Annotated in this window: 40 protein-coding genes and 1 pseudogene (1 of these 41 running past the window's edge); 14 read left to right on the top strand and 27 right to left on the bottom strand. The window is 44.1% G+C overall.

Annotated features, from left to right (window positions below):
* From AC27FN_RS08930 to AC27FN_RS08980, 11 genes are all read right to left on the bottom strand, one after another.
* Positions 1-7025: mucin-binding protein (locus AC27FN_RS08930; protein WP_487167638.1), on the bottom strand; the 7025-nt coding region annotated here is incomplete at its 3' end.
* Between the two features lie 509 nt (positions 7026-7534).
* Complete coding sequence (locus AC27FN_RS08935) at positions 7535-8884, bottom strand: DapH/DapD/GlmU-related protein (protein WP_487167639.1); 1350 nt, start codon at positions 8882-8884, stop codon at positions 7535-7537.
* 121 nt (positions 8885-9005) lie between these two features.
* The gene (locus AC27FN_RS08940; RefSeq protein WP_487167640.1) at positions 9006-10268 is read right to left on the bottom strand and encodes a sugar O-acetyltransferase; all 1263 of its coding nucleotides are present in this window, start codon (positions 10266-10268) and stop codon (positions 9006-9008) included.
* A 32-nt stretch (positions 10269-10300) separates the two neighbouring features.
* Positions 10301-11782 (bottom strand): glycosyltransferase, encoded by a 1482-nt coding sequence (locus tag AC27FN_RS08945; RefSeq protein WP_487167641.1) that lies wholly within the window; start codon positions 11780-11782, stop codon positions 10301-10303.
* Positions 11783-13339, bottom strand: coding sequence for a glycosyltransferase (locus AC27FN_RS08950; protein WP_487167642.1), 1557 nt, complete (start codon positions 13337-13339; stop codon positions 11783-11785).
* Positions 13340-13399: 60 nt separating this feature from the next.
* Positions 13400-14926: a glycosyltransferase gene (locus AC27FN_RS08955; protein ID WP_487167643.1), complete on the bottom strand. Its 1527-nt coding sequence runs from the start codon at positions 14924-14926 to the stop codon at positions 13400-13402.
* Positions 14927-14940: 14 nt separating this feature from the next.
* On the bottom strand, positions 14941-16452 hold the full coding sequence (locus AC27FN_RS08960) for a glycosyltransferase (protein WP_487167644.1): 1512 nt from the start codon (positions 16450-16452) through the stop codon (positions 14941-14943).
* A 6-nt stretch (positions 16453-16458) separates the two neighbouring features.
* Positions 16459-17940 carry a glycosyltransferase gene (locus tag AC27FN_RS08965; RefSeq protein ID WP_487167645.1) on the bottom strand — a complete coding sequence of 494 codons (1482 nt, stop codon included), beginning with the start codon at positions 17938-17940 and terminating at the stop codon, positions 16459-16461.
* Between the two features lie 38 nt (positions 17941-17978).
* Positions 17979-18785 (bottom strand): hypothetical protein, encoded by an 807-nt coding sequence (locus tag AC27FN_RS08970; protein ID WP_487167646.1) that lies wholly within the window; start codon positions 18783-18785, stop codon positions 17979-17981.
* Between the two features lie 262 nt (positions 18786-19047).
* Entirely contained in the window at positions 19048-25803 is a 6756-nt protein-coding gene (locus AC27FN_RS08975; RefSeq protein WP_487167647.1) for an immunoglobulin-like domain-containing protein, read from the bottom strand.
* Positions 25804-26711: 908 nt separating this feature from the next.
* Positions 26712-26933 carry a hypothetical protein gene (locus tag AC27FN_RS08980; RefSeq protein WP_487167648.1) on the bottom strand — a complete coding sequence of 74 codons (222 nt, stop codon included), beginning with the start codon at positions 26931-26933 and terminating at the stop codon, positions 26712-26714.
* A gap of 408 nt (positions 26934-27341) precedes the next feature.
* On the opposite strand from AC27FN_RS08980, the gene AC27FN_RS08985 reads away from it, so the two are divergent.
* A complete protein-coding gene (locus AC27FN_RS08985) occupies positions 27342-28778 on the top strand; it encodes a glycosyltransferase (RefSeq protein WP_487167649.1) in 1437 nt (478 codons plus the stop codon).
* Positions 28779-28894: 116 nt separating this feature from the next.
* Here AC27FN_RS08985 and AC27FN_RS08990 read toward each other — a convergent pair whose 3' ends face one another.
* The 5 genes from AC27FN_RS08990 to AC27FN_RS09010 form a co-directional block, all read right to left on the bottom strand.
* Entirely contained in the window at positions 28895-29785 is an 891-nt protein-coding gene (locus AC27FN_RS08990) for an SDR family oxidoreductase (protein WP_487167650.1), read from the bottom strand.
* A gap of 33 nt (positions 29786-29818) precedes the next feature.
* On the bottom strand, positions 29819-30007 hold the full coding sequence (locus AC27FN_RS08995; RefSeq protein WP_265256477.1) for a DUF2188 domain-containing protein: 189 nt from the start codon (positions 30005-30007) through the stop codon (positions 29819-29821).
* 14 nt (positions 30008-30021) lie between these two features.
* The gene (locus AC27FN_RS09000) at positions 30022-30357 is read right to left on the bottom strand and encodes a hypothetical protein (RefSeq protein WP_487167651.1); all 336 of its coding nucleotides are present in this window, start codon (positions 30355-30357) and stop codon (positions 30022-30024) included.
* Between the two features lie 28 nt (positions 30358-30385).
* The gene (locus tag AC27FN_RS09005) at positions 30386-31231 is read right to left on the bottom strand and encodes a glycosyltransferase family 8 protein (RefSeq protein ID WP_487167652.1); all 846 of its coding nucleotides are present in this window, start codon (positions 31229-31231) and stop codon (positions 30386-30388) included.
* A 160-nt stretch (positions 31232-31391) separates the two neighbouring features.
* Positions 31392-31613 (bottom strand): hypothetical protein, encoded by a 222-nt coding sequence (locus AC27FN_RS09010; protein WP_487167653.1) that lies wholly within the window; start codon positions 31611-31613, stop codon positions 31392-31394.
* Between the two features lie 235 nt (positions 31614-31848).
* Here AC27FN_RS09010 and amaP point away from each other — a divergent pair, with 235 nt between their 5' ends.
* From amaP to AC27FN_RS09030, 4 genes are read left to right on the top strand one after another with little or no spacing between them, the layout of a single operon-like run.
* A complete protein-coding gene (gene amaP / locus AC27FN_RS09015) occupies positions 31849-32409 on the top strand; it encodes an alkaline shock response membrane anchor protein AmaP (RefSeq protein ID WP_487167654.1) in 561 nt (186 codons plus the stop codon).
* Positions 32410-32425: 16 nt separating this feature from the next.
* Positions 32426-32611 carry a DUF2273 domain-containing protein gene (locus AC27FN_RS09020; RefSeq protein WP_487167655.1) on the top strand — a complete coding sequence of 62 codons (186 nt, stop codon included), beginning with the start codon at positions 32426-32428 and terminating at the stop codon, positions 32609-32611.
* Positions 32612-32637: 26 nt separating this feature from the next.
* On the top strand, positions 32638-33072 hold the full coding sequence (locus AC27FN_RS09025; protein ID WP_487167656.1) for an Asp23/Gls24 family envelope stress response protein: 435 nt from the start codon (positions 32638-32640) through the stop codon (positions 33070-33072).
* Positions 33073-33117: 45 nt separating this feature from the next.
* Positions 33118-33510 (top strand): Asp23/Gls24 family envelope stress response protein, encoded by a 393-nt coding sequence (locus AC27FN_RS09030; RefSeq protein ID WP_487167657.1) that lies wholly within the window; start codon positions 33118-33120, stop codon positions 33508-33510.
* A 181-nt stretch (positions 33511-33691) separates the two neighbouring features.
* On the opposite strand, the pseudogene AC27FN_RS09035 reads toward AC27FN_RS09030, so the two are convergent.
* From AC27FN_RS09035 to AC27FN_RS09045, 3 genes and pseudogenes are all read right to left on the bottom strand, one after another.
* Positions 33692-33874: pseudogene (locus tag AC27FN_RS09035) on the bottom strand (hypothetical protein); the annotation flags it as partial.
* Positions 33875-34631: 757 nt separating this feature from the next.
* The gene (locus AC27FN_RS09040; RefSeq protein ID WP_487167658.1) at positions 34632-35384 is read right to left on the bottom strand and encodes a CPBP family glutamic-type intramembrane protease; all 753 of its coding nucleotides are present in this window, start codon (positions 35382-35384) and stop codon (positions 34632-34634) included.
* A 176-nt stretch (positions 35385-35560) separates the two neighbouring features.
* Entirely contained in the window at positions 35561-37948 is a 2388-nt protein-coding gene (locus tag AC27FN_RS09045) for a phosphoketolase family protein (protein ID WP_487167659.1), read from the bottom strand.
* 939 nt (positions 37949-38887) lie between these two features.
* On the opposite strand from AC27FN_RS09045, the gene AC27FN_RS09050 reads away from it, so the two are divergent.
* Complete coding sequence (locus AC27FN_RS09050; RefSeq protein WP_487167660.1) at positions 38888-39304, top strand: pyridoxamine 5'-phosphate oxidase family protein; 417 nt, start codon at positions 38888-38890, stop codon at positions 39302-39304.
* 163 nt (positions 39305-39467) lie between these two features.
* On the opposite strand, the gene AC27FN_RS09055 is transcribed toward AC27FN_RS09050, so the two are convergent.
* The 3 genes from AC27FN_RS09055 to AC27FN_RS09065 all read right to left on the bottom strand — a co-directional run bounded on the left by AC27FN_RS09055 (position 39468) and on the right by AC27FN_RS09065 (position 43439).
* On the bottom strand, positions 39468-39923 hold the full coding sequence (locus AC27FN_RS09055; protein WP_487167661.1) for a helix-turn-helix domain-containing protein: 456 nt from the start codon (positions 39921-39923) through the stop codon (positions 39468-39470).
* Positions 39924-40268: 345 nt separating this feature from the next.
* Complete coding sequence (locus AC27FN_RS09060) at positions 40269-40634, bottom strand: MarR family winged helix-turn-helix transcriptional regulator (RefSeq protein WP_487167662.1); 366 nt, start codon at positions 40632-40634, stop codon at positions 40269-40271.
* Positions 40635-40670: 36 nt separating this feature from the next.
* Positions 40671-43439, bottom strand: a complete 2769-nt coding sequence (locus AC27FN_RS09065) for a MucBP domain-containing protein (RefSeq protein ID WP_487167663.1) — start codon at positions 43437-43439, stop codon at positions 40671-40673.
* Positions 43440-43680: 241 nt separating this feature from the next.
* On the opposite strand from AC27FN_RS09065, the gene AC27FN_RS09070 reads away from it, so the two are divergent.
* Positions 43681-45168 (top strand): helix-turn-helix domain-containing protein, encoded by a 1488-nt coding sequence (locus tag AC27FN_RS09070; protein WP_487167664.1) that lies wholly within the window; start codon positions 43681-43683, stop codon positions 45166-45168.
* Between the two features lie 244 nt (positions 45169-45412).
* On the opposite strand, the gene AC27FN_RS09075 is transcribed toward AC27FN_RS09070, so the two are convergent.
* Positions 45413-46141: a GntR family transcriptional regulator gene (locus tag AC27FN_RS09075; protein ID WP_407884515.1), complete on the bottom strand. Its 729-nt coding sequence runs from the start codon at positions 46139-46141 to the stop codon at positions 45413-45415.
* A gap of 113 nt (positions 46142-46254) precedes the next feature.
* Here AC27FN_RS09075 and AC27FN_RS09080 point away from each other — a divergent pair, with 113 nt between their 5' ends.
* Together AC27FN_RS09080 and AC27FN_RS09085 are read left to right on the top strand one after the other, a co-directional pair.
* Positions 46255-46752: an aminoacyl-tRNA deacylase gene (locus AC27FN_RS09080; protein WP_487167665.1), complete on the top strand. Its 498-nt coding sequence runs from the start codon at positions 46255-46257 to the stop codon at positions 46750-46752.
* Between the two features lies 1 nt (position 46753).
* The gene (locus tag AC27FN_RS09085; RefSeq protein WP_487167666.1) at positions 46754-47551 is read left to right on the top strand and encodes a hypothetical protein; all 798 of its coding nucleotides are present in this window, start codon (positions 46754-46756) and stop codon (positions 47549-47551) included.
* A gap of 210 nt (positions 47552-47761) precedes the next feature.
* On the opposite strand, the gene AC27FN_RS09090 is transcribed toward AC27FN_RS09085, so the two are convergent.
* Positions 47762-48796: a YeiH family protein gene (locus tag AC27FN_RS09090; RefSeq protein ID WP_487167667.1), complete on the bottom strand. Its 1035-nt coding sequence runs from the start codon at positions 48794-48796 to the stop codon at positions 47762-47764.
* Positions 48797-48907: 111 nt separating this feature from the next.
* Here AC27FN_RS09090 and AC27FN_RS09095 point away from each other — a divergent pair, with 111 nt between their 5' ends.
* Positions 48908-49744, top strand: coding sequence for a LysR family transcriptional regulator (locus AC27FN_RS09095; RefSeq protein ID WP_487167668.1), 837 nt, complete (start codon positions 48908-48910; stop codon positions 49742-49744).
* Between the two features lie 85 nt (positions 49745-49829).
* On the opposite strand, the gene AC27FN_RS09100 is transcribed toward AC27FN_RS09095, so the two are convergent.
* Together AC27FN_RS09100 and AC27FN_RS09105 are read right to left on the bottom strand one after the other, a co-directional pair.
* On the bottom strand, positions 49830-50501 hold the full coding sequence (locus AC27FN_RS09100) for an HD domain-containing protein (protein ID WP_487167669.1): 672 nt from the start codon (positions 50499-50501) through the stop codon (positions 49830-49832).
* Positions 50502-50580: 79 nt separating this feature from the next.
* Positions 50581-51195 (bottom strand): TetR/AcrR family transcriptional regulator, encoded by a 615-nt coding sequence (locus AC27FN_RS09105; RefSeq protein ID WP_487167670.1) that lies wholly within the window; start codon positions 51193-51195, stop codon positions 50581-50583.
* A 187-nt stretch (positions 51196-51382) separates the two neighbouring features.
* Here AC27FN_RS09105 and AC27FN_RS09110 point away from each other — a divergent pair, with 187 nt between their 5' ends.
* Together AC27FN_RS09110 and AC27FN_RS09115 are read left to right on the top strand one after the other, a co-directional pair.
* Positions 51383-52348, top strand: a complete 966-nt coding sequence (locus AC27FN_RS09110) for an ABC transporter ATP-binding protein (RefSeq protein ID WP_487167671.1) — start codon at positions 51383-51385, stop codon at positions 52346-52348.
* A complete protein-coding gene (locus AC27FN_RS09115; protein WP_487167672.1) occupies positions 52341-53963 on the top strand; it encodes an ABC transporter permease in 1623 nt (540 codons plus the stop codon). Before AC27FN_RS09110 ends, AC27FN_RS09115 begins: the two co-directional genes overlap by 8 nt.
* Positions 53964-54534: 571 nt before the next feature.
* Here the strand turns inward: AC27FN_RS09115 and AC27FN_RS09120 are convergent.
* Positions 54535-55494, bottom strand: a complete 960-nt coding sequence (locus AC27FN_RS09120; protein WP_487167673.1) for an alpha/beta hydrolase — start codon at positions 55492-55494, stop codon at positions 54535-54537.
* A gap of 225 nt (positions 55495-55719) precedes the next feature.
* Between AC27FN_RS09120 and AC27FN_RS09125 the strand changes: the two genes are divergently transcribed.
* On the top strand, positions 55720-57177 hold the full coding sequence (locus AC27FN_RS09125; RefSeq protein WP_487167744.1) for an MDR family MFS transporter: 1458 nt from the start codon (positions 55720-55722) through the stop codon (positions 57175-57177).
* Positions 57177-57671, top strand: partial view of a DUF4811 domain-containing protein gene (locus tag AC27FN_RS09130; protein WP_487167674.1) — the 5' portion only. 201 nt of this gene lie beyond the right edge of the window; the window shows 495 of its 696 coding nt (coding positions 1-495); the start codon lies at positions 57177-57179; its stop codon lies off the right edge, out of view. Before AC27FN_RS09125 ends, AC27FN_RS09130 begins: the two co-directional genes overlap by 1 nt.

Consider the following 57671-nt stretch of genomic DNA (forward strand, 5'->3'; position numbering starts at 1 on the left):
TTGGAATCACCAGTGTTATTTGAACCTGAGTTACTGTTCCCAGTGTTGCTATCACCGGTGTTATTCGAGCCGGAGTTCGAGTTACCTGTATTGCTGTCACCAGTGTTGTTATCACCGGTATTATTGTTACCGGTATTGTTTGCTGTATATGTCACCGCGATAATGGCATTTTGCGTATCAGGAGTTATGGTCTCGGCATCAACCTCTGGCGTATCAGCCGTGTACCCTGTGAATGTTGGAGTTATCACGGCTGCCCAGATTGGATCCCCTGAAGCTACCCAATCCGATGTGCTAATGACTGATCCATCGTTAGGATCTGACGTAATCGTTCGAGTGAATTCCACATTCTGAACGATTGAGGCGGGTGGCGTAAAGCCACTATCCGAAACCTTATAGACAATCGTTCTCACGACTGCATTTGTCTCAGCCTTAACTGTATTCTTTAAATAATTAACGGTTAACATATTATCGGTACTACCATCAACGCCCAAACTACTAATGGCATAATTATTCTTTTTGTCGAGCGTATAACCATTCTGCTGATCAGGATTAGAAATGGTTACGGCATCGCCAAAAGTCGCAGCAATGACATCACCAAATTTAGCATGAACGGTTGGTCCGCCATTGATTGAATAGTCAAAGCCCAATCCAGCGGTAGTACCACCAGTTGCCTTTACCGTAAACGTAGTCGAAACGGCCGTATAAGTGACGATAACGTTACTGTCGGCTGGCTGAGTCGTCGTCGCGGTCAACGTAGTATCTGGAACGCTTGTCACATCCGCCGTATAGCCTACGATGCTTGGCGTTGTTACTGCCTTAGCTTGCGTTGTTGGCGTGTAAGTGGTTATCCCGTTCACGGCGTCTTGATCCGTTTGCCAGGTAATTGGTTGGACCTGTTTGGCTGGTGTATTGGCACCGGCACCAGTGTAATTAATTGTTCGGTTCGTAGTCAGCGTACCAATATTGTGCTGGTGCGCCAAACGAACCGTCATCGCACTAGTGCCAGCGGCAAAGACATAATCAATGGTCCCCGATTGCCCACTAGCCAATTGATAATTTGTTGGCACAACAACGGTATACGTTCCAGTACCATCCGTGACACCGGTTAACGTAACTGGTTCCCCAACTGCATTGTTAGCATCGTCGGCGTCCACGTAATTAACCGTGATCGTCGCTGGGTTAGCTGTATAAGTGACCATAACCTTACTATCCGTTGGCTGTGTTGTTGTCTTGATAAAGTTAGTCGCTGGAACACTACTTTTATCTACCGTATAGCCAGCGATCGTTGGCGTAGAAACTGCGTCCGCTTGCGTTGTTGGTGTATAGTTTGTCACGCCAGTAACGGCATCTTCATCGGTTTGCCAAGTGATTGGCTGTGTCTGATTTGCCGGTGTTTTATCGCCAGCACCGGTGTAGGTCACGATCCGGTTGGTCGTCATTGTGCCCATAACGTGTTGATGAATCAGATGCACAATCAACGGCGTATCGCCAACGCCAAATGTGTAAGCGATCGTCTCAGCTTGATCCTTGGCCAATTGATAATTGGCCGGCAATTTCACAGTGTATGAACCGGTACCATCTGTCACACCAGTTAATGTTTCAGGCGTGCCAACTGTCTGATTAGTGTCGTCATCCACGTAAGTCACGGTGATCGTTGCCGGGTTAGCGGTGTAGGTTACAGTTACGGTGCTGTCCGTAGGTTTGGTTGTTGTTACTGGGAAATTAGTCGCGAAAACAACTGGTTGATCAGCGGTATAACCAGCAACGTTTAGGGAAGTCACTGCTTCAGCCTGTGTTGGCGTATAGGTGATTGCGCCAGTCACAGCATCTTCATCGGTCTGCCAAGTGATCGGTTGTGTTTGCGCCGCTGGTGTCTTAGCACCGGCCCCGACATATGTGATTGTCCGGTTCGTGGTCATTGTGCCAGCAACATGCTGGTGAATCAGATGCACCGTTAGTGCCGTGTTACCGGCGTCAAACGTGTAAGCAATCGTCGGTGTCTGAGCCTTAGCCAATTCATAATTAACCGGAACGATGACTGTATATGAACCGGTCTGATCAGTAATTCCATTCAGAACTTCTGGTTGGCCGACAGTCTGACCTGCTGTGTCATCGTCAACATAAGTCACGGTGATCGTCGCCGGATTAGCCGTGTAGGTCACGGTTACAGAATTGTCCGTTGGCTTAGTCGTTGTTGGTGTATACGTTGTTGCTGAAACAGCCAGCTGATCCGGCGTATAACCGTCGACTGTTGGTGCCGTTACTGCATCAGCCTGCCTTGTTGGCGTATAGGTAATTCCGCCAGTCACAGCATCTTCATCGGTCTGCCAAGTGATCGGTTGTGTTTGCGCCGCTGGTGTCTTAGCACCGGCCCCGACATACGTGATTGTCCGGTTCGTGGTCATCGTGCCGATATTATGCTGGTGCACCAAATGAACGGTTAACGTAGTGTCGCCAATGCCAAACGTGTAGGCAACCGTCTCTAATTGACCATCAGCCAACTGATAGCTTGTTGGGACAGTAACATCGTAAGAACCAGCTTCGTCAGTAACACCATTCAACGTTGCTGGCGTCCCAAATGTCTTGCCACCGGCATCGTCATCCACGTAAGTCACGGTGATCGTTGCCGGGTTAGCCGTGTAGGTCACGGTAACGGTGCTATCCGTTGGTTTGGTTGTTGTTGCTGTAAATATTGTCGCTGGAACATTAGCTTGATCCGGCGTATAACCGGCGACTGCTGGTGTTGATACAGCGTCAGCCTGTGTTGGCGTGTAAGTGATCACGCCAGTCACGGCATCTTCGTCTGTCGCCCAAGTAATGGGTTGTGTTTGCGCTGCTGGTGTCTTAGCACCGGCCCCGACATACGTGATTGTCCGATTTGTCGTCATCGTGCCGATATTATGCTGGTGAACTAAATGAACGATTAACGTGGTGTCGCCAGCGCCAAACGTATAGGAAATCGACGATAACTGACCATCGGCCAGCCGATAGTTAGTCGGGACAGTGACATTGTAAGAACCAGCCTGGTCTGTAACACCATTCAATGTTGCCGATGTAGAAACAACCTTGCCGCTTTCCTCATCATCCACATAATTAAAGATGATCGTGGCCGGATTAGCCGTGTAAGTTACATTGATGGTGCTGTCCGCAGGCTGTGTCGTCAACGCTTCATTACTACTTACTGGAACAGTAGCCTTATCTGGTGTATAACCAGCAATCACCGGCGACTCAACCGCCGTCGTTTGAGTGATTGGCGTTGCTTGCCAAGTGTCCGCAAACAAGTCATGGCTCGTATTCCAACTAATTGTTTGTACATTATCTGTGACTGCGGCCGAACTTGGTGCGTCAACGTAATGAATCGTCTGTGTCGTCGTGGCCGTCGCCGTTACAATCTTGTGTGTGACGTGAATAACAAACGACTGAGTTGTTGTCGTATCGTCATCAAAATACGCAGGTGTCACCGTGTAATCAGTGCCATCGCTGCCAAGAATTTTGACCAGATTAAGATTATCCGCACCCGTGACGTTTTTGCTTAAAAAGTCAGCAAAATCAATGGCTGCCCCCGCGCTACCCGTTGTTGATAAAGCGGCCGTCAAAGCAGTGTTGGTCGTGTCATCTTGAATTTGAATCGTCGCATTTTGAACAGGGATGATATAGTTCAGCGTAAATTGGTTGGAACCATCTTGCATCTGTAAGTGATCAGTGGAAGCCTGATCAAGACTTGCACCAGCAGGTGTGACTGCCCAAACAGTCACGTTATCACCAAAGTGTAAATTAGGTAAAGCAGCGGTGTAGACTTGACTGGTTCCAGTCTGCACCACATTAACAGACATTGTTGCTCCTTGACCATCAATTTGGTAGTAGACAGTCTTGATCAACTGATCAGTCGTAGATGTGCCAGTGACGTTGATCGTCACATTAGCAGCTTCAACGTTACGTGTGAAAACAACATTTAAAATTTCATTTGCACTACCAAATTTTCCGGTTAGCGTTTGCCCAGACTGTAAGGTATAACCTGGTAACGTTGTTGGAATGGTCGTGGACATATCATAGGCATCATTAGTTAATCCAGACGTCGACCAACTAGAAGCCACCGTTGTCTGAATCGAATTACCATTTTCATCAACGGCGTTAAATTGATACGTTACTTTAGTCGCTGGTAAGTATTGTACTGTGACAAATGAATCAGTACTGCCAAAAGTGCCGCTTAATTGGGTCACATCCGTGGCATAGTAAGTCACCCCGCTCACAATAATGTTTTGATGACTAGATTCATTATAGGCGCTACCAACTGCACCGGTTTCCGTCCAACTACCATCCATACTTGCCCCGGTGTTGGCATTTACAGGATTAAAAGTTACGGTTGAAGCTTGAATTAATTTAACCGTATAACTGTATGGATTACTTGGATCGCGATAGGTCGTTACGATCGTTGGCGCACTTTGTTGTGGCGTGGTTGCATTTGTTGCATATATCCATCCAGCAGGTGGAACTGGTAAAAGATCCTTCCCTAATAGATAAGTCGTATTAACTGCTTGACCTAAGCCCGGATCGTTCACGGCCGCGATATCCACGGGCACCTTAGTAGCCAAACGACTAATAGCATCGTTAACGATTGAATTTCCATTGGCATCGACACCCTGGAACTTCACTTGAACAATCGAATATTTTGTTTCATCGACTCCAGATAAATAGATATCGTAATATAGCTGTTTCGTTGCACCACCGAAAGATGCATAATTGGTTGCCGCAGTATAGGTCGTCTGCTGAGCAACATCTTTATTACTCGTGGAATCGGTCATAACAGCGTTGAGGACCGCTTGACCGCCTTTGGCTTCCAACATCCACTGATCAAAATCGGCTTGACTCGTCAGTAATTTACCATTTTCACTATCGGTGGCCGCTTGTGTACGCAAAGCGACAAGTTGGGCAATTTGATAATCGGCGTACTTTTGGGCCAATTCTGTAATTGTCAATCCAGAACTGGTATTAAAGGTTGGTGCAGCGGCTGAAATTAGTGCTTCATATGCAGCTTTATTATCACCGCTATCACCTTGCTCGATAATATTGAGATCTTTATTACGTTGTACTGAATACGCTCCAGCGATCGCGTAAACAATTGCCTGCCTCAACTGTGTATAAATATCGCCAAACAATCCATACTGAATTCGAACACCATACTGCATAACCGTATCTTTAGTGGCTGCAACCCCATTTGTTTCTACACCTAATGTCGTCTGTTCCTCTGTTGTGCCAAGGTAAATCGGTTGCTGTGTTTTTGCGTCATAGCCCACAATATAATGCAGAAAACCGTCACTTAGCGTTGAGCTAGCATAAGCAAACATTAGCTGGAATGTCGATAGTGGGTCCTTGCCGCCTAAGTATGCAGCAACGTTAACGTCCATTTCAGGCATCCCAGAAACTAATTCTGAAATAGTTGCCGGCATGCCTAAACCATTAGAAACAGCGTTCAGGTTGTTCGCAATTGCAGCGTAGACATCTGCCGCACTCGCATTTTGCGTAGGGACCAACCCTAAAGTATTCATTGAACCTAATTGTTCAAAAGCATGTGCGGTCGTATTAAAAGTTGCCTCATCGGCGATTAGACCAACGTAGAGCGACAAAGTATTATTGATTGGGTCATTAATTTGTGCTATCGAAAAAAAGTTATCATAGTCAGCTGTATCGGTATTACTAGTCAAAAAGGTATACGAATTATCTGAAGCCTTATATCCGACATAGGTGTACGTTTTCCCAGCTCGTGGAACGACAGGAATTCCATTAGGAGCGAGCGTACTATTCGAAGCGAGCCCTGTACTTAAACTATTACCCAAGAAAAGTGTCACCAACGACGCAAGATTGGGCGCAGTTAACCCAGCCTGCGCCTGCGTGCCCTCTTTCCAAAAACTATTTGCCAAGTCATCATAATAAGTCGTATCAGTAGATTCATTTGGCGTTGGAATATTTGCAGTTAACGCTTTTGTAAAAGCATAAATTCCGTTATACATTTGAGCCATCGTATAACGATATCCAGCGATGTAGTCAACCTTATTTGTCGCACCACTGAGCTTAAAATTCCCGGCAACAGATAATCCCGCATAATAGCTATTAATATTGTCAGTGCCAGCATTCGCCGGTGTAAGCCACTGACTCAAAGCATAGAAAACCATCGGACTTAATAGGCTTGCATCTTTCGTGGCTGCCGACATGCCTGCTTGAAAGTCCGTCGAATTGGCCGCCACATACTCGGCCCCGGTTACGGCTGTTGGATCAATTACATTACCATTCAAGCTTACCGCAGCATCCGTTAAATTAATGACCGCATTAGTATCAAGGCCATTTTTAGCCAGCAAATCTTTAACCGCTGTTAGCTGATCATCTGATGAGCCGGACACTGTTACTACGCCATCAGCTAACGTGGCTGAATATCCTGACGGCAAAGCTGTCGTTAGCGCTTTAAAGCGATTATTAAAGCTAGCCCCTGTATTACTAATTGTGTCCGTTTCACTAGTTTGAGCATTTGACGTTTCACTAGACGCTAAAGAGGCTGCTTCAAGAGATCCAGCGGCGCTTGTGGAGGTTGGCAATGAAGTAGTTTTCTTATCATTAATACTGTCCAGCGCTACATTTGAATTGTCCTTTGCCAAACTGACAGAGACAGATTGGGTGGACGCTTTGGTCACGGGTTGGGTTGAATCATTATTGACAGCTGCAGCCGACGAATCTACATTCACTGCAGAACTCGCCACCTCAGCTGAAGCTGACGTCGCTTGACTCAAAACTGATGATGACGCTTGGTTGTTGCTTATTTTAGTGACATCTGATTCGCCAATTATTGTCGTGGGATTGGCTGGCGACTCGGTATCAGCCTTAGCTAAAGTCGGCTGCAATGCCACCAATCCAAACGTCAACATTGTAATGCCCGAATAAAGCCACAATTTACCAGCCTTGTACATTTTAAAATGCGTATTTCGATCCATTAGTGCTCGCTGCAAGCGGCGATTTTTACCCGCAAAGTTCTTCATACTTGTCCCCTCCAGATTGTCATTATGCTTCCTACTCTCTATTCAGCGCATAACATTGTATCTCATTAAGACTTACACAATTTATTAGCTACGCTACTTCAACAATTGTTTTATAGGCAACCACAATTTCAAAATCATTGCCTGGGCAATTGTAAACGCGCTTAACCATATTTAAAAATAAAACGCTAAAATAATTTCACACGTTAATATTAACACCGGTTGTCTGTTTTTTTAAGTATTGTTATTAAACTTGTGCAAAATATTTTTTCGATTATATTATTCATCAGATAACCAAAACAAATAAGTTGCCATCCCACCGCAATCAATCTCGTCAGGGGGCAACTTATATCCATCAAATTTATAGCCCTATTAGTTGTCACGAACTTTCAACATTATCAAATGCTGTAAAGGATTGGCCTGTTTTTAAACACTCAGTAAGTATCGCCACTACAGATAAGCAATTTAACCAATGGTAAGCCGATAAAAATTTTTCACCGATAATCGACATATTACTCATCATGCCATTCTCGAGCTTCGCGGTCTTCATCAAAATCTGTAAGATCTATCTCACGAATCACGCGCGCTGGATTGCCGGCAATCACGACATTATCACCAAAGGACTTGGTTACAACTGAGCCAGCACCAACGATCACGTTATCGCCTAATGTCACACCACCAAGAATAATCGCACCGGCACCGGCCCAAAAGTTGTTACCGATTTTAATGTTTTTTCCGCGAAAAACATTGTTGATGTGTCGTGAAATTGGGTTGCGCGGATGATCTGGTGTCACTAATTGCACATAAGGCCCCAACATACAGTTATCGCCGATTTCGATCCACCCGTTGCCAACCAAGCTACAGCCCACATTGGCATAGAATTGATCACCAACACGTACTTTTGAACCCAGTTGTAAATAGTAGGGCGGATAAATCGAAATTGCATCTCCAACACTCGCCACATTGTTTACGAATAACCTAACCGCCTCATCGTGGCTCTGCGCACCATTTACATAAATTGTTCCTTGGTTTTGTTGCTGATATTGTGGATCGCCCCAGTCTACATGATGCCAGCGTCCTAACAGATCCAACTCAGCTTCAGTCTTTGGCTGCTTTATTGGCGGAAGTAAGCTCGCCAATTGTTTTGGTAACTTATCACGATTATCGCCATGCAGAATATTGGTAAACACTGATACATGAGACAAATCATTTAAACCAACAGTCACCTCATCAGTCATGGTTAAGATGGTCGCTAGCTGATCATTCTCAACAACCATGTCCTTTAAAACGGCGATTAATAATTCATCCCAGCTTTTCACCCGCACAGCCTTGGCCTCTCCGTGTCGGTACCAGTCGATATAATCATCCATGACATCCAGCACAATATGCTCACGGCCTGCCAAATATTGAGAATGCACGATGCGTCCGTCTGCTTGATGGAACTGATGTAAACTGACAAAGCTGCGCTCGTCAATTGCAAAAGTTTCATAATTGCCGTTTTCTTGGTACAAAGTTACATTGATAGGAACGGCTTTTCTAATGCGTACGGTCGCCACTTTACGGTCTTCATTAAAATAATCCTGAAATGCTTGGTTTTCCTGTTTAGTAAGAGTCAATGACGATAAATTTGGAATCAATGCTTCAAGAATTGTAGAGAATGATTCCGGCTTAATTGCTAAACCACTTAAATAGTCATACTCGTTAATACATTCAGCTGACGTCAGGTTATTAGTCGTCAGTAAGGTCGAAAATTTCGCCGTAAATTGTGTTAATAAAATTTTTGCCGACTGTCCATTTTTATTAAGCAGCTTAACTAAGCGGACCGCTTGGAAATCAGGTTGTTTTGCAACAATAAATATCATTTTCCACACCCAAATATAATTAATTTTCAAACACTGCATTCTACATAAATCATTTGTCAAGGAATCAAAAGAAACCGACCACTGATCAAATGCCCGGTCTTCCACCCAAATACAACCTTACTTACCGAATAGTTTTAATTATTCTAGCTGGATTCCCAGCAACTAGTACCTGATCGGGAATTGTTCCGCTGACGACACTGCCCGCACTGATGACAGCATTATTGCCGATTGTCGTTCCTGGTAAGATTGTGACCGAACCGCCAATCCAGACATTATCACCAATAGTAATGGGTTTTGCATAACTGTAGCCCTCAAATAAACGACTCTCGGCATTTAATGGATGATTAGAGGTGTAAAAGCTTACATTCGGCCCAACTAGACAATGATTGCCAAATGTAATCTTAGCCCCACCAATAAAAGTAATGTTGTGATTGGCCCAAAAATGATTACCTAAATGAACATCTTCGGGAAAATCAAAGAAGACGTTACCAGCAAAGTATACGTCCGGACCTGTCTTACCAAATGTCTGTTGAAATAATTTAAGGCGTTTCTGCGCATCAGTTTCTTGGTTAATTGACTGTTGACGCTGGCGCATCTCATTTCCATAAAGAGGTTCGGTCAACAGACGATGGCCGGCATGCTGTTGTTCTCGAATTGTGTTCACTTTTTGTCGCAGACTGGCCACTTCGTGCTCGCTGGCAAGAACCGCGTCTCCTTTATCAACCTCACCAATTAATGAGAAGAGTTTTTGATACGGTTCTGCTAGCAAACGATTCCAAGCTACAACAAGCGACGTAAAGTTCGTGTAAGTTCCCTTCAACCAACCATCAAGAACCTCTATTTTGAATGGTGTTTCGCCCTCATGTCGTTCAAAGTCAAAATATTCGCGAATAATAATGTCACCATTGGCATTCAAATAGTCCTTTCTAGCAACCCAATTGTTATCTGCAAATTTAAATCGTTTGAACTCGTGACCATCTGGCAGGTAATAATGACGTAAATCTTCCCCGCCATCAACACGAAATTCAGATAGTTCTTGAACTGTTTGTCGACTAGTATCAAAGAACTTACCAGAAATTAACGACTGCCCGTCAACATTAAACAAGCGAAAGCCAAGTTCCTCAGTCTCAATTCTTTGATGAAACTGAGCGGCGATTTTTTCGGCATTTAAGTCCCCATCAGCAGCAAAGATATCCATGTTGCCCATTTCCCCATACAAATAACGCAGCTGCACCGGTAATAACCCACTGCCAGAAAATCGTTGACCATCGTTGATGTTATAGTGTTGTAATATCAGGTCTGTTTGCTCCGTTGATAGTACAAAGGTCCCTTTAATCGCATCATCATTGAACGTTCGCGTAATAATTGACTGCTTTGTCGACATGTTGTTGACCACCTCTTTAAAATCGCCTCAAACTACTTTAATAACTCAGCCCATTCAGGTACAGCAATTTGTTGATTGATACGTTCAATCTTGCTTCGTGCCGCTACACCCATTTTTTGACGAAGCGCATCATTTTGTAAAATATCAATCGTAGTCTGGGCTAATTGTTTCGAATCACCAGTTGCGACGAGCCGTCCCTCTACGCCATCCTCAATGAGAGTCGACACACCATAGTTAATCTCATAGGCAATTACAGGCACCCCAGCCGCCATTATCTCAGCCATCGCTGTTGGATACACTTCGTAATGGCTGGTTAACAAGAACAAATCCGCATTTCTTGTAATTTCTTCAATCTTAGTTGCACCGTTTTTAAAAGTGACGGCTTCGCTAAGTCCACTAGTGTTAACCAATGTTTGCAACTGTGAAAAAAGCTGGTGGTCCACAACTGTTCCATAAATTGTGAGCGTGGCGGTCGGTAGCTCACGATAGACGCGCCGAAATGCTTTAATGCCATCTTCTAGGCGATTCACCGGTGTAATCGCTGCGTTCATGATGAGCCGCTGGCCCTGTAACTTTGCAGACGGCTCTGGTATCGGCATAATCGGCGTAACAGCTTTGACGGTTAGTTCTGGCCAACGGTCAGCTATATCAGCAGCTTGTTGCGCAGTGGCAGCAACTAGCGGCATATCTGCAGGTATTACAGCAAGCAGTTGTTGAAAAGCTTGTGTAGGTTGGCCTGACTGTAATCGCCGATAATCGTTAGTCTGCATTTGATCCAGCATCATGAATTTTTCTGCCGGTGTGTGCATGTCTGCTAAGGCGCTGAGTTGAACAACTGAATTAGCAATAAAGCGATGGTGTCCACGCTGATTTAGAGTGTCAAAAAAATAAGCAACTAATTGATGAAATTGTTGGAATACCTGCCATTGACCGTCTCGATTTTGTAGCCGAATTAATGCGATCTCAATTTGCTCACCTTCACGATGGTAACCAAAAGTCAGTCGCACTGCGCCATCCGTATCAAAAAATTGTTCCAGTGCGACACCCCCGTCTTGTCCGTACGTCACTTCTAGACTTTTAAAACCACGGCTATCGTAGTAGATGCTTCGCACAAGTCGATCATGCTGATCAAAGTAAGCGATTTGGTCAATCTGATCAGCCTCGTCAGCAATTCCAGCAGAAAGCAACGTTACCCGCGCCACCACTCGCTGGTGTTCATTAGCGAAACTGATCACATTGCCATTACCGGGTTGTTTAGATAAGTTGTCAAATTGCAAATCATCCAGCCGTGCTTTGGGTCCAATGTATTTCCCAACACGTTGGCAATAATCAAATAAATTCAATGATTTCAAGCCAGCCAATACTGCACGTCGTTTAAATCCCAATCGATCATATTGTAACGTAACGAGCCGATCATCTTGCTGCTGGCCTGATTGAAGTTGCCATCGCTCAATTTGTGCTTGATCTAGCTCAGATGGAGTTTCACTTAACTGATCAATTAAAAATTCATTCATTTATTTCTCCTCCTCGCTTACGATGCCAGCATCTTTCCAAAGCTGCCAAATATTAGATTCGGAAAAACGATCCGCAAGTTCATAGGCATGCTTGGACATCTCTGCAAGTTGAGCCTGATTTTCTAGAAGTTGTCGCATGCGCTGAGCAAGTTGATCAACATTGCTATTTTCAACTAAATAACCGTTCTGCCCATCGACAATAACGTCGGCACTACCGTAATTACAATCGTAGGCTAATAGGGGGACACCGTGCGCTTGCGCTTCAACCAACGCCATATTTAACCCTTCATAGCGACTGGAGAGAGCAAACAATTGTGCCTCATTGTAAACGTTATCAATATCATTCGTATACGAAACGAATTTAACCGCTGTCGTTAGTCCAGCCGCTGCAACTTGTTGTTGTAACTGCTGGTATAATTCATTGTCATTGACGTACCCATGAATAGACAAAGTTGCTTCAGGGATCGATTGATGTGTGATAGTGAACGCACTGATTAAATCCTCTAGCCGTTTTTGTTCATGAATACGAGCCACACAAATAACATGATAGGAACGACGCTGGGCGAAGTCTTGTTGAGGAGCTTGTAAAATTTCATTGCTCACCGTTGGCGCCGGAATACGCCAGACTGGTAAGTCCGCTTCATCAATCCCCTGTTCCTTAATTCGCGCAGTCATGTCATCACGCTCGCGCTGCGAAGGCACAATTAAGCCATCGAATGCGTCGGCAAATTTCATCTCCATGGCAAATGTGTCATATACCTGACCCGTAGCTGGATGATCATAGTCTGGGGTATAAATATTGTGCCAATAAACATAATGTTTTGCTGGTTGCTTCATTAATCGCATTGGAGTATCCATTGCGTAAGCCCGATCAGAGATAAACGTCGCTGGATTTTGATCTTGACTGGCAAGCCGGTCCAGTACATACGCGATCACTTCATCACTATTATCATAAATGTGCTCACCTTCATCAGTTAAGAGGATCCATAGTGTATCTTCAATATTGCCTGTTTGCGGATTTCGCTGATAAAAGGAGGTGACCACCGGTCGGCCATCCATACGATAATTGACTTCCTTAGCGACGCCACCATCTTGACCATAAAAATCGGTCATACTTTTAAAGCCCCGTGGGTCGTAGTAGTCAGCCTGAACTAAGTTTCCCACCTGATCAAAATATTCAACGCGATCAACCAAATCAGTCCGTGCAATTTGTTGATTAAAACCATGGACGACGAATAACCGTCGTTGTCCTTCCATCACAATAATTGCCCCGTCCTGTTCAACGATTATCAGTCGATCATCATCTGGAATCACAGCTTGAATGGTCACAGACTCAGCTGGTGCCTGGTCTGCTTGTTGTAAAAAGTCAAAACAGTTAATCACTTCATCGGTTGTTAGACCATTGGCAGCTAAGTCTCTTGCCATAAATCGGTTGTAACGACGAACAATTATTTTAGCTGCGACCCCATGCGATTGAAATAAGCGTAAGCGTTTGATCTCAGCATGTTCGATTCCAGAAAGTTGTGAAGCAAATGTGTCGGTTAGAAAATAGTACATTTTGCACCATCCCTCAAAAAGGCTTAAGTGGTTATCAGCAAATTAATTAGCTTTTACATGTTATTGAATTTCGTGATCGCGCTCATGATTATCAATGACATTGGATTGCCATTCTTGCCAAATGTTGTCTTCACTGAAGCGACTGGCGCTTCGATAAGCACGCTCACTCCATTGATTCAACTGTGCTTCATCGGCTAGCAAGTCTATCAACGCCGCCGCCATGCCATCAATATCGAAGTTAGCAACTAAATGACCATTAAGACCGTCTTGAACCACCTCTGCTGGGCCATAATTACAATCGTAAGCCGCTAAGGGAACGCCATGAGAAAGTCCTTCAACTAATGTCATCGGCAAACCTTCATATCGGCTTGTTAGTGCAACTGCCTGCGCTGAATCGTACACATCGCTTAGACTTGGCAAGTAATCCTCAAAGGACACAACGTCAGTTAACCCTAAATCGACCACCTGTTGATGTAATCTCTGATTTAGCGCTTCATCATTTACATAACCGCGAATTTCAAGTGTTGTAAAAGGTAATTGTTGATGCACTTTTGCAAAAGCGCTAATCAAATCTTCAAGCCCCTTTTGTGGGTGAATACGTGCGACACACAAAATTTTGCCCCGCTTACGGTTCCCCATTGGAATAACCGGCTGTGGCGAAACATAAACTTGTCGGGCTGTAACAACCTCCATAGCTGGCATCCTTGCGGTGAGGTCCTCTCGCTGACGATTTGTCGGGACGATTAATGCATTGAGCCGGTTGGACTGATCGGCTTCATTTTTAAAAACTGATCCTAATGGACTAGTTAACGGATTATTCGGATCCTCGACTTGAATGTTATGCACATAATCAAACCGACGCGCTTGCGTTTTCATATTTAGTAAGGCCGGATCAACAATCTCTGTCCGATCGCCAATGAATGTGTTCAGCCCAACATTTTGTTCATTTAACGTGTCATAAAAAAAGGTATTTAATTCATCTAAGTCGCCAAAGAAATACTGCTGACCTTGATACGTGAGACGCCAAGTACCGTGTAGTGGTTCATCTGTAGACGTATAATTTACCGATAATACCGTTGTACCAGTGGTGTTCAAGTAGTCTGTTTGCGCGATGCCATCCCGCTGGCTATACCAATCAATCGAACTTAAGAAGCCCCGTACATCGTATAAATCTCTTTCAACTACATGTCCGTAACAATCATAAATGATGACTTGTTCTACTTGATCCTTTTCATACATCGTTTGATCCGTAAAGACATGAATTTCTACGCGTAACTTGCCCTGATCTTGATAAAGATATCGCCAGCCATCAACAAACGACCGGGTTAAACCTGGAAAATGCAGATCATCAACATGCGTAATCGTGCCAGTATATGTCTCAACGCCTTGGAAAAAGTCGAATAAGTTCACTACATCAGCGTCTGTAAGCCCCATTCGGCGTATATTTAAATGAAGATAGCGATTGTAATCGCGCGTCGCAATTTTAGCGGCAATCTGATGGTCCTTAAATAGCCGAAGACGCGTCCTTTGCGCGACTTCAATCCCTGAAAGATTCCAATCTAACATTTGCGTTAAAAAGTAATACATTTCATCCCTCTTTTCTAATCAACAACTCCAGCCGCAGTGTAAGCATGCCAAATGGATTCAGCGTCGTATTGCTGTGCGCGTTGCCTTGCCAAATGACTCATCACAATCAAGCGATCCGAATCAGTCAGTAACTGGCTCGTCTGTTTGGCAAACTCGTTGACGTTATTTATCGGCGTTAATAGACCACTATTTTCAGGGTCAATAAAATCACGGGGACCATAATTCAGGTCGTAAGCTACTGTTGGTACACCAAAACTGGCTGCTTCAACCATTCCCCGGTTAAAGCCCTCGTATGCACTGGTTAATAGGTAGAGTTGCGTTGATTCAAACATGTCTTGCTTTTTATCAGTAAACGAGCGAAATGTGACCGCCCGTTGCAAGCGTAAACGACGCACACTGTCATCCAATTCACGCTGGACATTACGATCAGAAATATCACCAAAGATATCTAAATGGGCCTGCGGATGTTCACGAACAATTTGCGCAAACGCCGCGATCATTTGATCCAATTGCTTTTGCGCATCGATTCGTGTCGCAGCAACTAACCTCATTGGCCGATTAGAAATACTTGCCACCTCGGCCGGTAGATTCTCTAACACGATTGATGGAACCACGTCAACCTTGGCATCATCAGGCAATACTTTTGCCAATGCAGCCGCTTCAGTTGTGGTTGGCGTCAGCCACCCGGCTATTTTGGCCTGATGGTCAATCTGATTTTGCAGCGTTTGATAAACGTCCGTCGGTTGTTGCTGTAAATAGTTCGGACTAAACACATTGTGCCAATAACAATAAACAGTTGCTGACGTCTTCATCTGAAACAAGCCATCATCAATTAAGTTCGGTCGGTCATCGATGAAACGATTGCCATCATCCAGCAAATTCAATCGGTCTAAAAAGTAAGCAAACATCGCTGGCTCGTCATCAAATAAGTGGCGCCCATCTTGATCGTTAACTTGGAATCCGGTTGCTTCGATATTGCCATTTGGCAGTGCTTGATAGACAGACGCAATTCGCTCATAACCTTTAGGATCATACATAATTTCGTGGGCGACTCCGCCATCACGTCCATAAAGATCACTCATGCTCTTAAAACCGCGTACGTCATAATAATCTGCTTGGGCTAATTGCCCGTCGCGTTTAAAATAACGCACGGTATCAATTTGATCCCGCTGATAATCATTATCTTCTGGAAACAAAATCACTTCGACAGCAATTCGGCCGGCTTGGAAAAAAGTATAATTATTTCCCTCATGAATAGGGCCATCTAGCTGGCTTAACTTTAAATCTTTAATCTTAATGGGTTTTACATTGATTGACGTAGCCTGCTGAAAAAAATCATACATATCAACCAAATCACCATCTTGTAGGCCAGATCGTTTCGCATTCAGATGTAAAAACCGATTGTATCGTCGAACGATAATCTTGCTCAGCTGATGATGCCGGTTGAATAAACGGAGCCGTTCCACCTGCGCCTGTTCAATCCCGCTCAAATTATAATCAAGCATATTTGTTAAAAAGTAATTCATAATCACCTAGTCCTCCTGTAGTGATTGAACGCCATTTTGAAGCAAATTCTGCCATCGCTGCCAAACCATTTCACTGTTAAAACGCGTGATATTTTGCGCGGCACGTTCACTAAATTGCGTCCATTGCTCATCATCTGTCAATAGGCTAGTAATGCCATTGACCATCTGATTAATGTTGCCACTCTCACTAATGAAACCATCTTCACCAGCTTGAATGATATCTTTGGGACCGTAATGAACATCATAGGCAGCCACCGGCGTCCCTTGCGTCATGCTTTCAATGATGGATAAATTAAATGCTTCATATCGGCTGGTTAAAACTAATAAACGGACACGCTGATAGACGCGAGTCAAATCAAGCGTAAAACCTTTAAATGAAACAACCGCTTTTAGTCCCAAACGCGTAATTTGATCTTGCAATTCCCCAAAGTATTCATCGTCTGTGACGTAACCCCAAATTTCTGCACGTAAATCCGGTAATTTGGCATGCAATTGGCCAACGATTTGAATAAAATCTTCAATTCTCTTTTCGCGACTCACACGTGACACATAAATCACCGTTTGCTCTCGCTGCTTGACTGACTTTAATTGCTCAACGGAGATTGGTTTATTCACGAAACCTATCGGGATCGAAATGGCTGGTTTACCCGTTCTAACTTGAACATCCTGTGCTTGTCGGGGAGTTCCTGTGATAAAGCCCTTGAATCGATCCGCATGTTGCATTTCGAAAGCCATCGAGTTATTTAAACGTGATGTCAACGGTTGATTTCGATCATAAGTGTGAGCGGAATGCAGCATGATATAAACAATTACCTGATGTTTCATTTGAAACAAAGCTGCATTGGTGGTTTCTGCACGATCGGAAAAGAATCTCGTATTCGGCGTTTCAACTAATTCATCAAAGAAAAAGCGCTTTAATTCAATAAAATTTTCAAAATTATATTGCCGTCGTTGATAATTCAATAGATATGAACCAGACCGCCGCCAATGGATGATTGCTGGCTTCTGTGTTCGATAATTCCAATAAATCACCCAATTTTCATGACCTTCCTGATCGAAGAAATGGCTGCTTGATCTAAATCCCCGAACATCATACCAATCTTGGCGAAGTGGGCGTCCGGTGGTTGGATCAGACCAATTGACGCTGCTGACCTGTTGGCTAACAAAGGGATAATTAAAGCCATCATCTCGATTCTGAAAGAGCTGAACATTCGGATTACCGGTTAATCGGCCAAGTCGCGCAGCTGTAACCGCCGTTTCAATTGGGACTAAACCAACAGTGGCTTCTTGAAAATAATCAAATAAGTTAATGGTCTGCCGATCAGTCAAACTATTATGCATTAAATTCAAATGTCCGTAAGCACTATATTCAACAGTAACAATCTTAGCCGCTTCATTATGCTGGTGAAAAAGATTGAGACGCTGCTTTTGTGCAATTTCGATACCAGATAGTTGATAGTATAGTTGGTTCGTAACAAAGTAATTCATACCTGATCAACACTCCCTACCATTCACAGCGTTTTTGTTCATTTCAATAATTTTGACAAAGACGCTTGATCTAGCTCATTCCAAGTAAGTACGGCGTTATCTCGTGCCAATGACCTTAATGCTTGATCATCCCATTGCCAAACATTGGCAGTAGGTAGACTACCATTCAAAAAATTTAATGACTTTGGTAACAGCACGGTGTCATGTTCCTTAACTCCGTACTGACGGCAAAAGTAGCTAATCAACTGCTCTCGACTGGTAAATGATGTTATTTGTTCATCGTAATGTTGAATCATCGTGTTAGTTACGTCATCGTGAACCTGTTGGTAAAAAAAGATAGTCTTTTCGTGTCCGGATAAATCGAACATCACTTCTTGCGCAACCCCGCCGTTCACACCATTGATCACACTCATACTCTTAAATCCACGAACATCATAATAGTCACCAGAGATTTCATTACCAAACGGATCAAAGTAGTGAACGCTGTCGACCAATTCGGCATCATTTTTGCTATTTTGAAATAACGTCACCGCCAATAATTTACGCCCGTTTTGAAAAAAATAGATCACGTTATCCTGTCGTACAGTCGGCTCATCGGCCATGATTCGTAAATCGGCCAGGGCCACCGGGGTATCCGGTTTAATCATCGTTTGATTTAAGACATCGAACATATTTTGATCCACATGACTGAACCATTGCTTTTGTTGCTGAAGGTCGCGATGAAAGAAACGATTATAATTCAAAACAACTACTTGAGACTGACCAGCTAATGCTTCAGCTCGAGAAAGTGCTGTCATCAAGCGATCATCCATTTCGTCATACCAATTTATAAAAACGTAATTCATTTAGGCCTCCAAAATATCTGGCATTTCCTCCGCCATGTTATCAATCATTATCAAAAAATACATCGATACGTAACTGTTCTACTACTTTAACTATACCACTCAAGTAGTACCAATTCGCCTGCTTTATCATGTTTATAGGCCCTGGATGACGACGTTTATTACCTAAAAACACTAATTTCATTTCGATCAATCAAAATTGAATTATGTAAGTAAGAAGGACCCGCAAATTGCGAGTCCTTCTTTACGTCAGTCATTAAATTTTCTAGTCATGACGACGCTTAGTTCCCAACAATCCTAATGCAGCAATTAATCCAGTTAAACCAACCATCAATAGTGCCTCATTTGAGGTGGCATTGGTTGCTGGCAAATTAGCTTGACCGTTAGCTGATTGCTTCGTGCCGTTACTCTGCGAACCAGAGCCCGCTCGAGTCACATTAGCAACCATCTGACTGACACCAAATTTCGGTGCCTTAGGCTGATTTTCCAAACCAGTTGTACCCTGTTCATTAGTTAAACCAGTTCCAGCAGTGTTGTTACCAGAGTTAGAGACTCCAGTATTATTGGCGCCACTGTTACTATTGCCCGAGTTTGAGTTGCCGGTGTTGTTTGAACCACTGTTGCTGTTACCGGAGTTCGAGTTACCAGTGTTGTTTGAACCACTGTTGCTGTTACCGGAGTTCGAGTTACCGGTGTTGTTTGAACCACTGTTACTGTTGCCCGAGTTTGAGTTGCCAGTATTGTTTGAGCCACTGTTACTGTTGCCGGAATTCGAGTTGCCAGTGTTGTTCGAGCCACTGTTACTATTACCCGAGTTCGAGTTGCCAGTGTCAGAATCAGCCAAGACAGTTACCGTAAATGTCTTAATGACCGGATCAGAGAATCCAACTGCAATGGTATAAGTCCCCGGCTTATTGATATCAACCGTACCAGTCCATTCGATTACATTATCGGGGATGAGCGTGTCGAATTGATCCACATGGACAAACGCAATCTGATCCAGAGGAACTTCATTTCCGTTCGCATCAATAACCTTCAAAATGTTTTGGGCCGGTGTCCAGTCGTTGCCAACAGGTTGTGAACTATCTTTAACCACCATGTCGGCTTGGGTCTGAGTCAACGTTACTGTCGATGTGCCAGTAACATAGTTTCCTTTACCATCTTTAACATTGCCCCAGGCAAATGTGATTGTTGCGGTTCCGACATCAGTTAGTGAGCCGGTGACCGTGTATTCAATTACGTTACTTGAAATAGTGTCAACTGAATCAAGCTGGTCAACTTTCCGGAACTCAACTGTACTGAGATCAACCGCTTGCCCATGATCATCGACTAATGAAGTCAAACTATCACCAGGCTTCCATTGATAAATTCCACTAACACCAGTGGCCGGCTTTGTTGTCATAACCGGATTAGCCAAATTATCACCAATCAAATTATCACCAACATTTCCGTTACCAACATTATTATTCCCAGTATTGTTTGAACCGGAATTGTTGTTACCGGTGTTATTGTCACCAATATTGTTATCACCGGTATTGTTTGAGCCGCTGTTTGAGTTACCGGTATTGTTATCGCCAGTGTTGTTCGAGCCACTGTTTGAGTTACCGGTGTTGTTGTCACCAGTGTTGTTTGAACCACTGTTCGAGTTACCAGTATTGCTATCACCAGTATTGTTTGAACCGGAGTTCGAGTTACCTGTGTTGCTGTCACCCGTGTTGTTTGAACCGGAATTCGAGTTACCAGTATTGCTGTCACCGGTATTGTTTGAGCCAGAGTTCGAATTACCAGTATTGCTGTCACCAGTGTTGTTTGAACCAGAGTTACTGTTACCAGTGTTGGAATCACCAGTGTTGTTTGAACCACTGTTCGAGTTACCTGTGTTGCTATCACCGGTGTTGTTTGAACCACTGTTCGAGTTACCAGTATTGCTGTCACCGGTATTGTTCGAGCCGGAGTTCGAGTTACCTGTGTTGCTGTCACCAGTGTTGTTTGAACCAGAGTTCGAATTACCAGTATTACTGTCACCAGTGTTGTTCGAGCCACTGTTACTGTTCCCAGTGTTGGAATCACCGGTGTTGTTCGAACCACTGTTCGAATTACCACTGTTTGAGTTACCGGTATTGCTGTCACCAGTGTTGTTTGAACCACTGTTCGAGTTACCAGTGTTGGAATCACCGGTGTTGTTTGAACCGGAGTTCGAATTACCAGTATTGCTGTCACCAGTGTTGTTTGAACCAGAGTTACTGTTACCAGTGTTGGAATCACCAGTGTTGTTTGAACCACTGTTCGAGTTACCAGTGTTGTTTGAACCACTGTTCGAATTACCAGTATTACTGTCACCAGTGTTGTTCGAGCCACTGTTACTGTTCCCAGTGTTGGAATCACCGGTGTTGTTCGAACCACTGTTCGAATTACCACTGTTTGAGTTACCGGTATTGCTGTCACCAGTGTTGTTTGAACCACTGTTCGAATTACCTGTGTTGCTGTCACCAGTGTTGTTCGAACCAGAGTTCGAATTACCTGTGTTGCTGTCACCAGTGTTGTTTGAACCGGAGTTCGAGTTACCAGTATTGCTGTCACCAGTGTTATTCGAGCCGCTGTTACTGTTACCAGTATTGTTTGAACCAGAGTTCGAATTACCAGTATTGGAATCACCGGTGTTGTTTGAACCGGAGTTCGAGTTCCCAGTATTGCTGTCACCGGTATTGTTCGAACCAGAGTTCGAATTACCTGTGTTGCTGTCACCAGTGTTGTTTGAACCGGAGTTCGAGTTCCCAGTATTGCTGTCACCAGTATTGTTTGAACCAGAGTTCGAGTTACCTGTGTTGCTGTCACCGGTGTTATTTGAACCGGAGTTCGAGTTACCGCTGTTGCTGTCACCAGTGTTATTATCACCAGTATTGTTATTGCCTGTATTTGTATCTTGGACAACAACTATGACCTGAGCTGAAATGACCTGTTTCGTGTATGGATCAGTATAAGTGTAAGTTAACGTATTACTACCAACAGCACTTGTATCAACAACACCATCGACTGCAAGGTTTTTATCGCCCCATAGAATTATTTCTCCCTTAGAGTTAGTGACCGAAATCAAACCAATACCATTCGGGACTGAACTACCCAGTGAAACGTACGTCGGTGTATTCACATTGATAACAGGAGAAACCTCGTCGATAACGTAATTTAAAATCGTCCCATAACCTTTACCGATGTTCTCGCTCGTTATGTTAATTGACTTGTTTAAATTGGCAATCGCCTGTCTAATCTGTTCTGCAATTGACAAAGAGGTGTCAGTGACGTAACTAGATAACAATCGGTTTGTCGACCCATTCTCATCAATGATACTAACTGAACTCTTATCCAAGTCCACAACATAACCATCTGGAATCAAACTTGGGTCTGGCGTTGTAAAGTTCCCAGTTTGTCCATCATAGAGTTGGTTCTGATTAGTTTGGATAATTGTGCCATCTTTGGTGTAAATCGTCGTGGCGTTATACCACTGGCTAGTATCCGTTGGCTTACTTTGAACAATAACCTTGGTAGTTGAGCTTGCAACCAAGCCAGTAGTCGGATCTGTGTAGGTAAACGTAACTGTATAATTTCCCACAGTGTTGGCATCAACAGTACTCGTTATTTTTAAGTTAGGATCAGTAACTGAAATCGTTTCTCCAAGTGAATTTTGACCCCCAGTAAACATACTAGAAGGTGTGAAACTGTCACCTTGATTGATCGTGATTGTGTCTGCTGAAGAAATAGTCGGCTGCTTTTTGTCGTAAACGTATGTCAACTTGAAGTCTCCGGCAGCGGAAGCCGAACTGTTATTCAGTAAAACGATTAGGTCAGCAGCAGATTGGATACCTAGCTGCTGCATTAAGTCTGTAAGAGAATGAGTTCCGTCGGGCAAAACGATCGATGAAGTACCCATATTTAATTGATACCCGGGAAATGTCCCTGGCACTGCAAAATCGTATTTATTACCGACTGTGACTGTGTTCGTCACCGCCGTTCCAAGTGACGTACCATCTCCATCTACAAAGACAGTTTCAATAGTTGCTGTATCTGTTACTGCCACCTTTGTGTAGTTAAATGTAATCGATGCAGTTTCTGCCAAAGCATCCACCGTCTTGGATACCTCATCCGGCGTGTAATCCGTCACTGCTGGCGCAACTTCTGTAAACGATCGGCCAACAACACCATACTGTGTGATCTGCCGATGAACAAATTGTGGGTCGTCTGATGTCAAATCAATCGTAACAGTTGAGACTTTGTTTTTAGCTAGTCCATCTGTAAAAGCCATGCTCAGGCCATCGACATCATTAGCATCGTACTGAGTATTACCGGCATAGGTGATACCATCTTGGGTCACATGAACATAAGGGTTGATGATCCCATGATTTCTAAAGTTACTTGTTGCTGCTTGCTTATCAAATTCAGCTAAGCCAACAGCAAATGCGGTATTTAATTGGTCAACCTTGAAATTGTAAGTAGGCACATAAGCCATTTTCACAATACTATTCAACGTGTTTATGGTGTCAGTTTTATTAATGTTGTTTGTTGGATCTGACAACGCAGCTCCAGCCAGGGTAATGCCATTTAAGTCAATACCTGGAGCTGACTGAGTTACCTGTGCTGTTTGACCATCATCATCTGAATGTGACTGCTTGATGGCGTTCTTTTGCGCCGTTGCAATGTAATTAGCCGCTTGATCATGTAAATAATTCCAAACAGTCGTGTAATCAGTCAACTCAAAAGTTGTCGCATTGTTGGTGAATTCTGAAGGGTTTGTCCAATATGGTGCGGTTCCGATGGACAATGGATTTTGTTCAAAATCAGAAACAGCTTTCATAATAGCACCATATTCAGCCTGATATAAAGACCAAATATGTGCCTTGGCCGCTGAGCCAGAGGGCGAGTAAATATTATTAGCAGCATCGGTTTTTGAAGTCGTTTGGTTCAACGTATCTAATTGTGCTTGTGTAATTACACCCTTACCAACCAATGTCGCAAAGAGTTGATCTTCAGTTTCCATTGATGATGCGGTGTCATTAATCACTGCCATCGCGTCAGTAATAGCCTGATCAACGGTCTGATTATCGACTTGATTTTCAAATTGAGCCCCAACAGCAGCCAACAAGGTTTTGATGTTATCCTCACCAGTATAAGCTTGTGACTGTGAATCATTACCCACAAAGTTAGTGCCTGCAATTGAATCATTCCAAACTGTTCGGTTATACGTATTTTGTAAACTTTGATATTGACCCAGCATCGGATCAGATGTCCCATTCAATTTGGAAGCTAGCTGATTATCGAGTCCAACTTTAGCAAGCCGCACAATTTCATTTTTAACCCCAGTAGCGATCGCCATATAAATTTGTGTTGCCGCCGAAGATTTAGCAGCTGTGGTCATACCAACGATTCCGACCATCGCTTTTAAAGAACCATTCAGATTCATCGCGTTAAATAACGTATCGGGTAAATCGATCCCACCTTGGTCAAGTCCTAAAGAAGCCAAGTTATGAAACGCTTGATACATAATCACATTAGCGATTGGACTAATCACCGTTCCAATAACAAATTTAATTGTCTGGCTAATTTGCGTGTTCATATTGGCAATTTTTTTATAAAATCCATCATCATCAGATTGACCATCTGATGGTGCTGCTAAAGCTGACGTTGAAAAGACTGGTTGAGTCGCCAAGCCTGATCCAAAGAATGAACTTACACTACTTGAAATTGTTCCAAGTAACTGCCCGACATCCAAATTAGAATTGTAGGAGGATGAATCATATCCCGATTGGCCTAAAAACTGATCAACGAGGGCAGGATTATCGAAATTAGTTGCAATTTGAGCCAAAAAGTCTTTCCAGGAATTATATAAGTACATCAATCCTGCAGCGTAGCCGGCTTGGTACGCAGCTGAATCATAAGAGCCCATATTAGCCGCAGCAAGGCCCCATGTAAAAGTATATTGCCCCAGACCATTTTTATAAACCGTTGAACCACTTGGAACCTTGTCTGCATTCACAACAAGGGCCCCATTATTCAATGCAGAACCACCGTTTTTCTCAATAGCATCCCAAATTTGGGCGATGGCGCCTAAATTTGCATTTGCACCAATTATGGACAGAGCAAGATTCACAGCATTAAATGAACCAGATGATAGACCTGTTAACGTCGCAATATAGTTTGCCGCATCTTGCAGTCCAAATCGATATGAACCACTACTTGGATCATTAACATTGGTTGCCGCCGCAGCCGCAGTAACATTAGGTACCACATCAGTCGCTGCCTTTAATTGCAGTGCTAGGTCTTTTACCTGGTTAACTATTGTCGAGTCGTCAGTCGTAACTGAAATTGTGTTCGTCTCAGCATTGTAAACTGCCCCTAAAGCAGTTAACTGGTTGATCACTGCACTGCTATCAAGTGTTGCGGTGCTGGCTTCACTAGTAGCCTGGCTGGCCGTACTGGTAGCACTAGTAGCCACGCTATTTGTAGATGACTCCGCTGTAAATGCTGTAGTACTAGTAACTGATGATGCGGCTGACTGAGCGATCTGACTGTCTGCTACCTTTGTATTGTCCGTTGAAACGACATCACTGGTTGCGACAATCGCATCATTTTCCTTCATCGCCGCAACAGATGTTGAAGAACTTGCGCTAATGGAAGCTGTCGAACTAGTCGCTGATCCTGCTTCGCTCGCTACGGATTTCACGGTTGTACTTGTCGGCATTTCAGACGCGGCTTCAGATACAGCTGCACTCACTGCTGTACTGTTAACAGTTGATAACGCAGCAGAACCACCCTGACTGGTGGCCTGGCTGGCTTGAAGTGTTGTCGCATTCGTACTTTCAGTTGTTGACGCCTGAACAGAGATATTCTGGAACAACCCTCCCAGTCCAAAGGTCAATAGCGTAATGCCCGAATAAAACCACAATTTACCCGCTTTGTACATCTTAAAGTGGGTATTTTTGTCGGTTAAATCACGAACCAATCGCTTTTGTTTTCGATTAAATTCTTCCATGAAGAAATCTCCTCCTTGGTAATTCATCTAGGCCTTTACTATTAAAGCGAAAAACATTTTTACGCTTTTACCATACACCACCTATTATAAAATTTATACCCCCTAATTGTAAGCATTAAAGGGGTGCACAATCTTTTTTAGAAAATACAAGTCTCCAATATTAATAACGAGGTTAATAGAATTGGCATAGTTGTGGTGTTATCAAGTGATAAAACATCGTGATCACATTTTGAAAATATACAATGTTTTCCAATAATTCACAAACATTTTTAATTGGGAATGTTTATATTCGTTAGACCAATTATCAGTACTTCTATAAATTTTGGCATTTATATCAATAACCGATGTGCTAATCGAGAGATACCTATCTGTTCCCACGACTTAATAAGTTTAAAGCTATTTGAAAAAACATTGATACAAACCACAAGTGCTCTTTAGCTAACTCCCGGGTGCTAATACTCCAATCATTAATATGATCAGATAAGCGTGACTAATCATCAAATTCGCTAAATTTCTGAATATTTTGAACACCAAAAAGGCAGCGCCGGTTTGGCGCTGCCTTTTTGGTTATGGCGGTTTAAATCGTTATTTTAGCGATATCATTTAGGCACCCGCATCCCACCAGATTTAACCAGCTCATAACTACTAGTAACTGGGCTAAACAAGTAATCTTGTTACACCACCAATTAAAAAATTCAATAGAAAGACCATCTACTAAGTACTTCAAATTTGCTATCAACACCTAAATTGAAAGTTGAACCACGTCACCTCTAACCTAGATGCTTGTTATTGATCGATTAAAACAATTTCGAAAATCTCACCTCATGTTTTTCAAGCATCAAAAAAGCTTGTTCACAGCCCCCGCTTACAAATATTAAGGAAAAACTCAAACCTGTTGTGCTTAACCTTTAAATCAAATGAAAACTCAAAGCTTGTTCGTGTAACTGAAAGATTTGACCTAAGTGATTAAAACGTAACTGTAGTTGCTTGAGCCCAACCAAATTAGTGTCCAATATCTCCAACCGATAGCCGGCTGCCTTAGGACTATGCTCTAGGTTAAACATGATATATTTACCTTTAGGAAAGTTAACGCAGTGTCGGCCAAGCTCGTTATGAAAAATTGTAATCATAGTTAAATCCTCCAATTTAATGATTTCTATTAGTTTTATTAATAAACTCGATACTAACATGTCTACAAAGCAAGATAAAATTATGTGCTTTTTGTAACAAAGTTTTTTGGAAATAACCAATTGCGGTGTCAACAACGGATAAACTTGCCACCAAATCATTGACATGCGCATATAACTAAACATTTCACTACTGAATTTATGCCATAATGAAACCGAAGAACGGTTTAGACTAAGTAGCGATCATCAATCGAGTAATCTTTGGCTAGTAGCTAACTCAGTCACTCTAAACACGGGAACAAGGTGAATTAAATGATTTTCTTTCTGACTGATTTGTTTCGATGGAACGTGTCGGGCGTTGAACACGCGCAAATCAAACGACGGCAGTTATTCAACCATCATGGAAGAAGAGTGAAATTTTTAACCCTTTGGTCCAATCCACAAAACGAGCAGAATGCGCTTCGTCTAGGGTTGAAACCTGATAACTATATAAATTGCTTCGATTGGTATCAAGGAATTGTTGAAGTACCTACTGTTAGTTTAGTAGCAAAAGATCTTGTAGAGCTATCGCTACCATGGCAACGCGTGAATACTTTGTACTGGCAAGCAGTGAATGAAAACAACGTTCGAATGCAGCTAATCACAGCGGACCCTGCAAACACAGTAGCAGAATTGGCAGAGGCACGATTGTTGACCATTGACTGGTATGGTTCCAATGGAAAGTTTGCACGCACTAATCGCTATGATAGTCGTGGTTTCTTAAATTGTTCCTGCTTTTATGACCAAAATGGGGACGTAAACCAAGAGGTATACTACGATAACCACGGTCGTTGCCGGATTCTACACCATTTGAGCCATGTTGATAAGGGACAATCGACGTTTCATTCTTATGAGATATTCGATGAATTTGGCAACATACAGCAGATGTTTTCTAACCGACATGAAATGGTTGGACACTTTTACGACGCGATGAACCAAAGTACTGGCGAAGATAATATATTTATCTCGGATTTTGAAAATGAAACTTTAGCACCCGTGCAGTGCATGAAGCAAAAACCGGCCAAACTTTTTTGCTATGAGCACAACATCATGACCTATAATTATGAGAAGCCGGTTTTGGGGAATTTGCCGCCGTTTTTGTTATTGGTTCAAGAAATGGCTGACCAAATAAATGGTTTAATATGTGGTTCTCATCAAGAAGCAACTGATTTAAGACAACGAATGCCCGTTCAATTGAATGTATCGGCTATCCCTCCAATCGTATTGGAAGATAATGACAAAACGATTATGCCATTTGTTCAGCGGCGGCCCTTTCATTGCATTGCGATCGCAAGAATTAGTAGTCAAAAAGGTTTACCGCGTCTGATTAACTCGTTTGCGAAAGTTAAACAAAATGTGCCGCAAGCAACATTATCGATTCATGGGTTGGTGAACGAACCAGAATTGCTCATAAAATTACAACAGCAGCTTAGGATCTTACATCTAGAAAAGGTTGTCAATTTTGTCAATTACTCACCAGACATTGATGACGTTTACGACCACGCAATGGTCGCCTTATCGGCTAGCCGAGATGAAGGCTATAACATGTCACTAGTTGAAGCTTGTCAACATGGTACCCCAATCGTTGCGATGGATGCGCCATACGGACCTGGTGAAATCGCCCGCGATGAGGAAAATGGTTATCTAGTCAACAACGGAGATATTGACGCGATGGCCGAGCGAATCACACACATATTATTGGCTTCAGAAACAGAATGGCAACGACTTAGTCAGGGTGCTCTTAAAAGTTGCAGACGTTACAATGAAGCCAATAGCTGGCAAAAATGGAAAAAGGTTTTGGAAAATTGATGTACACAAAAAAATAAGGTTTACTTCGTTCTATTGAGAACGGGTAAGCCTTATTTTTTGTCATACAGCACCAACATAGAATTACTCACTAAAGTTTAAAACCCATCAAGTTCGTATCAAAGGTTAATCGCCTCGCCACCAGTAACTCCATAAATCTGACCAGTGACGTAACTTGCTTTATTGGAGGCTAAAAAAACATATACTGGCGCCAATTCCGCCGGTTGACCAGCTCGTCCCATTAACGAACTCTGTCCAAATTCTGGGATGGCAGATTCCGGTTGCCCATGGTCGAGTTGCAATGGCGTCCAAATCGGTCCTGGTGCTACACCGTTAACGCGCACGCCATGTTCTGCCATGACCTGTGATAAATTAATCGTGTAATTGGCGATTGCAGCTTTAGTAGCTGCGTAATCGATTAGCTGTGGACTAGGATTAAAAGCCTGAACCGAAGTTGTGGTTACAATGGCTGATCCTGGTGGCAAATGACCTTGCGCCTCTTTAACGATCGCCATCATCGCGATGATATTGATCGTAAACGTATCTCGTACCTGTACCATTGATAGCTCTGAATAATCTTCGGTCGCAATTTGTTGGGCAGCATTTAAAACCAATGTATCTAAGCCACCAAAAGCATCAACGACTTGCTTAACAAGTTGTTTTGGCGCCGCCTCATCGCGCAAATCATAGGGTAGCAGTAAGGCTTTTCGACCGGCTTGTTCAATATAGTGTTGAACTTCTTGCGCATCGCTTTGTTCACCGGGGAGAAATTGAATGGCGACGTCAGCACCTTCTCGCGCAAAAGCAATTGCGGCTGCTCGACCAATGCCTGAGTCACCACCAGTAATTAACACCCGACGGTCTTTTAATTCGTCATGTCCCTGGTAACTTTCTTCGCCGCAATCAGGCTGCGGCTGCATTTGATTTTGTAAAGCTGGGGTCGCTTGGTCTTGTTTAGCAAATTTATCTGTATAAAACATGTGCCGTGGATCAATTAAATTTGGTTCCATTGTAATATCCTCCTGAATCCAGTGGGGGCAATGTTACGACTTTTGTTTACCTTCAACATGATCTTCATACCACTCTTTAGCCTGCTTAATCGCAATAGGAATTGCTCGATCATCAGGGTATTTGTCTCGTTTCAAAGCATTCGCGATTTCAATTGCTTTATGACGCGTCTTAACATTCATGTTTTTAAAGGAACTGGGATAGTCTTTATATGTCCAAGGCATGATTGGCCCCTCCCTTATTTAAGGTACAAACGCAAAACCTGCTTAGAATTATCCTGCCCAATGCCAGGCACCAACTCCACTTCTTTAATCGGTTCAGCCGATTCAGCACTAGTCCCAATGGCATAGCCTTGTTTAACCGCTAGTTCAAAGAGATCTTGGAAAAAGAAAAATTGGTCGTTTGGCGTTTGTTCACCTTTACCGAAAGGTGACTTTAGTAATTCATAAGCGTTGGCCTGCTCATCAAACCGTAATTCAAAATCACCATCGGCACCTAAGTTCACGGTCTCGCCACGTTGCAACCACAAAACTGGTGCCTGTTCCCGATCGAATAATATCACGTTAGTTGTCATATCATATTCCTCCTTAAATAGGTCTTTATTAACCACGTTGTAATTGTGAAAAGTGATGCAGCAAGGCTGCATAATTTTGATAAACGCACCGCCACGGATGTGGACGAACGCCCTGTATAATCCACGGCTTACTCCGTCCAGAATAATGAATAACAGCTGGCTGTTGACGCGCTTCTTCAGCCAACTTTTCTCGATACGGATCAGCATGAACTTGCTCGCGACGGACTAACCGCGACTGTGCATTGTAGCAGGGGTGCAGATAATACCAATTATCAGCAAGAACCGCATTTAGGACGTCTTGATCGTGATATAAAAGTAGATCTCCATGTTGTTGAATGAATAGTTGCGCTTTAGCAGTAATATTTTGTTCTCGCCAGGCATCCATATCGATTAATAGTAAACCTGAGTTAAAGTAAGTCTGATCTCGACACTGGATTCCCATCTCGCTTAACCGTTTTACGTAACCAGCATCTTCAACCGCTCCAATAACTTTTCCCTGCAGATTCGTCTGCCATAACTCCAGCAACGAGTCGTCGCAGACCATATCACAGTCGATGTATAGCAGTCGTGAAAGTTCAGGTAGCATCTGTGGTAAATCAAGCCGATAATAAGCCGCCATCGGAATCCGCGAATCTGTATTCGCTGTTTCGTAAGGCTCACTATCGGGACTGAGAAATTCAATTTCTCTGCATTGACTAAAGCGTTCACTTAACACCTCAAATGAAGCTTGTTCACTTTCGCTAAGTTGTTCACCGATGATATGAAAATAAATATCCATACTAGGATTGTTCTGCAAAATTGATAACAGGCAAACTTGAAGCGGCTTCAAAAAGTTGCTATTAACCGTAGCAGCGATATGCATTTGTTGCACCATGCGGCATTCCTCCTTTAAAAACCGTTAAATTCTCTGTCTCACTTCAAAATTACAGAACGCCCCCCAGTGGTTCAAATTATCTGCTTTTACAGGAGCCCACTCAGTTCGCTACTTTAAGGTCTAACCAGATCATCATAATTGAACCCGAGTGTTAAATTGTCTAGATCAACTGAAAGCTTAATTGGCTATCCCGCAATTGAAGGATTTGTCCTAAATGACTGAAACGAACCTGAAGTCGCTTCACACCTTCAAGGTTAGTATCAAGAATTTCAATCCGATAAGCCGATGTCGGCGAAGGGTGCACAAGGTTAAAAGTGATGTACTTCCCCTTTGGAAAATGAATTCGGTGATGCCCTAGTTCGTTATGGAAAATTGTAATCATAATAGATTCCTCCTGTAGGCTTATCTTTGTTAACTGTGGAACCGATGCTAGCATGTTTGAATAAAAGTACAAAATAATGTGCTTTTGTTAACAAAGTTTTTTGGCTGCCATCCGTTTAATGGCCCTGTAACAAGGGATTTATAAAATGAGGGCGTTTAATCGATAAGCATATTTTTTGAGAAAAGCTAATAAAGAAAATAAGATTTAGTTAATCAACTAGAAAGGAGGGATGTCCATGAAAAGAATAACAAAATGGCTCGTAAGTTTAGCTGGTGTCGTCGTCATCCTATTAGGTTGTCTAACAATATTGGCGCGCATAAAAACGCCTTGGACTCCATCATGGATCAGTCATTGGATTTCCTTAAACCCTGAGGTTGTCAAAGTTATCATGATTGGATTAGGCGCCATTGCGATAATTACCGGTATTGTCATCCTACTGGTAGGTATTTTTAAACCACAAACAATTGCTACTGTTGCATTCAAAGGCCCGCGTGGGACAGTTTCTTTACCGATAAGTGCGTTAGAACACGACCTAAAATATCGAATTGAATCCTCAACTGATATGGGCCACGTAAAAGTCAATTTACGAGCGCACAACAAAAAGCAAAAAATTGACGTCAGCGTAGAAGGTATTGCTACTACCTTAGAATCAGCACAGTTCAAAAATTTAGGCAACAACGTTTTAACGGTTGTTAAACAATATTTACATGACCAGCTCGATTTCAAATTGCGCCATCGCCATATTAAGATTGAACCCGCTGTTAGTTCACATCAACGTGATGTTCGCGTCGTTTGATGAAAGGAGTGATTGAATGAAACCACCAATGTTTGGCACCCTAGTCGGACTTATATTGGGACTCGTCTGGGTTCTGGCTGGTTTTTGGAGCATGATTTTAGTCGCCGTTATCGGCGGCATCGGAGCGCTTATTGGTAAGTACGCTAAGTTCGATCGCAAACAAATCTCCACGCAAATTAATCGGTTTTTATCAGATCAATAAAACACTACCCGTAGGAGGTAATAAAAATGGATAACAATGCAAAACCAACCCAGGCCCCAATGAAGAAGACGTTAAGTTACGATGATGGGGTTATCGAAAAAATTGCTGGTTTAGCGGCTCGCAATGTGGACGGCGTTTTATCACTTGATGGCGGCATGCTTAGTGGTATTACCGATCGTTTTCGTAACCAAGCTGATCCAACCCAAGGTATCGATGCAGAAGTTGGTAAAAAGCAAGTCGCCCTGGACATGAATGCAACTGTTGAATACGGTAAAGACATTCATCAATTATTTGACCAAGTCACCCAACGTGTTGTACGTGACATTAAAAACCTCACCGGTCTTGACGTAGTTGAATTGAATTTACACATTAATGACGTGATGAGTAAACGTGACTGGCAAGAGCAATCAAAAGGCAAACCGAATTCATCTCACTCAACCGAAACAAGAGAAGTCGAATAAATTAAACTAGTATAAATTCAGATAAAAAATGGAGGAAAACTAATTATGTCAGAAGCAACTACTAAAAAGGAATTAATTTTCGATGATGACGTTTTAGAAAAAATCGCTGGAAAAACTGCTCAAGAAGTTGATGGTGTCATTGAATTAAAAGGTGGCATCTTTGACAATATCTCCTCACAAATCGGTGGCAATAAACCCGATCAGGGAGTTTCGGCCGACATTGATACAGATAATAAGTCTGTTGAACTAGAATTAGATGGCACCTTAGAATACGGTAAAGACGCCAACGATATCTTCGATAAAATTACTCGGAAAGTTACTTCCGCTGTGCGAACGATGACGGGTTACACAGTCACCTCGATTAAGTTCCACGTTAAAGACCTGTTAACATCTGAAGAATTACGTGAACAGCAAAAAGATAACAAGAAAAACAAGTAATCCATTATGAACGAACAGGATGAGCCTGATTATATCTGTTGTAAGCCTACTTAAATCGTGGGTTAACAACAGATTTTTTTCGAATAAAAAAAGGCCCATCTATCTGACAGGACGTCATCCAATTATGCGTATTCTATTTACATTCGTAATAGGACAGACATTTAACTTCTGAAGTTTCTAACTAATGTGCAAGCAAAGTCCCAAATAACAAAAGGGCCGTATCCCATGCATAATGCATTACAAACGAGGCCCACATGCTCTTTGAATAGATGTAAGATCCCGTTACAAAAAGTCTTGAAACTCCAATCATAAATAACATTTGTGAAATATCCCAATCATAAGCAGCAAAATGCACCATTCCAAAAAAAACATTGAAACAAACAGTGAGGCTGTGATGCCCTTATTATGCTTTATATGAAATTGGTGGATTAAGATCGCCGCAAAAGCTAGAAAAAATCCAATTGCAACAAATTCTTCATTCATCAAATTGAATAAATCGCCTAACGCTGATTGAAAAAACAGCGGCCAACGATCAGGAGCACTCGTTTGTGTAGCACTAGTATCGGTATTTCCTTTGGCTTGAAATGCGACGAATACAATTTGGATCAGGCCACTATAAATGATTTGAGCAAAAAATAGGAATAGTGTATGCTGACATTCTTTAAATATTACGTGACGAAATAGATTCCATGGCCGCTGACCGCTAAGTACCCAATAACCACCAATAAATAAGAGCATCGGGGAAAAATAAAAACAAAAAATCGTTCTAAGTTATTGCCACCACCAAACTTATCTGTTGCATAGGCTAAAATGGAAAATAGAACGATCGGATAAATAAATAGTCCTCAAAGTCGACCAACAGCAATGTGATCATCAATAATTGGAAACAGTCGCTTATCACCTTTCCGCTCAAAAAAATTATTTTTCTCCATAATTATCCCTCCAAATGTAATGAATGAATTATAGTTAGAACGCTTAATCAAAACCAATATCTATCTCTATAATTTTATAAAGTAAATAAAAAAGCAAGGTGAAGAAGGGAAAATCCTCTTTCTCATCTCGCTTCTTGTTAGAATTTCGCTCATGAACGAAATTGTTAGACTTATATTTACTCCCGTCAATTAATGAGCGGCCACCGTTGCAAATAAAAAAATTGCCGTGTCCAACGTAAAATGCATTGCGAAAGATGTCCAGATACTCTTTGAATAAATGTAAGATCCAGTAACGAAAAGCCTTGAAACACCGATTATAATCAGCATTTGTGGAATATCCCAATCGTAAGTAACAAAGTGAATCATTCCGAAAACAATCATTGAGACACCTAATGCGCTCCAAATGGCCACATTACGTTTTAGATGAAATTGTTGTAATAAAATTGCTGCAAAAGCTAAAAAAACGCCAATTGCGACAATCTCTTCATTCATTAAACTGAATAGATCACTAAACGACGATTGAAAAAATAAAGGCCAACGGTCGGATCCACCTATCTGTGCAGCGTTGGCATTCGCCTTTGTCTTAGCGTGAAAAGCAGCGAAAACAACTTGGATAAGCCCACTATAAATTACCTGCAGCAAAAATAATAGTAATGTGTGGCGCCACTCCTTGCCAGAAACACGCCGGAATAACATCCAAGGTACTTGTCCACTGATCAACCAATAACCACCAAGAAATAAAACCATTGGTACGATAGCAAAACCAAAAAGCCATTCCGTCTGGCTATTTACATATATTTTACCCGAGGCATAAGCTAAAATAACAAATAAGACAATTGGGTAAATAAATAATCCCCAAAGTCGTCCGACACCAATGTGATCATCAATAATCGGAAAAGGACGTTTATCACCTTTCCGTTCAAGTAAGTTACCTTGTGCCATAAAACCCCCTCCAATATGATACTCAAAGCATAGGAGACATACTTAGCAAAAACTACTACTTGTTCTCATAAATCATAAGCTCCCGAAATAATTGTTGAAAGAATAAGACAAATTACACAAAAAAGGTGCCACTATTCAGTAATTGAACAGCGGCACCTTTCAAATTCATATTAAGCTTACTTAGTGATGTCTTCCCATTGCCATGCGTTGACTTCTGGTAAATCAGTACCTTCATCACGGATATATTGGTTGTGCTTGGCAACCATGTCGTCCATGTGTTGAGTAAATTCGCCAGCAGATTCAGCGTATTGCGTTGCGTTGATGGCATCCTTAGCCAAGTGGAAGCGGTCTAATTCGTTCAAGACACGCATGTCAAATGGTGTGGTGATGTCACCATTTTCACGGTAACCGTGGAAGTGGATGTTCTTGTTGTGACGGTCGTAAACCAAACCACGCAAGGTGTTTTCGAAGCCATGGAAGGCAAAGATAACTGGCTTGTCAGTGGTGAAGTAACGGTCGAATTCTTCGTCCGTCAAACCACGGTCGTCTTGGTCGTCACCCTTCTTACGAAGTTTGAGCAAGTCAACCACGTTGATGTAACGAATCTTCAAGTCTGGGAAGCTGTCGTGTAACAGCGTGATGGATGCCAAAGCTTCCATCGTTGGTTCAGTCCCGGCAGAAGCGATCACAACGTCTGGTTCAGCGTTGTTGTCGTTTGAAGCCCAAGGAATGATGCCCAAACCATTGTTAACCAATTCAGTTGCTTCATCAATGGAGAACCATTGGGTACGTGGGTGCTTGGAAGCAACGATCAAGTTGATTTCTTCGCGACCTTGCAATGCCTTGTTCATAACAGCTAACAAAGAGTTAGCGTCGGCTGGCAAGTATTCGTTAACTAGTTCATGACCCTTTTCAGCCAAGTGACCAATCATACCTGGGTCTTGGTGAGTGTAACCATTGTGGTCTTGTTGGAACACAGTGGAAGTGTTGATGATGTTCAATGATGGGTAGTCATGACGCCAGTTTTGTTCTTGCGCCTTACGTAGCCACTTGTAGTGTTGTGTCAACATGGAGTCCACGACACGACCGAATGATTCATAAGTTGCAAAGTAACCGTGACGACCAGTCAGAACGTAACCTTCTAACCAACCTTCAGCTTGGTGTTCAGATAATTGTGAATCCAAGACACGGCCAGAGTGCGCAACGAATTCATCGTTTGGTTCATGAATGTCTTCCATCCATTGACGGTTCGTAACACCGAAGACATCCCAGAGACGGTTAGACATAGTTTCGTCAGGTCCCATGATCCGGAACGTGTTCTCGTTTTCTTTCATCGTGTCAGCAGTGAACTTGGAAAGAACTTCCATGTCCATGCGTTGCTTCTTGTTGTCCTTCAAGTCTGCATCAGCAACAGCAAACTTGCGAACATCGTTCAAGTTCAATGGTTCTGGGTGAATCCCACCGTTAGTGATTGGGTTCATCGCCATCCGTTGGTCACCCTTAGGTGCAACAGCTGACAAGAAGTCCTTTGGTGAACCATCTTCGTTGAATAATTCTTCTGGCTTGTATGACTTCATCCAGTCCGTCAACATGTCAACGTGTTCCATGTGGTTTGAGTCCACCGGAATTGGCACTTGGTGCGCACGGAATGAGTTTTCAATTGGGTTGCCATCTAAGTCCTTCTTAGGACCTGTCCAACCTTTAGGTGCGCGAAGCACGATCATTGGCCATACAGGTAATGAGTCGTCGTTGTTATCACGGGCGTTCTTTTGGATCGCCTTGATCTGTTCAACAGCGTGGTCGATCGCCTTAGCCATGTCTTGGTGAGCTTGCTTGTGATCGTCACCATCAGTTTCAACAAAGATTGGGGACCAGCCCATACCTTCGAAGTACTTAGTAACATCAGCATCACTCATCCGTGAAAGGACAGTTGGGTTAGAGATCTTGAACCCGTTAACTTGCACGATTGGCAATACAGCACCGTCGTGAATTGGGTTGATGAACTTGCTGGACATCCATGATGCTGCTAATGGGCCAGTTTCAGCTTCCCCGTCACCAATTTCAACAGCAGCGATAACGTCTGGGTTATCTAAGATCGCACCAACACCGTGTGAAAGTGAGTAACCAAGTTCCCCACCTTCGTGGATTGAACCTGGTGTTTCAGGAGCAGCATGTGAAGCAACCCCACCTGGGAATGAGAATTGCTTGAATAAACGTTGCATCCCCGTTTCGTCCTGGGTGATACGTGGGTAACGTTCAGTGTAAGAACCATCAAGGTAGGCGTTTGAAACCATCACTTGACCACCGTGACCTGAACCTTCGATATAGAACATGTTCAAGTCATACTTCAAGATCGCACGGTTCAAATGTGCGTAAATGAAGTTCTGAGGTACGATTGTCCCCCAGTGACCAATTGGCTTAACTTTAACGTCTTCAGCGGTTAAGTCGCCCTTCAATAATGGGTTGTCCTTTAAGAACAATTGACCAACAGAAAGGTAGTTAGCTGCGCGCCAGTAGGCGTCAACTGTGTCCAAGTATTCTTGTGAGTCGTAATCAACTGCCATGAATAGGTACACTCCTTCAAATAGATTAATAATACGAAATTTGCTGTGAAATCAGCCGATATTTTTCCGGTTAATTTACAGTCTCTATGATAGACACTTTTGAATAAAAGTCAACCTTTTAGAAAATTGGTACGACCCAATTATCAAAAGGCACCTTCACCGCATACGTCATAGTGAAAATCAACTGGAATTCACGTGTTCAGTTGACCCGCTAATCTGCCCCTATCCTAACAAATTGCAGCTTAAAAGGAACATAAAAAGGTTCAAAATTGGAGAGCGTGAGCCGGGCCGGGTAAGTCCGAGCAACAACTGGGAATCGCGGACAGGTGGGGTTCACCTGGTAGTGGTTGCTGGTTGTGCACAGGACTTAGGTCTGACGAGCGCGTTTTCGAAAGAGCGTGAGCCATCGCGGGTGAAGGCGAGCACCAACAGACAATCGTAATTGGGCGGTCTTGGCCCGGTTACGGTTGTTAGTTGGGCGCAACCTTCAGCGATGACAAGCGCGTTTTCTAGTCGCAGTACATTGGTAGACCACGCGTAACCGTATAACATATTTAATTTTTACAGAGATGGTCACTGTCCATCAATCTGAACTTCGCGGGCATCTGGGTGGAACGCCGTGGGCCAGCTCTGAACCCGGAAATACGCCGGTTTCACAGTCAGGCCTTATCGTAAGCGCGCTGCGCTAATGATAACGACACTAGCTGAGCCAATGCCGGCTACGTCCAGATTGATCTACTTTATGGTTAACTCGCTTATATTTCGCAGTTTGCGCGAGCTTTCAGACTTCCGACCAAACCTCGATTTTTACCTTGCCAAAGCTTAACTTGCTTAATGGTGCCAACTTGGAAATGAAAAGGCGAAATATTAGTCGCCAATTCCAAGGTGATTTATACTCAGCCTAGATCGAATTAATGCTGATAAATTGGAGGGTTTCACATGGCAAAATTAAATGATGAGATGAAAGACCTCGTTGACCGGGCCTTTGCTTTTATTGCAACGGTCGATGAAAATGGTAATCCACAGGTTGGCCCTAAAGGTACGATGCGGATTCTTGACGACGAACATTTGATTTACAACGAAGAAACCGGTCGACAAGCTTGGCACAATTTACAAACTAACGGGAAGATTGCCGTTGCGTTCCATCCATTTCCTGGCTTAAAGGGCTTTCGGGTTGAAGGCCACGTCAAGATTTACGAAAGTGGACAGATTTTTGACGACGCAACCGCTTATGCAACCGAAAACAAATTACCAAAAGCCATTGCGGCGGTGGTCATCAGTATCGATCGCACGCTGACACTAAATGCTGGCCCAGAAGCCGGTACCTTGATTGAAGACGCGCCATTGGATGATTAAAAGCCAGTCCGCCGCTAAATTTACATTTTTAAACATAATATAAGCAAAGCACCCAGTCAGATTGAAGTTCCATCGCCTGACTGGGTGCTTTGTTTTTCGAGTCACTGCCGCAACGCTTTTTATTATCGACCTGAAACACCTTAACTCACATTAAGTGCTCGATTTAAACCGTCGCAGTCGGCTTAACCACAAAGGTCTCGCCCAGTACACTCATAATTCGCTGTAAAACATCGATATTAATGCCAATGCTAACATTTTCTATTTTGGCCATTTGGCTCTGAGTTATCCCCACAGCTTCGGCTAACTCTGCTTGAGTCAGGCCCTTATGTCGACGACCACGGCGGATGGTATAAGCTGCCGCAGCCCCTGCCGACAAACCGACCGCTTCCGTTAACGGGCGATTTTCGTGTGCCGCAATAACCAATTTTGCTTCATCATCAATCGTCATGTGACGATTCAGATGCTGACCGATAAAGGTGAAATCTTTGATGTTAATATCACGATATAAAATTTCATTAATCTCATGAGCGGCGGTAATAAATGCCCTCGAATCCGGATCATTATATTGTTGAATTTTATCTAACTCACTTAATTGTCGCTTAATTTGTGCAACGTCCATTTAATTCGTCCTCTTCAAACACAATCCATGCTTTCTTTCAGCAACGAGCATCACTTCTGTGCGTTTCATCAAAACATTCGCACTATTTTGCACCTTCACCATAGTCCATTGAAGGCTATTACACGCATCTTAGCGCAAGTTTGCATCTAGCCCTAATATCAATCCTCAGCTTGACTAGTAAAGGTGGTCTTAAAAGTGAAATCAGCATTTCGTGCAAACACTGAACTCTTATCGCTCAACATCAAAATAGATCCGAAAAATCATTTTTCGCTGGCGACAGCCTGAAAATGCTTTCCGGATCTACTTTTTAAATTTCCTATTCAGTTAAATCTTGCTGTGACTACCTTACAGCATCAGTGGTTCATCTTCATTAACCGTTAGTGACGGTGCGATTGTTTCGGTCACTTTCACACCGGCTGGGGTCAACATCAATTGATGCACGCGTCGATCAACCTGATTTTGAACATCATCGACATACCCCTTGGAAATTAACTTGGCCGTCAAACCGGAAACGCGCGGTTTTGAACTGTGCAAAAGTTGTGCGAGTTCGCTAGGTGTTAAGCCAGGCTTAGCCTGAATCAAAATTAAAATTAGTCCTTGGTAATAACCGAGATGATGTTGTTGGCGAAACTGATTTCTGCGCTGACGAATTTCATCGGCCTTGGCTGCTGCAGTTTCGATTTGCTCAATGATGGGCCGTTCTTTAATCATGTTTAATCTCCTAAAAATATATTCACTTAAATGACTTTAATGACTTCGCCGACGGAACCACAGCAGACCTAGGCCACCGCCAAGACCAGCTAATACACCGGTCACAAGACCGGCAATGACGCGTTGCTGTCCGGTAGCCGGCAACCAACCAGCTTTTTTTGTGGCTGGCTTCGTCGCAGCTGGTTGATTAGGTGTCACTGGTGCAGGCGTCACTGATGTGGTATCGCCAGTGTTGCCAGTTGTACCATCGTGTGGTGGTAAGGTTGTGGCTGGTGTAATTGGTTGTTGTGGATTGACCGGATTCGGGGTGACTTTTTGATAATAATACGTCACTAATCCAGGTTCTTTTTGGAATTTACCCGTTTGATTTGTTGGTAACTTAGCTTGATCTAATCGATAGCCATCAATACTCAACGCTTGTGTCGTATAGGCGTCGCCTAGTCGACCCGTTTGCTTAACGCGCTGATGAATTTCTTGACCAGTCGCTTCATCAATGAATCTAGCTTCGATTTGACCGTCGGCAACCTTTTTGGGCGAGACTTGGTGATAGTAATAGGTAACCGTTTGGACTGCTTTTGCAAAGTGACCATTAGCGTTTTTCGGTAGCTTTTGCTCATCTAAGGCATAGCCCTCGATATTGATCGCGCTGGTCGTGTAATCATCGCCGACACGTCCGTTTTGAGAAACTGTCTTATGAAGGTCTTTGCCGGTTGCTTCATCGATGAAATGCGTCGTGACGGTCCCATTTTCAAGTTTTGGTTGATTAACGGCTTGATAATAATACGTCACCACTTGATTGCCTTTGACATATTTACCCGTTGCGTTTTTCGGCAATTTTTGTTCATCTAGGGCATAACCACTGATCGCCTTGGCTGCTGTGGTATAAGGATCATTGACGCGGCCTTTTTGATCAACAGCCGTACTCAATTCACGTCCAGTTGCTTCGTCAACGAACTTGGTCGTCACGGTCCCATTTTCAATCGGATCCTCATGGCGGTGTTGGTAATAATAAATCACCGTCTGATTACCGGTCTTATAAGCACCTTTGGCATTTTGCGGTAAGCGATCAACATCTAAGGCATAGTCATCGATGCTAATTGGTGACGTCGTATAAGGGTCATTGACCCGGCCTGCTTGTGTCACTGATTGAGCTAATTCTTGGTTAGTGGCTTCATCAACGAACTTGGTCGTCACCGTGCCATTTTCAATCGGTTGATCTTTCACCTGTTTGTAGTAATAAGTCACAACTTGGTCGCCCTTGATAAATTTACCAGACGCATTGGTTGGTAATTTTTGATTATCTAAAGCGTAGCCATCAATGGTTTTAGCGCTGGTCGTATAGTCATCACCGACGCGACCTGGCTGTTGTTCCGTGGTTGCAATCAGTGCCCCAGTTGCTTCATCAACATATTTGGTGGTCACCGTGCCATTTTCAACCGGTTGTGCTTTCACTGGTCGGTAGTAATAGGTAATTTCTTGGACGCCTTTGACAAATTTTCCATCGGCATTACGGGGCATTTTAGTTACATCTAGCGCATAACCATCGATTGCTAAAGCGTTCGTCGTATATGGATCATCGATTCGGCCAGTCTGTGAGACATCCTTGTGGATCTGCTTGTCGGTCGTCTCATCAACATAATGGGTGATCACTTGGCCGGACTGACGGCTAAAGTAATATGTGATCGTATTAGGATTCTTAGTAAAGGTGACTGTCTGTTGATCCGCATTAAATTGAGCTGGCAAGCTGGCTGCGACACTGCGGTAGTCGTAGCCACGGTCAGCTAACGACTGTTTAACTGCTTGCGTATCAGCAGCTAAAGATTTGCTTATCCCCAAATCACCACTGTATTGTTTACCAGGGGTTAATTCTTCACCAGTGTCCTGATCCACAAAGCGGGTATTAGCAATTCCGTAAGCTTCATAATCAAATTGCGTAATTTGGAACTGTTGCAGGTTATCCCGTGAACCAGTAGCCGCAGAAATCATAAAGGCTAACGCATTTTGTTCGTGGCTAAATTTGCTGACATTTGTTTTCCACATAAAGCCGTCATAAAAAACCGTCATCATATGGTTTTGCGCTTCATATTCAATGCGAACATCTTTAAATTCATTGTTCTGCGGCTCGTCAATTCGACGTGCTGGTGCATCCGCTTCATCGTAGGTTCTAACGTAACCGCGCTGATCGTTAGCCATAAAACTACCGAATGCATAGCCGTTGCCTTCAGTCGTTCCGGTGGCTCCCTGGAATTTCGCCGGATCCGCATAATACCAACTATCTCGTTGATTCGTGTCATAATTCCAAAATGTGTCAGCTTTCCAACCAAAACCACCAGGTAAGCCACCAATTCCCATTGCCCCACCGCTTTGACCAACGGCCGTGGTGGCGCCACTGTGGAAACCAATCCCGATCCCGTCGGCACCACCTTGCCGCTGAGATTTATCACCAATATTGAGTTTTCCAGTCAGCACAAAATCTTGTTGGTTATTGATTTTATTCTTCAATGTCATGTTGCCGGATTGGTAGTATTCATTCTTCGTCAAAGTCACAATCCCGGTCTGCTGATCATAGCTAGCATCGCCATTAATATTAAAATACTGAAGAAAATTCGTCTTGTTAATCCGAACATGCCGTTCCTGTGCTGACAGCGCTGGTAAAATCGGCTGAATTTGCTTTTCTTGCCCCACCGTAACTACTGATTTTGGCATCCGCTGGGTCGCCAATCCGGTTGTCATCGTGCCATTAATTAGATCACCCGCTAACAGTAGCGTCACCGCCAGCGAACCCCATTTTGCCTTCCGTTTCAAACCAAAATTCCTCCATTATCTGCTGACTAATCGTTGTGACAGTTATGAAACACAACTATTTAAGTTAACCAAAGATTAACAGGTTCGTTTTGTTAAGAGACCCCAATAATTTTTGTGTGATTAAATTATTTGGGGGTGGGGCGACACCAGCGGATCAATTCGCTTTACTGAATAGATGCCATTCAATTTCTGTTATAATAAAACGATTCAAACAATAATTTAAATGAAGGGCGGTTTGCCAGTGAATAACCTTATTTTTTGGCTAAAGAAAGAAGATTACGAAAAGTTAATGCTATTACGCGCGCTTGATGCTCACACCCAATCGTTGAAGCAACTCAGCCAAGTTATTGAGCACTCACTGACGACAACGTTAAATCGCATCACCGCCCTCCAAGCCGAATTAGCCAACGCCAATTTGCCAACCACGCTGACAGTCACCAATACTGGTGAAACAACAGTCACTGCCACCAACGTCATGGCTGCCGTCATCAAATTACGCACCGACTATGCCAAGCGAGCTCTGTCACTAGCTTTAATCACCTCAGCGACCTTTAACACTGCCGAAAGTATGACTGGTTTTTGCCTACGCAATCACATCAGTAAATCAACGTTTTGGCGGGCCTTTCAAGTGACCAATGATTTACTGAGTCATTATGATTTAACCCTTTCAACCAATCAGGGAATTCACTTTGACGGTGACGAAATTACCTTACGTTTGTTAGTCACGACCTTATTCACCCACTTTTTCGGCGGACTGGCGCCAGAGTTCTCAACCGCATTTTTACAAGCGGCCAGTCATGTATTAGATGAGGTGGCGGACGAACTCTACCCGAAAAACGACTACAAACGACGGGTCTTTTTTGCAATTTTATTAGTTATTAGCAAACGACGGATCAGCTTAAAGCAACTGATCAATCAACAATTTCAAGTGCCGTTAGTGCCTGTTACGACACAACTAGCAGCTTTACAAAGCTACTTGAAAACGACGCCAACGACTGACATTGAGGCCCAATTCATCGGTAGTCTTTTGCTGGCATATGGTCCTTACACGAGTCAAGTGACCTCACCGCAACCGACTTGGCTCGTTGACAGCAGTGCTGGCCGCGAATTACTCGCATTAAACCAAGCATTAATGAGCGACTTAAACAATCGATTAATGGTCAAATTAACTGCCAGTGATTTCGAGCGCTTAACCCAGGCAACTTTGCTCGTCGATTATCGAACGCTGTTGATGCCAAATCACGGGGCCTTGGCGGTCTTACAACTGTCATTAGCACCAACTGACCAATTCGAGCAGCTTCACTTTGTTCGTCGCCAAGATCTCATGGACGCGATTGCACTACCAAACAATCCACTAACGGATCGTTTTAATCAGCGGTTCTTTTACTTAACGCCGGCCTTAATCGAAGCAACCTTTAGCTCAATCAATGTCGCCGCTTATTACCCACCAATCCGATTAATGCTAATTTCAACCAGTCATTCGCAAATCCAGCGGCTCATCTTGCGCGTCCACGGCTTATTTAACCGCTTTAACCTCAGCATCGCGTCGAGTAATACCCAAACGGTCGATCTCATTTTATCGGATGCTTCCATCGATACCTTATTGAGCATGACTTACACGACAACGCCAACCTTTTATTGGCACCAAGTTCCCACTGATGAGGATATTCGCCGTTTACAAGCAACTTTGTATCAACTCACCAATGACAAAAAGCGTCCATTTCACTAACTGCGCGGCAAACGGACGGAATTCAAAAAACAAGTTTGGGGCATAACTTATAAAAGGCGTTGGGCTTCATTTTTGTGCACCACGTCCCCATGGTCAAAACGTGCGACAAACGCCTGAGAGCTGTTCCTAGCAATAAAGGGATCACCTTCCAAAGTGCGGAAGATGATCCCTTTTCGCTAGTGCTCGCTCTCAATTCGGCGTTATGTCCCACTCTCGTTTTTTACAGAATCACTTGGCGGATTAACTAATCAGCATCCAAATCCACGAAAGTATTGTATTTCATGAATTGATAATGAATCCGCATGTTGGAGACTTCAAAGGGCGTGCCGTCATCCAGGAAGAAGATCCCACCCAGGACGCCCACTGGCTCAGTTGCTTTCAAGCTTAATAGGTGTTGATCTTCACTCGTCGATGGTTCAGCAGCAACGGTCATAAAAGACTTGGTCACTGACACGTGTTTAATGTCTTCTAAGTAGTTGAAGATCGAGCTTGAGGCCACGGTTGAAGATAACTCTGGCATAATCTTAATTGGAATAAAGCCCGTTTCGATCATCACTGGTTCATCATCAAGCAGTCGCAGTCGTTTGATTTGATAAACGAAATCATCGTCATTCAAGAAGAGATCCTGTTGTAGTTCGGTCGTCGCTGGCACAACTTGGAAATCTAGTAGCTTAATGCCCGGATGTTTGCCGTCGACACGCATGGAGTCTGTCACCCCTAGGTTGCGACCTTCATAGCTAAACACGGCCTGATTCTTTAAATACAACGGGTTCACGAAGGTGCCAGAGCCACGTTTCTTAAAAATAATCCCTTGTTGCGCGAGCACATTTAACGCGCGTTTCACCGAAGAACGACTCACTTGATACTCGTCGCTTAAGCTGCGTTCGTCAGGCAACCGTTTATCCGGAAACTGGTTGTCATTGATCCGGCGCTTCAGATCCTGCATAACGTTTTTATAAACTAGGTCTGCCATGTCGACGCTCGGTTCCTTTCTCTTGTATACTGTCTAGTGTGAGTATACCAGAAAAATATTGGTCCAGCCAATTTATGTTTAGGTCCGTACCAATTCAAAGAAGGTCAGCTGTTATGGCAAAGAAAAAGAAGCTTCAAAAAACCTTGGTCGAAAAAATCTTAGATAAGGCTGCTATTCCCTATCAACAAATTGAATTCGCCACCCATCAAGCCGGTGACGTCGCTCAACTAGACGTTAATCACGAAGACTATGATGAACATCATATTTATAAAACATTAGTCTTAACTGGCAATGTTACCGGTCCTTTAGTGGGTGTTGTCCCGTTAGATACCCACTTGAGCTACAAAAAGTTAGCCGCCGTCTCGGGCAATAAAAAAGTCGGCATGGTGCCATTAAAGGACTTGTTAAAGACCACCGGCTACGAACACGGCGCCAATACGCCAATCGGTATCTGGGAAAAATACCAGTATCCGATTTACTTTGATCATGCTGCCGAAGTTCAAGGCGACATCATTGTCTCTTCTGGTAAAATTGGCCGCTCGGTTAAAGTAAATGCTGCCGCAGTGGCAAAATTAGTTCACGGCACCTTTACCGATTTAGAAGAGGATTAACATGACGATTGGCGATTTTGGTCAGCAGGTGCTGATTAGTCTGCTGGCCACCTTTTTCTACGGCCTAGGCCTGCCACTTTTCTTTAGTTGGTTATTGACGATCATTAATCGCAATAGCAAACAAGTCCTCGCTAGTCACTTTGGCATCAATGCGCAGGTCTATCTCGGTGCCCTAGGTATCATCGTTCACGAAGCCAGCCATTTGTTAATGGCTGTGCTGTTTGCCCACAAAATCACCGGCGTGCGATTGATTAAATTTGCCCATCCACAACAAGCGCCTGATGATCCAGAAGCGCTCACCCTCGGCTACGTCAATCATCGTTGGAATAGTGGCAGTACCTACCAAACGATGGGCAACTTTTTTATCGGCTTTGCGCCCATCGTTGGGGTCAGCGTCTTGATTTTTGGTCTGACTGCTTGGCTGCTACCAACCGTCTCAGCTAACTGGCTCGCCTTTGCGGTCAACCCGCAGTTTGGCACCTTGTTTCACGCGCCAGTGACCGCTATCCCCATTGGCGCAGCCATTATCCATGGACTAGTGTGGTTGGTGCTCGTCACAAATTTGAGCGTCGGTGGCTTTGATCTCAGTAGTGCCGATTTACGTAATTCCAGTACTGGTTTGGCGACCTATACCTTGCTGCTCGGCCTCATCGGATTAAGTGCCGGTTTGTTGCAGTGGCCAGTCGCCACTTGGACTCAACACCATTTACTACCAATTTACTTAGCACTTAGTGTCGTCGTAGCCATTTCTGGCGTGGTGAATATTACCATTCACTGGATCACCAAGACTAAATTTTAGCATTAGGGACCGCCTAGTTTGCCATCAATAAGCCCCGCAGCCGGTTAATGTCGGCTGCGGGGCTTTGACGTCCTTAAATTAACCCACTATTGATGAAGTTGGCGGACAAAACAATGATTTACCGTTTTCATATCGGGTATTTAATTGTTTTGAATTAATTTTTATGTTATCAATCACACTAACGCTGGGTAGCTAACACGCAATCACTAATCAATGGATCAACACGGCAATCAGCAATAACGCCGCGACTACTTGCACTGTACCAACGCCTAGTCCATATAGCGCAAACCGTTTGCCAGCACGCAGGAAGGCTTGTAAGTTTAGCCGCAAACCGATCGCGGCTAAGGCAGTGATTTCACACCAACTGCTTACCCAATGCGCACTGACGCTAAATACGTGCGGTAATCGAATCAAGCTGTTGATTAGGCAAAGCACCAAAAAAGCCGCCACGTACCAAGGCAAGACCTTGCCACTCCCATTGCCACTAATTGAGGCACCTTCCTGTGCTTCCGTCGCCAAGTGTTTGGCATGGAGTCGCGCAAATAAGAAGACCACCACCACAAGCATCATAATCCGCATAATTTTAAACAACGTCGCAAATTGGACCGTCGCTGGATTGATCATACTGGCACTAGCTACCACCTGACCAACTGATTGCAGGGTGCCACCGATAAGCGCCCCTTTAGTTAGGGCCACGCCGCCAAAGACAAGCTGTCCGATAACTGGCAACCCTAGCATCAACACCGTGCCCATCAAATTGACTAAGGTAATGACCATCCCACGATCCGCTTCATCAGCCTCGATCGCTGGTGCAATTGCGGCAATTGCAGAGGAGCCGCAGACCGCATTACCCCCAGCCATCAACAAGGTCGTGCCTTCGTTAAAATGTAGCGCCTTACCTAAAACGATGGCCGCTAAGATCGTAATCGTCATCTGACATAAGATAAAGGCGATGCCAGACCAGCCAATTTGACTGATCGTTTGTACCGTCACGGTCGCCCCTAACAGAACCACCGAAAATTCCAATAACTTACTTTCGGCATACCGCGTGCCGGGTTCCAATTGTGGTTGCCGAATAAATGTATTCCCCAACACAATTCCGAGCAAGATGGCAATGGTCGGCCCGCCGATTAGTGGAATCACTTGAGCTAGGCCTTGGCTAATAACTGCAATGACAATCGCGACCAACAAACCGGGCCCAATCTTGCGCCCCATACTACTTCGATCAACACTTGGCTGTTTCATCGATCCTGACTCCCATCGTTAATTGATGGTCTTATCGTAGCCAAAACGCGTTACAAGTGGAAATACATATGCTAAATTCTTGTTATTACATTTATCTATGAAAGGGAACCCATGATTAAATTTTTTAATGTCTTTCAAGCCGTTTATGAGACTAGAAGCTTCTCACAGGCCGCCGAGCAACTGTACATCTCACAGCCAACCGTCTCCGTACAGATTCACCAACTCGAGCAGACACTAGGGACACCGCTATTTACTCGCGATCATCACGGTGTTTCACCAACCGCTGCGGCCGACCTTTTGTATCAAGAAGGCTTAGTCTTAACGGATCGTTGGCAAGAATTAGTCGATCAAGTCCAACATGCCACTGAGCCACACGTCACTTGTCGAATCGGCGTGTCAAACACCATTGCCGCGACGCAACTGCCATCGATCGTCACTCAGTTGCCACCAACTGTGCTACAGGAATTTGATTGCCAACTCTTACTCATGAATTCGGCGGCGATTGTCGACGATCTCGTCGCTCACAATTTGGAATTTGGCTTCATTGAACAGCCGCTGACGGCTAGCGGCATTACTCGGCAAACTTTTTTCACCGATCAACTCGTCCACGCCGGTGATCCGAAACAACCACTCTGGTTGTTACGCGAAGCTGGATCCGGTGTTCGTCATTACACGGAGCGCTACCTCGCTCAACACAACCTCACCCCCAAGCAAGTGATGGTCGTCAATAACAACGACATTATTGTTCGCTTGCTGACCCAAGGCATTGGGCAAACAATTGTCTCAAAAAATGTGCTACCACCATCGGTCACCTATCAACCATTGGGATCACAATTCACGCGCCAATTTTACTTTTTGAGCCGACCCTTACCGCCTGCCTCACCATTAAACCGACTGGCACAGTTACTTCAAGACCAATTAACAAGAGAACCGAATAACCATCGGTGAATAAATGCACTAAAATACCCGCATAGGAAGTTAATTCCATCCTTTTGCGGGCTCGATTTACGATGACCAATCATTGTACGACGACTCAAGCTTCACCGGACCATTCTTGTTTGAACTCGGTCAAAAAATCGAGCATCACTTGTTGACGAGCGGTTGCCAGTTGTTTGGCCGTTGCGGTGTTCAATTGGTCTTTAATCAGCAACAATTTTTCATAAAAATGATTGATCGTCGTACCTTGATCGTTGCGATACGTCGCTTTAGTGAGTTGCCTGCGCGGCGCAATGTCGGGATCATAGAGCACCCGCTGATGTCGACCACCATAAGTAAAGACCCGGGCAATCCCGATGGCGCCAATGGCATCCATGCGATCGGCGTCTTGAACAATCTGCCCGGCCTGACTCAAGGCTTGTGGATGCTCAAGATTATCACTAAATGACATATGATCAATAATTTCAAAAATTGCCGTGATTTGAATTGCATTCACGCCAATACGCTTTAAATAATCACGTAATTGTTGGTGGGCAACCGTCGAATCGGAAACCACCTTGTCATCCACGACATCGTGCAAATACGCTGCCGCCAAGATCACCAATCGCTGTCCAGTTTGCTCACTAGCTTCAATGCGCTCCGCCAATTTAGCAACTCGCTGCACATGAAAAAAATCATGTCCAGACCGATCGGCACCCAAAATCTGCCGTGAATAATTAATAATTTGTGCCAACTGCTGTTGTTCTGTTGTGGCTTGTGGTTCGCCCATTTGAAAACTCCTCTCGGTTCGTTTGTCGCCGACAATGATAACCTATCCATTTACCTTACTTCGTTCAAGCAAACCCTGATCAGCTCGCATCACCAATCAATCCATAAAAGAATAGCTGAATAATCTGCTCACCATCCGCATGTAAAGCATCTAGTGCCGCTGAATTCTCTGATTTTCCATTTAACCGCTGCACGTAGGTGACATACATATCAACGTAAGTCATGAGTGCGCGATCGCTAATCGCCTCATCAATTTTGCCCTCGGCGCGCCCTTGGTCAAACAAACGGTGCCAGAAAGTAGCTTTCTGACGGTCATAACTACGCTGGACTGAATGATCGCCGTTATCCCCACGCATTTCTGCCACCAACAACCGATAAAAGCTTGGCGATAACGTGTTAGCTTCTTGGGCAGCCTCAACCATCATTCTCTTCATTTTAGCCATAAAATCTAATTGAGGATCGGCTAACATTGCTCCGTAATACTGATACCCATCCTCAATCAAGGCAATGGTAACCGCCCGTCCCAGCTGTAACTTACTCGGAAAATACTTATAAACCGTCACTTGTGACGCTCCGGCCGCTTTGGCAATCTCAGCTACACTAGTTTCTTGATAACCCTTTTTAATGAACAACTGATTGGCCGCCTTCAGAATCGCTTGTCGTTTGCGAGCCTTACGCAATTGGTTTCCGTCCATCTTAATCACCTTTTTTCGGGGCATAGTTCAGTTTCTAGTACGATGCTATCCGCTTTTGAACTATGTATACATCAATAGTTCATTTTTGACAAGTAATTTTATTGACATCCCCGGTTGACAGCTCTACACTGGCGTTAAAAATTGAACTATCGATCGTTTATTAGTTCAATTAAAAGGAGTGACAATCATGGCAAATTCGAATCCAACTGTAAATCCAGTGGTCCATCTTGATCACCTACAAAAACATTTCGGCAAATTTCAAGCGCTTAAAAATATTACGTTTGACGTTCGTCCAGGAGAAGTCTTCGGCTTTATCGGTCCCAATGGCGCCGGAAAATCGACGACCATCCGCACGTTGCTGGGACTATTGCGAGCCTCATCAGGATCAGCCACCATTTTTGGCAAGGATGTCTTTCATGACGCGGTCAGCATTCACCGCCAGCTAGCCTATGTTCCCGGCGATGTCTACTTGTGGCCAAACTTAACCGGTGGCGAAATCATTGATCTCTTCTTAAAGCTAAGCGGCCAAGCCCACAATGCCCGCACTGACGAACTGCTCAAGCAATTTGACCTCGATCCGACTAAAAAAGCGCGGACTTATTCAAAAGGAAATCGTCAAAAAGTGGCCTTAATTGCCGCCCTTTCTCAAGTGGCGGATCTCTATATCTTTGATGAACCGACATCTGGTCTCGATCCACTTAATGAACGGGTCTTTCAAGATGCCGTCCTGGCGTTAAAACAACAAGGCAAATCGGTCCTTTTATCCAGCCATATTCTGTCTGAAGTGGAGCGCATGTGTGATCGGATTGGGATCATTCGCGCTGGGGAAATTATTGAAACCGGTACCTTAACTGAAATGCGCCATTTAACCCGCACCCAGATCACTGTCGCCACCGAACAGCCACTCACTGACCTCGCCCAACAAGCAGGTGTGCATCAAGTCACCACCGATAACGCACATCACACCACCACCTTTGCGGCCGACTCCGAGGCAATGCCTAATATCATGGATTACTTAGCAGCTCATGATGTTACTAGCTTGCAAAGTACGCCGCCAACCTTGGAAGACTTATTCCTCCGTTATTACGGTGACACGCCGACCGCCGATCCAGCTGACCAGTCAACCACAAAGGATGTGAGTCATCATGCCTAAACGTGCTTATTTTCGGACTGGTCGTTTACTAGCGATTAATTTACGACGCGATTGGTTAAAAATGACCATTTGGATGCTCGTCATGGCCGGTTTGTTTGCCAGCGTCGCCTTTAAATTCAACGACCTTTACGGAACCAAGACGGCGATCGCTCAAATTATTACGACCCTTAAAACACCCGCGATGATTTCATTATTCGGTCGGCTGCCAGATGGCCCTTATACCACCGCGGACATCTTTGCCTCAGAAATGACGGTCTTTATGGCCATTTTCGGCGCGATTATGAATTTTAGCTTTGCGGTGTCGCTCACCCGCAGCGACGAAGATTCCGGTGTCACCGAATTGGTTTCTGCTCATGCGGTGGGCCCTTACACGACACTGACGGCCGCCATTGCCGAATTACTGGTTCTCAACGGTACATTAGCCTTATTGTATTCGTTTGGATTGCAATTTGCTGGTCTGCGTGGCACCGATACTGCCGGTAATTTTGTCTTAGGCATTGGGCTGGGACTAAACGGGCTAATGTTCGGTGTACTTGCCATTCTCTTAGCTCAACTTGTTGAAAGTAGTCGCGCGGCTACTGGCCTTTCCTATGCGATTTTTGGACTCGTCTATCTCAGTCGGATGGTCACCGATGTTTCGCATCCGAAATATACTTGGCTGTCACCATTAGGTTGGGTGGAAAAATTTCAAACTTATCGGCAGAACAACTGGCTACCCGCTTTATTCATGTTAATTGCTTCAGCAATCTTTATTGGCGGCGCCATCTTGCTGCGATCCCACCGCGACTTGAATGCCGGGATTATTGCGACTCGTCCCGGTCGAAAAACGGCTTCCTTCATGTTACAAGGTCCCATCGGCTTGTTCTGGCGCCTAGAACGCAACACCATTTTTATCTGGGTCATTGGTATGTTTCTTTTTGCCGCTACGTATGGCTCGGTCTTTGACACTGTCGCTGGTATTTTGAAAACGAATCCATTGACCATGCGCTTATTGGCCGATCCACATGCGGCTGCCGCCGCACAAACGCAAATTCTTAAATCATTTATCGCTATGTTAATGATTATCTTCGCCGTTGTCTCTGCGATTCCTGGCATTCAGATCATCAATCGACTCGTTGGTGATGAGAAAAAAGGGTTCTTTGAATCCCTGCACGCGCGGCCAATCAGTCGGCTGCGCCTGAATAGTATCTTAACCTGCTTGGGTCTCCTCACTAGTACGATAACCTTAGCCGCCAGCGTTGCCGGTTTGGAAATTGCGGCCAACAGTGTTCTGAAACATCCTTTAGCCACGAAACTATTCGTACACGCCTTTACAGCCAACTTAGCACCAATGTTAATCATGGTGGCCATCAGCGTTTGTTTAGTGGGTTGGCTGCCGCGCCTAACCGCCCTCAACTGGGGCTATTTAGGCTTAGCCTTTGGCGTCGGCTACTTTGGCCGCTTACTTGATCTACCAAATTGGGCCACAAAATTGACCCCGTTTGGCTTTATCGGCCGGGTACCAGCCGTGGCTGTTCAATGGCCAACGTTCTGGTGGCAGCTGGGGATTGCTTTAGTCATCGTGATCGTTGGTTTGGTCGGCTATCTACAGCGCGATATCGATGCGGCTAATTAAAGACTCAGAGTGAAACAAGCCGGGTGATGTCGAGCACTAGCTGAGGCTAGGCAGTTGGCGATCTTGGCCAATTGACTAGGCTGGGCTAGGCACAGACATCAGGCTTGTGTAACTCGACAATGACCCAGAGCGCAGTCGGCCGGGTGATCCTGAGCACTAGTAAGCTGGTTAGTAAGCAATATTAAAGGCGACCTTCACATGATGAGTGAATCATCATGCGAAGGTCGCCTTTATGCGCGGTGAATTTTTGCCATTGCTGAGACGAACACGCCACCCACATCATTGTGAAAATAAACGAGTTAATGCGCAAGTAGGTCAATTTGAACGTAGCGGGCATCGGTCCAGCCTGTGTCGTTATCGTTAGCGCATTTCGCTTACGATAAGGCCTGACTTTGAAACCGGCGCTTTTCCGGGTTCAAAGCAGGCCCACGGCGTTCCAGCCGCCTGCCCGCGAAGTTCGGATTGGCCGGCAGTAATCACCTGTATGGAAGTTTAAGCTACTAGTCAAATTTTGGTTTTGACGCAGCTTCATCTTATCAATGATTTACCGATCGAAAAGCTTTGGCCATTATTATTCAGCGATTGGTAGCGGTGTGGAATCAACGACATATTGTTGTAAAAAGTCACGCACGTGTTGCTGATAAGCGACGGGGTTCACCCAAAAACTTTCAGCATGTGTCGCATTGGGTACGATCCATTTTGCTTTCGGCCCTTGAGTAGCCGCATAATTTTCTTCTAACATGCTGGCGGGAACAAAGACATCTTTCTCACCATGAATAAATAAAATCGGTCGATAATTGTGTTTTAACTGAGCCACCGAAGACACTTGATGTAAATTAAAGCCTAATCGCCGGCGATTAATGGCGCTGACCGCGGGCAAAAAAGGATACTTCGGTAGGTGAAAGTTCCGTTTCAACAGATAAACTAGCTCGTCGTCGATACTCGAATATCCACAGTCCGCAATAATCGCTTGAACCTGAGCTGGCAATTGTTCGCCACTCATCATTTCCACCGTGGCGCCACCCATGGAAACGCCAAATAAAACAATCTGTACATCTTCGCCGTCGTGACTAATGATGCGCTTTAGCCAATCTAAATAATCCAAGCGATCCAACCAGCCAAAGGTAATATAGCGACCCGCCGATTTGCCATGCGCCCGATCATCCGGTAACAACACGTTATATCCTAGTTCATGGAAGAGTTGCGCATAGTTAGCCATGGTCTCCCCATTACCTTTATAACCGTGGGAGATAATCACCGTTTGTTTGCTCGCCGGTGTTGCGGCTAAGTACGTCGCCACTAATTGTTGTTGTGGATCGTCTCCGTGCAATGTCCACGTCTCCGTTGGTTGGTCGCGTAACCAATTGACATAGTTATAGTAGGCGGATGCATATTTTTGCTTTTCTGCAGAGGTTTCAGGGACTTGGTTAACCCGTTTGAAAGCGTATTGATATAAACGTTCAGAAATCCCGGCCACACCGGTCGCCAAAACAAACGGCGCGGCAAGACTGGCCATTGTCGTTTTCTTCATTAAATGTTCCTTCTCTCTATCCCTTAACTAACACCCGTTCATCCTAATAACTACAAGCCATTAGGTCAATCAAAAGCAACTATTTATCTCATTTTTTAACAAATCATCAACCCGACGCCGCTAACATTTTATTAGTAAAACGTGTATAATTGATTGCTGCCTGATTTTTACTTTTTTAAATCACACTCATCTTACGCCAAAGGAGGCCTTTTCGTGTCAGAATCGATTTCAGAATTTAAGGTCGTTGACGCGAACGGCAAGCCATTTAATCGCCTGTTGCTCGTTATCACGATGCTTATTGGAACATTCAGTACTTTTATTGTTCAAACTACTCTAACGACAGCGTTTCCGACCTTGATGCGGACTTTTAACATCAATGCTGACGCTGTTCAGTGGCTCACGACTGGATTCATGCTCGTGATGGGGATTACCATTCCCGTGTCTGCTTTCTTATTGCAACGATTTAGTTCGAAATTATTATATCTCACTGCCATGGCAATCTTTTTTGTCGGAACTTTCATCTGTATGACTGCCTCGACGTTTGGCTTGTTGCTAACTGGTCGACTCATCGAAGGGATTGCGGTGGGGATCACGGCACCCGTCTTTCAGACCACGATGTTGACAATCTTCCCGCCAGAAAAACGCGGATCAGCCATGGGATTAGCCGGAATTGTCATTGGTTTGGCCCCCGCAATTGGTCCAACTTTATCAGGTTGGTTGTTACTCAATTATTCTTGGCGTTCTTTATTCGTCGTTATTCTGCCATTTCCAGTGATTGTGTTTACCCTAGCCCTCTTTACAATGCGCAAAATTTTTCCTACCAAAAAGACGAGTGCGGATTGGCTTTCGGTTATCTTATCCACCATCGGCTTTGGTAGTATGCTGTACGCCTTTAGTAGTGTCGGCTCCAGTTCTTGGACTGATCCAATTGTTGTCACAACCTTGGTGATCGGTTTGCTCTTTGTCGGGTTGTTCGTATGGCGTTCCTTATCCATCGACAATCCACTCCTCGAATTGCGGGTCTTTTCTTCGCCCGTTTACACCTTATCTGTCATTGAGGTCGCTGTCGTGAACATGGCAATGGTCGGCGCCGAAATGGTCCTACCATTATACATTCAAACTGTTCGCGGTGAATCAGCGTTTCATTCTGGCTTAATCCTTTTGCCAGGGGCCTTAATGATGGGGATTATGAGCCCAATTACCGGTCGGATCTTTGATCGAATTGGCGCTCGTCGGTTAGCGATTACCGGCATGTTCTTATTAACCGTCGGAACGGCCTTTTTCGTCACTTTGACGGAAAACACGCCGATCATCTTCGTCACATTGCTTTACACGATTCGGATGTTCGGGATTGCGATGGTGATGATGCCGGTTACAACGACCGGCATGAATGCCCTCCCGATTAATTTACTTAGTCACGGAACTTCAGTTAACAACACCGGACGGCAAGTCTTCTCGTCCATGGGGACGGCCATTTTGATCTCAATTTTGACCAATGTGACGCAAAATAAGATGCCGGCCAAAGCGCTGTTACATACCACCCCATTGGCTTATCGCAACCATGCAATCAATGCAACCTTATCTGGTTATCATGCTGCCTTTCTAACGGCAACCATCTTCGCATTAGTCGGGCTGGTTTTAGCTTTTCGGATTAAGCCCGGTAATTCAAGGAGGCGTGGCTAATGGTGATTACGTTATTAATTCTGTCCACCTTGAGTTTATTTCTCAGTGTTGTTTTGATGGCTGCTGGTTCAGCGCGCACCATCACAATCATCAGTTCATTAGTCGTATTCATGGGTATGATTGGCCTACTCGTTGCGAATGATAATTATCACTTCGGCTTGAAAAAGGTCACCACAACCACCACGCAGACACTAGTCAGCAGCACACCGAACCAACATGCTGGTCAACCGAACATGCTACTGTACCAACCGCTAGGCAATGGTCGGGAAAAGATTTATCTCTATCGGACGAATACTTCGCAGACAAAACCACAGGCCACGCCCAGCCAGCATACGACCATTAAAGTGCGTGACATTAGTGCCACCAGCAACGCAACCTTAATGACCAAGACGACCCGCTGGCGATACCAAAACGGCTGGACACAAATGTTATTTGGCTTGTCTGGTGAAGGTGGACAGCTTGTTTCTCGCCAAGATATCTTTCAAGTACCCAAC

It is taken from the genome of Furfurilactobacillus sp. W61-4, from assembly GCF_057545565.1.

Bases quoted from the DNA above. Each gene is read 5' to 3' on its own strand.
- AC27FN_RS08935 (WP_487167639.1), bottom strand. From the start codon at position 8,884: ATGATATTTATTGTTGCAAAACAACCTGATTTCCAAGCGGTCCGCTTA.
- AC27FN_RS08940 (WP_487167640.1), bottom strand. From the start codon at position 10,268: ATGTCGACAAAGCAGTCAATTATTACGCGAACGTTCAATGATGATGCG.
- AC27FN_RS08945 (WP_487167641.1), bottom strand. From the start codon at position 11,782: ATGAATGAATTTTTAATTGATCAGTTAAGTGAAACTCCATCTGAGCTA.
- AC27FN_RS08950 (WP_487167642.1), bottom strand. From the start codon at position 13,339: ATGTACTATTTTCTAACCGACACATTTGCTTCACAACTTTCTGGAATC.
- AC27FN_RS08955 (WP_487167643.1), bottom strand. From the start codon at position 14,926: ATGTATTACTTTTTAACGCAAATGTTAGATTGGAATCTTTCAGGGATT.
- AC27FN_RS08960 (WP_487167644.1), bottom strand. From the start codon at position 16,452: ATGAATTACTTTTTAACAAATATGCTTGATTATAATTTGAGCGGGATT.
- AC27FN_RS08965 (WP_487167645.1), bottom strand. From the start codon at position 17,940: ATGAATTACTTTGTTACGAACCAACTATACTATCAACTATCTGGTATC.
- AC27FN_RS08970 (WP_487167646.1), bottom strand. From the start codon at position 18,785: ATGAATTACGTTTTTATAAATTGGTATGACGAAATGGATGATCGCTTG.
- AC27FN_RS08975 (WP_487167647.1), bottom strand. From the start codon at position 25,803: ATGGAAGAATTTAATCGAAAACAAAAGCGATTGGTTCGTGATTTAACC.
- AC27FN_RS08980 (WP_487167648.1), bottom strand. From the start codon at position 26,933: ATGATTACAATTTTTCATAACGAGCTTGGCCGACACTGCGTTAACTTT.
- AC27FN_RS08990 (WP_487167650.1), bottom strand. From the start codon at position 29,785: ATGGAACCAAATTTAATTGATCCACGGCACATGTTTTATACAGATAAA.
- AC27FN_RS08995 (WP_265256477.1), bottom strand. From the start codon at position 30,007: ATGCCTTGGACATATAAAGACTATCCCAGTTCCTTTAAAAACATGAAT.
- AC27FN_RS09000 (WP_487167651.1), bottom strand. From the start codon at position 30,357: ATGACAACTAACGTGATATTATTCGATCGGGAACAGGCACCAGTTTTG.
- AC27FN_RS09005 (WP_487167652.1), bottom strand. From the start codon at position 31,231: ATGGTGCAACAAATGCATATCGCTGCTACGGTTAATAGCAACTTTTTG.
- AC27FN_RS09010 (WP_487167653.1), bottom strand. From the start codon at position 31,613: ATGATTACAATTTTCCATAACGAACTAGGGCATCACCGAATTCATTTT.
- amaP (WP_487167654.1), top strand. From the start codon at position 31,849: ATGAAAAGAATAACAAAATGGCTCGTAAGTTTAGCTGGTGTCGTCGTC.
- AC27FN_RS09020 (WP_487167655.1), top strand. From the start codon at position 32,426: ATGAAACCACCAATGTTTGGCACCCTAGTCGGACTTATATTGGGACTC.
- AC27FN_RS09025 (WP_487167656.1), top strand. From the start codon at position 32,638: ATGGATAACAATGCAAAACCAACCCAGGCCCCAATGAAGAAGACGTTA.
- AC27FN_RS09030 (WP_487167657.1), top strand. From the start codon at position 33,118: ATGTCAGAAGCAACTACTAAAAAGGAATTAATTTTCGATGATGACGTT.
- AC27FN_RS09040 (WP_487167658.1), bottom strand. From the start codon at position 35,384: ATGGCACAAGGTAACTTACTTGAACGGAAAGGTGATAAACGTCCTTTT.
- AC27FN_RS09045 (WP_487167659.1), bottom strand. From the start codon at position 37,948: ATGGCAGTTGATTACGACTCACAAGAATACTTGGACACAGTTGACGCC.
- AC27FN_RS09050 (WP_487167660.1), top strand. From the start codon at position 38,888: ATGGCAAAATTAAATGATGAGATGAAAGACCTCGTTGACCGGGCCTTT.
- AC27FN_RS09055 (WP_487167661.1), bottom strand. From the start codon at position 39,923: ATGGACGTTGCACAAATTAAGCGACAATTAAGTGAGTTAGATAAAATT.
- AC27FN_RS09060 (WP_487167662.1), bottom strand. From the start codon at position 40,634: ATGATTAAAGAACGGCCCATCATTGAGCAAATCGAAACTGCAGCAGCC.
- AC27FN_RS09075 (WP_407884515.1), bottom strand. From the start codon at position 46,141: ATGGCAGACCTAGTTTATAAAAACGTTATGCAGGATCTGAAGCGCCGG.
- AC27FN_RS09080 (WP_487167665.1), top strand. From the start codon at position 46,255: ATGGCAAAGAAAAAGAAGCTTCAAAAAACCTTGGTCGAAAAAATCTTA.
- AC27FN_RS09085 (WP_487167666.1), top strand. From the start codon at position 46,754: ATGACGATTGGCGATTTTGGTCAGCAGGTGCTGATTAGTCTGCTGGCC.
- AC27FN_RS09090 (WP_487167667.1), bottom strand. From the start codon at position 48,796: ATGAAACAGCCAAGTGTTGATCGAAGTAGTATGGGGCGCAAGATTGGG.
- AC27FN_RS09095 (WP_487167668.1), top strand. From the start codon at position 48,908: ATGATTAAATTTTTTAATGTCTTTCAAGCCGTTTATGAGACTAGAAGC.
- AC27FN_RS09100 (WP_487167669.1), bottom strand. From the start codon at position 50,501: ATGGGCGAACCACAAGCCACAACAGAACAACAGCAGTTGGCACAAATT.
- AC27FN_RS09105 (WP_487167670.1), bottom strand. From the start codon at position 51,195: ATGGACGGAAACCAATTGCGTAAGGCTCGCAAACGACAAGCGATTCTG.
- AC27FN_RS09110 (WP_487167671.1), top strand. From the start codon at position 51,383: ATGGCAAATTCGAATCCAACTGTAAATCCAGTGGTCCATCTTGATCAC.
- AC27FN_RS09115 (WP_487167672.1), top strand. From the start codon at position 52,341: ATGCCTAAACGTGCTTATTTTCGGACTGGTCGTTTACTAGCGATTAAT.
- AC27FN_RS09120 (WP_487167673.1), bottom strand. From the start codon at position 55,494: ATGAAGAAAACGACAATGGCCAGTCTTGCCGCGCCGTTTGTTTTGGCG.